At 40.9% G+C, this 57671-nt stretch carries 47 protein-coding genes (1 of these 47 running past the window's edge); 16 read left to right on the forward strand and 31 right to left on the reverse strand.

Annotated elements, in window-relative coordinates; all coding sequences use genetic code 11:
- The 22 genes from NH454_RS14670 to NH454_RS14775 form a co-directional block, all read right to left on the reverse strand.
- A partial coding sequence (locus NH454_RS14670; protein ID WP_253039444.1) for a hypothetical protein occupies positions 1-1129 on the reverse strand: 1129 nt, incomplete at its 3' end.
- A gap of 82 nt (positions 1130-1211) precedes the next feature.
- Positions 1212-5069, reverse strand: a complete 3858-nt coding sequence (locus NH454_RS14675) for a toxin VasX (RefSeq protein WP_253039446.1) — start codon at positions 5067-5069, stop codon at positions 1212-1214.
- A complete protein-coding gene (locus NH454_RS14680) occupies positions 5066-6091 on the reverse strand; it encodes a DUF4150 domain-containing protein (protein WP_253039448.1) in 1026 nt (341 codons plus the stop codon). The genes NH454_RS14675 and NH454_RS14680 overlap by 4 nt, the downstream gene beginning before the upstream one ends.
- Positions 6079-6987: a hypothetical protein gene (locus NH454_RS14685; RefSeq protein ID WP_253039450.1), complete on the reverse strand. Its 909-nt coding sequence runs from the start codon at positions 6985-6987 to the stop codon at positions 6079-6081. The genes NH454_RS14680 and NH454_RS14685 overlap by 13 nt, the downstream gene beginning before the upstream one ends.
- Positions 6977-8008 carry a DUF2169 domain-containing protein gene (locus NH454_RS14690; protein ID WP_253039452.1) on the reverse strand — a complete coding sequence of 344 codons (1032 nt, stop codon included), beginning with the start codon at positions 8006-8008 and terminating at the stop codon, positions 6977-6979. Before NH454_RS14690 ends, NH454_RS14685 begins: the two co-directional genes overlap by 11 nt.
- Entirely contained in the window at positions 7998-9230 is a 1233-nt protein-coding gene (locus tag NH454_RS14695) for a hypothetical protein (RefSeq protein WP_253039453.1), read from the reverse strand. The genes NH454_RS14690 and NH454_RS14695 overlap by 11 nt, the downstream gene beginning before the upstream one ends.
- Positions 9157-9573, reverse strand: a complete 417-nt coding sequence (locus tag NH454_RS14700) for a hypothetical protein (protein ID WP_199526694.1) — start codon at positions 9571-9573, stop codon at positions 9157-9159. Before NH454_RS14700 ends, NH454_RS14695 begins: the two co-directional genes overlap by 74 nt.
- A gap of 15 nt (positions 9574-9588) precedes the next feature.
- Positions 9589-11619 carry a type VI secretion system tip protein TssI/VgrG gene (tssI, locus tag NH454_RS14705; protein ID WP_253039454.1) on the reverse strand — a complete coding sequence of 677 codons (2031 nt, stop codon included), beginning with the start codon at positions 11617-11619 and terminating at the stop codon, positions 9589-9591.
- Between the two features lie 12 nt (positions 11620-11631).
- Positions 11632-14370, reverse strand: coding sequence for a type VI secretion system ATPase TssH (gene tssH, locus NH454_RS14710; protein ID WP_253039455.1), 2739 nt, complete (start codon positions 14368-14370; stop codon positions 11632-11634).
- Positions 14371-14397: 27 nt separating this feature from the next.
- Positions 14398-15378, reverse strand: a complete 981-nt coding sequence (gene tssG, locus NH454_RS14715) for a type VI secretion system baseplate subunit TssG (RefSeq protein ID WP_253039456.1) — start codon at positions 15376-15378, stop codon at positions 14398-14400.
- Entirely contained in the window at positions 15375-17093 is a 1719-nt protein-coding gene (tssF, locus tag NH454_RS14720) for a type VI secretion system baseplate subunit TssF (protein ID WP_199526691.1), read from the reverse strand. Before tssF ends, tssG begins: the two co-directional genes overlap by 4 nt.
- Positions 17094-17115: 22 nt before the next feature.
- Positions 17116-17523 (reverse strand): type VI secretion system baseplate subunit TssE, encoded by a 408-nt coding sequence (gene tssE, locus NH454_RS14725; RefSeq protein ID WP_054554066.1) that lies wholly within the window; start codon positions 17521-17523, stop codon positions 17116-17118.
- A 54-nt stretch (positions 17524-17577) separates the two neighbouring features.
- Positions 17578-18063, reverse strand: a complete 486-nt coding sequence (locus tag NH454_RS14730) for an Hcp family type VI secretion system effector (RefSeq protein WP_054554067.1) — start codon at positions 18061-18063, stop codon at positions 17578-17580.
- A gap of 223 nt (positions 18064-18286) precedes the next feature.
- Positions 18287-19813, reverse strand: a complete 1527-nt coding sequence (gene tssC, locus NH454_RS14735) for a type VI secretion system contractile sheath large subunit (RefSeq protein ID WP_199526690.1) — start codon at positions 19811-19813, stop codon at positions 18287-18289.
- Positions 19814-19823: 10 nt separating this feature from the next.
- Positions 19824-20345 (reverse strand): type VI secretion system contractile sheath small subunit, encoded by a 522-nt coding sequence (gene tssB, locus NH454_RS14740; protein ID WP_199526689.1) that lies wholly within the window; start codon positions 20343-20345, stop codon positions 19824-19826.
- 52 nt (positions 20346-20397) lie between these two features.
- Positions 20398-21963: a type VI secretion system domain-containing protein gene (locus NH454_RS14745; RefSeq protein WP_253039457.1), complete on the reverse strand. Its 1566-nt coding sequence runs from the start codon at positions 21961-21963 to the stop codon at positions 20398-20400.
- Positions 21960-22952 carry a type VI secretion system-associated protein TagF gene (gene tagF, locus NH454_RS14750; protein ID WP_253039458.1) on the reverse strand — a complete coding sequence of 331 codons (993 nt, stop codon included), beginning with the start codon at positions 22950-22952 and terminating at the stop codon, positions 21960-21962. Before tagF ends, NH454_RS14745 begins: the two co-directional genes overlap by 4 nt.
- An 8-nt stretch (positions 22953-22960) precedes the next feature.
- On the reverse strand, positions 22961-26677 hold the full coding sequence (gene tssM / locus NH454_RS14755) for a type VI secretion system membrane subunit TssM (RefSeq protein ID WP_253039459.1): 3717 nt from the start codon (positions 26675-26677) through the stop codon (positions 22961-22963).
- A gap of 8 nt (positions 26678-26685) precedes the next feature.
- Entirely contained in the window at positions 26686-27408 is a 723-nt protein-coding gene (icmH, locus tag NH454_RS14760) for a type IVB secretion system protein IcmH/DotU (RefSeq protein ID WP_199526685.1), read from the reverse strand.
- Positions 27409-27419: 11 nt separating this feature from the next.
- Positions 27420-28760, reverse strand: a complete 1341-nt coding sequence (tssK, locus tag NH454_RS14765) for a type VI secretion system baseplate subunit TssK (RefSeq protein ID WP_253039461.1) — start codon at positions 28758-28760, stop codon at positions 27420-27422.
- Entirely contained in the window at positions 28760-29227 is a 468-nt protein-coding gene (gene tssJ, locus NH454_RS14770) for a type VI secretion system lipoprotein TssJ (RefSeq protein WP_253039463.1), read from the reverse strand. Before tssJ ends, tssK begins: the two co-directional genes overlap by 1 nt.
- Positions 29228-29248: 21 nt before the next feature.
- Complete coding sequence (locus NH454_RS14775; protein ID WP_253039465.1) at positions 29249-29668, reverse strand: hypothetical protein; 420 nt, start codon at positions 29666-29668, stop codon at positions 29249-29251.
- 300 nt (positions 29669-29968) lie between these two features.
- Between NH454_RS14775 and NH454_RS14780 the strand changes: the two genes are divergently transcribed.
- The 4 genes from NH454_RS14780 to NH454_RS14795 all read left to right on the forward strand — a co-directional run bounded on the left by NH454_RS14780 (position 29969) and on the right by NH454_RS14795 (position 35229).
- A complete protein-coding gene (locus NH454_RS14780) occupies positions 29969-33763 on the forward strand; it encodes a contractile injection system protein, VgrG/Pvc8 family (protein WP_253039467.1) in 3795 nt (1264 codons plus the stop codon).
- Positions 33764-34291: a hypothetical protein gene (locus NH454_RS14785; RefSeq protein ID WP_253039469.1), complete on the forward strand. Its 528-nt coding sequence runs from the start codon at positions 33764-33766 to the stop codon at positions 34289-34291.
- Positions 34292-34317: 26 nt separating this feature from the next.
- On the forward strand, positions 34318-34638 hold the full coding sequence (locus NH454_RS14790; RefSeq protein ID WP_253039471.1) for an immunity protein YezG family protein: 321 nt from the start codon (positions 34318-34320) through the stop codon (positions 34636-34638).
- Between the two features lie 246 nt (positions 34639-34884).
- Positions 34885-35229, forward strand: coding sequence for a hypothetical protein (locus NH454_RS14795; RefSeq protein WP_253039473.1), 345 nt, complete (start codon positions 34885-34887; stop codon positions 35227-35229).
- Positions 35230-35279: 50 nt separating this feature from the next.
- Here the strand turns inward: NH454_RS14795 and NH454_RS14800 are convergent, their stop codons facing one another.
- Complete coding sequence (locus NH454_RS14800; protein WP_253039475.1) at positions 35280-35639, reverse strand: DUF1294 domain-containing protein; 360 nt, start codon at positions 35637-35639, stop codon at positions 35280-35282.
- Between the two features lie 52 nt (positions 35640-35691).
- On the opposite strand from NH454_RS14800, the gene NH454_RS14805 reads away from it, so the two are divergent.
- On the forward strand, positions 35692-36216 hold the full coding sequence (locus NH454_RS14805) for a hypothetical protein (protein ID WP_253039477.1): 525 nt from the start codon (positions 35692-35694) through the stop codon (positions 36214-36216).
- A gap of 45 nt (positions 36217-36261) precedes the next feature.
- On the opposite strand, the gene NH454_RS14810 is transcribed toward NH454_RS14805, so the two are convergent.
- Together NH454_RS14810 and NH454_RS14815 are read right to left on the reverse strand one after the other, a co-directional pair.
- A complete protein-coding gene (locus NH454_RS14810) occupies positions 36262-37779 on the reverse strand; it encodes a DUF3360 family protein (protein WP_235382719.1) in 1518 nt (505 codons plus the stop codon).
- Positions 37780-38223: 444 nt separating this feature from the next.
- Positions 38224-40347 (reverse strand): methyl-accepting chemotaxis protein, encoded by a 2124-nt coding sequence (locus tag NH454_RS14815; RefSeq protein WP_135926834.1) that lies wholly within the window; start codon positions 40345-40347, stop codon positions 38224-38226.
- Between the two features lie 423 nt (positions 40348-40770).
- On the opposite strand from NH454_RS14815, the gene NH454_RS14820 reads away from it, so the two are divergent.
- Positions 40771-42504: a GMC family oxidoreductase gene (locus tag NH454_RS14820; RefSeq protein WP_253039478.1), complete on the forward strand. Its 1734-nt coding sequence runs from the start codon at positions 40771-40773 to the stop codon at positions 42502-42504.
- Between the two features lie 27 nt (positions 42505-42531).
- Here NH454_RS14820 and NH454_RS14825 read toward each other — a convergent pair whose 3' ends face one another.
- Positions 42532-42960 (reverse strand): organic hydroperoxide resistance protein, encoded by a 429-nt coding sequence (locus NH454_RS14825; RefSeq protein ID WP_135926832.1) that lies wholly within the window; start codon positions 42958-42960, stop codon positions 42532-42534.
- Between the two features lie 123 nt (positions 42961-43083).
- Here NH454_RS14825 and NH454_RS14830 point away from each other — a divergent pair, with 123 nt between their 5' ends.
- From NH454_RS14830 to NH454_RS14855, 6 genes are all read left to right on the forward strand, one after another.
- A complete protein-coding gene (locus tag NH454_RS14830) occupies positions 43084-43515 on the forward strand; it encodes a MarR family transcriptional regulator (RefSeq protein WP_135926831.1) in 432 nt (143 codons plus the stop codon).
- A gap of 93 nt (positions 43516-43608) precedes the next feature.
- Complete coding sequence (locus NH454_RS14835) at positions 43609-44622, forward strand: zinc-binding alcohol dehydrogenase family protein (protein ID WP_253039479.1); 1014 nt, start codon at positions 43609-43611, stop codon at positions 44620-44622.
- Positions 44623-45343: 721 nt separating this feature from the next.
- On the forward strand, positions 45344-45574 hold the full coding sequence (locus NH454_RS14840; RefSeq protein ID WP_168246765.1) for a helix-turn-helix domain-containing protein: 231 nt from the start codon (positions 45344-45346) through the stop codon (positions 45572-45574).
- A 48-nt stretch (positions 45575-45622) separates the two neighbouring features.
- The gene (astB, locus tag NH454_RS14845) at positions 45623-46966 is read left to right on the forward strand and encodes an N-succinylarginine dihydrolase (protein WP_253039480.1); all 1344 of its coding nucleotides are present in this window, start codon (positions 45623-45625) and stop codon (positions 46964-46966) included.
- Positions 46967-46969: 3 nt separating this feature from the next.
- Positions 46970-47479 (forward strand): GNAT family N-acetyltransferase, encoded by a 510-nt coding sequence (locus tag NH454_RS14850; RefSeq protein ID WP_253039481.1) that lies wholly within the window; start codon positions 46970-46972, stop codon positions 47477-47479.
- 97 nt (positions 47480-47576) lie between these two features.
- Positions 47577-49265, forward strand: coding sequence for a methyl-accepting chemotaxis protein (locus tag NH454_RS14855; RefSeq protein WP_253039482.1), 1689 nt, complete (start codon positions 47577-47579; stop codon positions 49263-49265).
- A 37-nt stretch (positions 49266-49302) separates the two neighbouring features.
- On the opposite strand, the gene NH454_RS14860 is transcribed toward NH454_RS14855, so the two are convergent.
- Positions 49303-49743 (reverse strand): hypothetical protein, encoded by a 441-nt coding sequence (locus NH454_RS14860; RefSeq protein WP_138558229.1) that lies wholly within the window; start codon positions 49741-49743, stop codon positions 49303-49305.
- Positions 49744-49970: 227 nt separating this feature from the next.
- Between NH454_RS14860 and NH454_RS14865 the strand changes: the two genes are divergently transcribed.
- Both NH454_RS14865 and NH454_RS14870 read left to right on the forward strand, forming a co-directional pair.
- Entirely contained in the window at positions 49971-50969 is a 999-nt protein-coding gene (locus tag NH454_RS14865) for a DUF4382 domain-containing protein (protein WP_253039483.1), read from the forward strand.
- A gap of 117 nt (positions 50970-51086) precedes the next feature.
- Complete coding sequence (locus tag NH454_RS14870) at positions 51087-52682, forward strand: carboxylesterase family protein (RefSeq protein WP_253039484.1); 1596 nt, start codon at positions 51087-51089, stop codon at positions 52680-52682.
- A 32-nt stretch (positions 52683-52714) separates the two neighbouring features.
- Here the strand turns inward: NH454_RS14870 and NH454_RS14875 are convergent, their stop codons facing one another.
- The 3 genes from NH454_RS14875 to NH454_RS14885 all read right to left on the reverse strand — a co-directional run bounded on the left by NH454_RS14875 (position 52715) and on the right by NH454_RS14885 (position 55147).
- Complete coding sequence (locus NH454_RS14875; protein ID WP_135926822.1) at positions 52715-53434, reverse strand: Sir2 family NAD-dependent protein deacetylase; 720 nt, start codon at positions 53432-53434, stop codon at positions 52715-52717.
- Complete coding sequence (locus tag NH454_RS14880; RefSeq protein ID WP_135926821.1) at positions 53431-54453, reverse strand: kelch repeat-containing protein; 1023 nt, start codon at positions 54451-54453, stop codon at positions 53431-53433. The genes NH454_RS14875 and NH454_RS14880 overlap by 4 nt, the downstream gene beginning before the upstream one ends.
- Positions 54454-54517: 64 nt before the next feature.
- The gene (locus NH454_RS14885) at positions 54518-55147 is read right to left on the reverse strand and encodes an NAD(P)-dependent oxidoreductase (RefSeq protein ID WP_253039486.1); all 630 of its coding nucleotides are present in this window, start codon (positions 55145-55147) and stop codon (positions 54518-54520) included.
- Between the two features lie 102 nt (positions 55148-55249).
- Here NH454_RS14885 and NH454_RS14890 point away from each other — a divergent pair, with 102 nt between their 5' ends.
- Both NH454_RS14890 and NH454_RS14895 read left to right on the forward strand, forming a co-directional pair.
- Entirely contained in the window at positions 55250-56134 is an 885-nt protein-coding gene (locus NH454_RS14890) for a LysR family transcriptional regulator (RefSeq protein WP_253039488.1), read from the forward strand.
- 45 nt (positions 56135-56179) lie between these two features.
- Complete coding sequence (locus NH454_RS14895) at positions 56180-56431, forward strand: TIGR03643 family protein (RefSeq protein WP_135926818.1); 252 nt, start codon at positions 56180-56182, stop codon at positions 56429-56431.
- A 2-nt stretch (positions 56432-56433) separates the two neighbouring features.
- Here the strand turns inward: NH454_RS14895 and NH454_RS14900 are convergent, their stop codons facing one another.
- A protein-coding gene (locus NH454_RS14900) for a PAS domain-containing methyl-accepting chemotaxis protein (RefSeq protein ID WP_138558234.1) crosses the window boundary here: on the reverse strand, positions 56434-57671 show its 3' portion. 79 nt of this gene lie beyond the right edge of the window; 1238 of the gene's 1317 nt are visible here — the last part of the coding sequence; its start codon lies off the right edge, out of view — the gene reads right to left on this strand; the stop codon is at positions 56434-56436.

Consider the following 57671-nt stretch of genomic DNA (forward strand, 5'->3'; position numbering starts at 1 on the left):
ATCCGTGTTTTTCTGTTATGTCTTTATCAATTTTGAAGTAATGCTCTATCGATTGATATAAGTGAGTACCAAGCGGGATGGATGTATCCATAAAGGTCATGGCTGTGGCGTATGCCAGTGAATCCCACTGACGGTTAAAACCACCAACGTAAAATGTTGGCTTAGTGAAGCGGTAATGTTTAGGGTATTTTAACGGCACCATAAGTGATACAAATACACGTGAGCCACCGCGGGCTGAACCGACATTACGCTGATTTGCGCCATAGCAAACAATGTCTTCGTAAGGTAAGTAAAACGGTTTTCTAAACAAGGTATGCGGAGTTTTTACAAGGCCGGTATGGCGATTAAAGTAAAACTTATCTCGGTGCGATAATATAGCGCGGTGTTTATGCATGTAAAAACCGACAATAAACATAGGTGCGTATATAGCAAATGGCACCCATCGGTAGTCTCCCCACACAAAACCAATAACAACTAAATCAGCGAATAAAAACATAACCGCAGCGACCATTAGCAAGAAGCTTAGAGCAGTAAATAAGTTAGACCACCCTCCAAACCATGAAATAGCAAGTTGTTGCCCATCATTGCGAACCCAATGCCCCTCAAGTGTCGAGCCACAATCTGGGGATTCAAGCTCTGCTGCATATTGATCAGTAAAACGCTTACTTTTAAAGGTACGAGTTTTAAAGCTGCAACCATTGAGTGCTTCTGCTTTTTTTAATCGCGTTTCATAACTGTCTTGATGTAAGTAGTCTCTTGGCAGTTGCGCTTTATAGGTTTCTCTATCATCAAAATATTTGCTTTTGTTTTCATTTCTTCTTTCAATTTCAGCCATTTCCTCAGGGTTATTTTTTCTAAACTCTTCTATTCGCACCTCAGCTTCTTCATCTAATGCCAGCTGTTTAATGGTTTTATCTTTTGCTCTTGTTGGGTCTCTGCCAGGGTTCTCAGCGCACCACTGGTTAATTGCGTTAATACGATTTTCTCTTTTAATTTTTTCTCTTTCTTCATGAGTTAAACCGTCGTTTTGTTCAGCAATATAGCGTTTAAGATCCTCATCACTAACAAGATTATCAATTAAATCATCCAGCTTGCTTGATTTTACTGAGCTTTTATCATCACTACTCATTGTTACTCCTTTATTTGCTGCACTTATTCTGTCTTGTTTTACAACTCAACTTATTAAAGCTTAGATTTTTATAATTTAGCTTTTATAAATGAATAATGGCTTTGCTAGTTTCTTTGCCTATGCGGTGGCTGAACTTACGATCATCACCCCAAGAGAAGAACCCTGGCTTTTCACCTTCTTTGTAATATTCGATTGGTAAACCATAAAGACTATTAAAGCCCTGAATTGTAGGTTGACCTTTACCTTCTGGGTACACTGTCGCCTCTAATTTAAGTTCGATTTGATCGCCAGGTTTTAAACCCAGTTCTGCTAACAAAATGTGATTATTTATTTCGACCTGCCAACCCGTTCGAGCAGGCTGCAACGCCCACATACTTTTAAGGAAAATAACCGAATCTAATGGAATTTCAGTAAAATGTTTATACTTGCTGTATCTTGCTAGTCTAGTGTCATAATCAGTTAGTAATGATGCAGCATAATAATTCAACATTCCCTTGTCAGGAGGAAGCATTCGCCAGCTAAGCTTTGTATCAACACCTTCTTTAACTGCAGCTATAGGAGCCGTTAAGCCCATTGAGACTGTTTTAGCGTGTTCATTTGCAATGACTTTTGTATAAGGCTTGTAAAGTACGTTGTATATATCAAGAAGCGCTAAATCAGGGCGATTTCGCCATTGCTCTGCTCGCACACTTGTTGAACCATCATTAATAAAAGCCGCCTTACCCCACGGGCATGCATGCAACCAAGCTTCGACCTCTGATTCACTAAAATAATAAATCAGCCCTGCTGCAATGAGGATGATCACTAAGCCAGCGATACCAAAAACAGCAATTAATGCAGATGCCCCTTTAGTGACAATAGCAATGCCCGACGCTGCGGTCATGCTTAAAAACCCTAAAGCCATTACTGAGTTAGCTGTAGCTAGCCCCACATTGCCCTTGTTATATTCGTTAACGGCATCTCTTACAGCCACATAAGTACTAATCGCGCCTGCAAGCAATGTCGCTGCATTAGCAGCGTAAAACAGTATTACTTTCGCGGTAATTACACTGACTCTTCCTCTGAGTATTTTTTTAGTAAACTCACTAGCAGGTACTTTATTATCAGCATAAAGAATTAACTGACCTGAGCTTGGCATACCATAACGCCGCTCAACAAGGTCTTTACCTATATTCACCATTACATCAAGTAAATCAAATGCCGCTGATGTTTTATCCATGGCACTCACGCCATCCCCCATTATTACATTATAAAAGTTAATGGCCTCTAACCCAGAAACAAACGGCAATACACCAATACTAGCTGAGCCTACCTTACCCCTTTGTTGTTTACCAAATGCTGTTTGTGCGTATTTTTTGAGAGACTTATTGTGATCTTTATAACCGGCTAAATCCCAATCAGCTTTAAGCTTTTCTTTTTCAATAGCATTTAAGCTATCTGCCAGTTTCTTCTTAACCTTTTGTAATGCAGCTAGCTTACTTTTATCTAACACCACCATTTTTTTTATTACTTTTTCTCTGGCGCTGTCTGCTTGGTAATATTGCTTCGTGACCATTGCCTCAAGTTCATTTAAAGAACCATCTAAACTTGTAATAAGGTCTAAACGAGCGGGTATGGTTACTTTATCGTTAACTTTAAGTTTAACGACTGGTCGCGTTCCACCATTACCAGGGTAACTGCCCTGGCTTAATGCTTCATCTATGCCTTCGGTTATTTTATTAAACTCTAAAATGCGTTGTTCAGCTCGCTTTGCACGGCTGTCAAAATTAAGCGGCACGACTGAATCGGGCAAGTTGCCTTGATAATAGTCGTTAACATCAATATCTATCTCAACAAGCAAGTCGTCAGAGATCATATGCGCTAAATGCATTATTTTTTGATACGGGTTGTACGACATCGCAACTGACTTAATACGTGCCTCACTATTAAGCATGTCTAGTCCAACACTTTTCAGGGTTGATAAATGCGCACGGGTTACACTACTTTTTGTTTTGGCTTGTTTAAGTAATGTTTTGTAATGTTCTAACTCTTTATTTTTTTGTTTCAGTTGCCTGTTTAATTGCTCTGTGATGTCATCGCCATCAATCCCTTGATTACGCGCTTCTTGAATTAGCTCATTGCGTGATTTTTCGGAGCTTTCAATTTCGCTTTGTTTATTTTTTATTTGTTCTTTTAAGTTTGCTATTTGCTGCTGAATTTTATTGCTTTCTCGCTGTAAGCTTGATTGTTTTTGCATGCGAGCAGTAAACACATCTTTAATTGTTCCGCTACCTTGAGACATTGAATATGTAGCAGAGGGGACTTCCATAATAATATTAAAAAAGCCCCATACAGCTTGACTGCTTCGCCTAAATACTTGCGTTAAATCACCTTCAATATAGCCATCTAGCCCATCATCGTTGCTCTCAAGGGCATAAAACTCATCCATATCAAAATCGATATTTTTAGGGTCGTCAGGGTCTCTAAAATTTAAGTAATCGGTTAAGCCTGGGTTACTGCATTTTTCGTCAGGAAAAAGTAACTTGTGTAATTTCAATAAGTTTTCACGATTACTAGTGTCTTCAGGGTGGGTACCTAACACTTTTAAAATGATATGCTGGCCTAAGTCATTACTGTCTATTTGTTTAAGCTTTTGTGCGTCTTTTTCATACACTACGCTTGAACGAAGCAAGTCTGCCGTTAAATCTTTAAGTGGGGCTAATACATCGCACATTAGTTGATACATATCGAGCCTTCGATTGCCCGTGTGATATGCATAATCCCTTGTACATTGGTAAAAACTAGAGGCGCTATCTTCGTCCTCTAAAATATCTTTTACATTGGCTCTTAATTCATTGATGTATTCGCCTAACTCGAACACTTTTGCTGTTGCTAAAAATTTTCTGAACGCTGTTTTATCAAATTTGTTATCTACCCATTTTTTATAATCAGCAGCAATATCTTGCTCTTGTTCAGAAACACTGTCTTCACCATAGGTTGCTAACTTGTCTGAAACAGATTGTGGAAAAGCAAAAAAGGTTTGTTGAACAAACGATGCTAATTCAAGCTGCCCCCTTTGTTCTTTTGTGAGTTCAGCTACACTCGACACCATTTGTCCATTTGCGACTTGCTCTATCGGCAGTGAACTAATAACAGAACGGGTTAATGTAATATCCGCTGCAGCTTGGCGTACTTTGCCTATCTGGTCAGGAATAACTGGACAATACACACCCGCTTGATTAACAACATCAAGCACAACATGCTTAGGTAGTTTGGCGCTATTATAGCCTTGTTCAAAATCGCCAAGTTTATCTAACGTGAAAAGCCTATCACCTCGTAATATTTGCGCATCGCTATTATTATCGCCGGGTTTAACTGGCTCGCCATAATTTAACCTTGGATCTTCAGGGTTGAGGCCGCCAAAAAGCTCTATTTGCTTCCAAGACCATTGCACTTCTGAATAAGCTATTTGAACCTCACAGGTTTGCCCATTTAGTTTATAAGGCACAATCACTGTTTTGAGTTCTTCGCCCGTTGCATCTCTGTAACCTTTATTTTGCTTCCACGTCATGATGCCTTTTTGCCACGCAAGATTAACATCATTAAAACGTGTCACGTTTTGCTCAGTTGTAACCTTGAGTTCACGCCATAAATGACCATCAACAAAAATGTATAAGTAACCATCTCTAAGATTCGTTTTATGATTATCTATTTCATCAGCAGGATGTGCATATCTAATTGGGAATATATGAACCAGTTCAATATCAGCTGTATTGTCGTTTTCTTCTTTTGCATCCACTTTATACAAAGGAATTTTGTAATAACCTTTTTGACTTCTATCAACTGATTCATCTTTAACCATCAGAGATACATTTTTTGTACCTTCTGATTGGCGTTCAAAAACAAGTTCTCTGTGGGCATTTTTTATATTGATTTTGTCTGCGACACTTAAATCACTCATTGGATATTTACCCCATCTTCGTCTAGCTTTTCTGCTCCAGATAATTTAACTGTGATCTTCTTCCCTGCATTTTCAGCTTGCAAACTATCCCTAACTTGCACTCTAAGCCCTCTTGGTGCGGGGCCGCCAGGCTGCATAAGTGGCATGGGTGGGGTATTTTTATTATTTGATATCATCGGGTCGCCTTGGCGAGCCGCGGGTTTACCTTCAATCATTACGTTAAATGACCCCATGATAAATTCGGCTTTACCATCATTCGTTCCGCTGATAATCCCTCTTTTATCACCGGGTTTATCACCTTTACTTTTTGAAAATTTACTTTTAATTGTGGCAGCGCCTTTGCCATTGATTTTAACTGAGCCTGCAACCCCAGTTATATCAGAAGATTTTGCGTTATTTACATAGGGAATGGGTACAACAGTCGGAACAATTGTGGTTAAGCACACATCGATTGTTGTTAGCTTACCCCCGCTATCTTTATGCACGGCGGTACGGCCATTAATAAGTACATTTTGCCCTGAGACTGTAGCAGTTTGCGGTGCCTCTGATTCAGTGTCTTTAACCAGTTGCTGCTCTGTACCTGGTTGCCAACCTAAATGATTCGACACTAAATCTAAAAAGGCACGGGGGTTATCGACTGGTTTGTTAACGTCCATATTGGTCTGCGGTTCGTTCCACGGCAGAATTGGCTGGTTTTTCTCGTTATCCCATTGCGGTGGCGGAATAATGTAATCTGGAATAAACCGATTAACCATTTCACCAAGTGTATGCTCTCGGTACTTGGGTCTGGCTATTTCATCTAAAAAAGCAGATTCGCCTTCAGAACGGTTTGCAAAAATAGCAATACCATTGGCTTTGCCGAGCGCACCATTGCTTCGCGCACTGTTGGTTAGACCAAGTAATGTCGGGTTATTATGGCGCCATGTAACACTACCGCCGCTTCGTACGTCAGCAGTGAGTGCGTCTATGTCGTATTGTACGCTGCCTGATTCTTTGCCAGCTATGGCATTTATATATGACATTCGCTTTCACTCCTTGAAATCTTAAATAGCTGTTCGTTTGGCTGATTGAACACCACAAATACGTGTTCAGTATCAGTCATCAGCGGGTTATGCAAATAGCTTCCAGCTAATGCAAATGCCGCAGCTTGGTTTGCCACGCCTTGATAACCTACTACGGTATTTAGTTCGGCAAACTCTATTAGTTCATCATCATTTTTATAGTGTTTTTGGGTATAGCTAAACCACAGTTTTTGCCATTCATATGACTGCATGCCTGCAAAAATAAAGGTATCACTAACCTGTATGTTTGCTTTTTTAAGCTTAGAAGGCATTGGTTCATCGAAGGTGGTGGCTTTAAAACAACCTTGTCTGTGTACCAATAACGCATAGCCACCTTCGCCATTAATCACGCCGCTAGGGCCATTTACCACTTGTACTGTGTGATGCTTAGCTTGCTCCGACACGTATTCAAAATTATTACAAGAATCAACAGCCACTACGAGGGTATCGAGTTCGGTTGCTTCGAGCTGCCAATCGCTTACCTGCTCAAAAGCAGGTGTTTGCTCAGGCATTGCATCAGTCAGTATTTCACTTAATGTGTCATCATCAATCAGCGGCTCGCCATTACTGTCGTGCGGTAATATAAACTGAACTTTGTTGACCCTAAATGAACAACAAAGTTTTTTTAACTCAATGCTTTCAATAATATGAGATAAAATTAGCAAGCAACGAGTTTGCCTATCAAGCCCTGTAAGCTCAGTCAGTTCTACAAATACATATGGGGCATCTAAACTAATATCACAGCGGATCAGCGCTTTGCTTGGCTTTGAATACAACATTTGGTTTGCCACCGATGTATAAAAACTTTCGGTATAACACCCCGCGGCATTAACATGATAAAGAGTATCAAACTGCATCGTTACCTCCCTGCTCAGCTACAATTATATTGCTGCTACTTGCCACATTGTCACTGTTGATATGTCCGCGCCATAACAGCGAAAAGCACTGTGCGTCCGAATCAATCACTAAGGTATCGCAGTGCATGTCGATATCATGCCTTGTTAACGTATTAACCACTTGTACTATTGGCTTAAGCACAGGAAGCTCTACTGTTTGTTGTTGGCCATATTCTTGTAATGGATATAATCCGGTTAACGAAAACGCCCAGCCTTTTGTAAACAATTGCTTTGTTTGTTGATCTGCCGGGGCTGTATTATAAAAGTTGCTAGCCAATGACGTTTTGAACGGGTACTTACCTGCCATGAGCGCTTGTTCGTCAATCTCTGGCATTAATTCTATACGCGGTGACCAATGACTCGGAATTGCCGAAAAGCCAGCAACGCTTACTTGATGACTTGGTTTTCTTAATACTTCATTGGCATACTCTATTGCAGGTAAAAGCTGCCCTACTGCGTGCTTATTTTTTAGTTTAAAGCCAACGCCTATTGGGTTTTCAAGGCTATAGACGTTTTGATCATGATGTGCTTTGCCCCCAAACGCGCGGCTATAACAGATAGCTGTTGGCGTAATAGGGCTTGGATCTGTTGCGACAGGGCCAAGCAGTGAACGGCGCCATTCACGTTCGCCAGTAATGCGTAATCGCTTTTTAATTATAGGCGTGTCGTTTTCAACTAAACCTAGCTCAACCTCAATAACACGAGCAGTTTTGCCCTTTGGCGGATACGCAGTAAAGTTGCCATACACTTCGAAACCTTGCTTAAATGCCACTTGTTCATTCACTGCCACCAGCGGCTCGCTAGTCGGATCACCGCTATATTCGTCGGCCATGACGATTTCAATACACGGTTCCATTAAGCTGGTATTGCCTTTTTCATCAAACTCAAAGCTTTGTTTTACCAAAACGACATGAGACGCAGTGCCATCTGCTTGCCAACCTTCGAACACGCTTGCTTGCCAAGGAGTAAAGTTATGCAGCATGTTGTGCTCCTGCTGTTAACTTTTGCCACTGAATTGCTGTTTGCTGAGTATGATAAAGGCCACAGGCCAGTGTTAATTCAAACTGAGGGGCAAATACTCGCTGTACAATCTCGCCTGCAAATTCTGCTAAGCCTTGCTCTGGCTGCGCTTTTGTAAAACTCACGCCTTTTAGAACACACTCTCCTTTGCTTAAAGCCAGTGCCTGTCTGACATGCTCTGCATCATGCAAGTTTATACCGGCTTGCACATGATGCTGATTTTGCGAGCTTACAAGCGTTAATGCTTCAGCCTTTGCAAGTGGTCTATCTGTTAACGTTAGCCAAGCTTGATAAGCAGCTTGCTGCGTATGCGCAACCCCCATAAGCTCTATCACCAATACCAGTGCTGGTTTATACACAAAGTGGCTTAATACGGTTTGGCAAAATTCAGGGTGTGCTTTACAAAATAAATCGCAAGGCTCATGCCAGCGACTATCGTTAACCAGCCCCGCTAACTGTAATAACTGCGCTTTATGTGCTGGCTCACTGGTACTCGAGAACACTTTAAACAACTTATCACTAAGGCTGTTATCGCCTTGGCAATAGCAATTGACTAAAGCGGCATATACCAATGTAAAATCAGTATGAGCGAGTGCTTGTTGTAACTCAGCATCATTTAAAGGCTGCGAAAACAAAATAGTTTTAAGCTGCTGCGGTAATGACTCTTTGCCCTCTAGCACTGTGGCTCTGAGTGCTTTTTGTTCTGGGATAGTCCAATACCTAAGTTGCTGCGATAACAAAGTATAAACAGGCAGAGCTTGCTGCTTTTTAAGCGCTAAAAAATAGTCACTGTTATCTTGCTCAGGTGCAGCCATTAAACGTGTTGCACAAAGCGCAAAAATTGCGTGCTGGTCGCTCGCTAACGCGATCTCACAAAAATCATCACAGCTAAGTTCAGCAAGGTCGTTAAAGCTATTCCCATTGAAGTAGTCGCACGGTGACTGCTGCTTTAGCGATGCCAGCACATATAGATGATTAAGCACTTGATGCTCTAACACTTTTTGCCTTGCAAGACTATACGCCCCAGACGCAAGTAGCTTTTCACGGTGCGCCATTAAGGTGGTAACGCGCTGTTGATGCTGTTTTAACTTAGAAACCGCTGCAAACATATTAATTAAGCCTAATCGGCCAACCTGCCAAGGTAAGGTCTTGTTGGCTATTTGCAGTGATATCTTCGCCTTCAAGCACAATGGTGCCATCAGCAAACACTTCGATGCTGCCCTTTGCGGTTTGCAAACTAACGCTTTGCTCTGCGGCAATAATAATATGCCCTGCTTCGTTGCTAATGTGAGCCGCCGGAGATTGTTCAGGTGCGGCTAAAAGTGCCGTTACAATTACACCTTGCTCACTGTGTAGCACCACGACTTGGCTACCTACTTTGCAACACGATACATGGGCAGCTTGCAAAGCAACATCATAACGAATGTGATTTATAATCACGCTCAAGGCTTTGCCCTGAGGCGATACTTCACTGACCTCTGCAAGACTATGTTGTTGATCAAATAACTGAGTTACTGTGGCTGTCATTTTCAGTCCTTGAAATTAGTTATTACTTATTGCATTGCCTTTAATAGCAATGTTTCTAGCCGATAGAGTGATATTGGTGGCATCGATAGTTAAATTACCCGCAGCATCAATCTCTAAACTTGCACCGCCTTGGCTAAGCTGGATAGAGCCTCGACCTTCGCCTTTGATGGTGATATTTGCCCCGCTAGAGAGGTTCAAATCACCATTTGGCGCTTGAAACTCAAGGTTGCCATCGACCGAGTAGACACTAAAATATTGCTCACTTTGCAAGTTAAGTTCTTGCGCTGCTTTAAGTTCGCTACTGCCATCAGTCGCTTCGATACGGGTATCGGCATCAGACTTTAATGTTAAGTCAGCCGCAGCCGTTACCTTGATATCACCCTCGCGTGTTTGAACTTGTAGGGTGTTTTCAACACGATTAGTAAAATCGTTGGCAGCGGTAAAAATGGCGTCATTCTCAGCAACAAACTGTAGGTTCTCTTTAGCTGAAATTTTGACGTCACCTTCCACTGATTTGAGTGTTGCTTGATGGGCATTCTCGGTGGCATCTAACAACAATTGGTTTTTATTTTCTTTATTTGCAAGGCTAATTTTTTCTTCACCGCTTTTGTCATCCATGATCAAGCTATGCCCAGCACGGGTAACAAGCTTATTCTCTGTCGGATTTTGGCTGGTAACCGGGTTTGGGCAGCTCTGATTATAAAGCGCTCCTAAAATAATCGGCCTATCTAGGTCGCCATTTTCGCCAGTTACTAACACTTCGGTGCCCGTCGTTAACGGAAAATGCATACCATGGCCACTGCCACCATATTGCTGTAGTAAGCGCGTTGGGCGGCTTTCTTGGCCTTCACCGTCTTGGTTAAACGGTAAGCGCACTAAGTAATTGCCGTCGTCATCAACCTCTTGCTCAATGGTGGCATTAAATGTTGCAAATACACGACGTGCAGGAGACAGCTCAGCTCTAAACTCAACGGATGCAGGCAATAAATAGGCTTGGTTTTTATAGGTTAACCCTTTAACTTGCGAGCCATATTCTACTGCCGCAGATTGGCTGCCTTTGTGATCAACACGCGTTATTAAATACAGCCCTTTATGATCAGGGTGGTCATACACTGTCAACAACATACCGGGTCTTAAGGCACGGCAATCCGTATCAATAATTAATTGTTCACGCTGACAATCAAACGCTTGTTGACGTACTTTCGCCAGCGAATTACCTATATTGGCGTTAGGAAAGTTATCTGCATAATGACTATCATCACCAAACCCTGGGTAACTGGTATTATTTGCGGTCGACACATTTAAGTTACCTTGGGCTTTGTAGTTGTAATCATTAAGCGACACACTTTGTGGATGCAGCTGTGCTTTACGGCTTATTGCAAAAATGGTTTCGCTATTTCGAACTTGCCCTGATGGCGGCACATAACTCAGGCTTATATCATCGCATTGCCCGGAAAAGTCTTTACTGCTATTACAGACTTTGAAGGTGCAATCACCTTCTGTTTGCTCTACAAAGCCATATACAAAGCCATACTTACGCATCAAACGCGTGACAAACTCATAGTCTGTTTCGTTGTATTGAACCGTCATTTCAAGGGTTGGGCCCGACGCTTGAATACTAAACTTTTGCATTGGAAAACCAGCTTTAGTAAACACGCTTTTTACTATGGCAGCTGGATCCATCATGGTGAAAACACGGTTAGAATGTTGATGCTTTAACAAGGTTAAATAAGAGCTCATGATCAGCGTATAGTGATAACCCTGATGACTTTGCCCGTGGGCAGTAAAAGCACTGATGAGACCAGAAATAGTGCGGTCGGTCATTGACCACACTAATTTAAGCTTGGCGTCTTTACCTAACAGCATTTCAGCACTGAGGTGTTCTTGACTTAAAATTTGAATGTAAAACGAAAAGTCTTCACACAGGCTGTCATTAGTTGATTCAAAATCTGTCACCGATATCATGCCATCAGGCAATCCTTGCACGTTGACACTAAAATGACTGGTATTGGCTCTTAGTTCATTTAGGCTATCCATGAATCCCATTGTTCAAATCCTTTATGCTTGGTCCGCAAAGGTTGCGGTAATTTCATCATTCTCATCAACAGCTAAGGTGAGAATATCTGGCATATCATCCTCTGCCATAAACTCTAAAATTGATATAGCAATGCCAGGCAATATTTGCTGCTCAATCACAGCGTTAACCATGCGCGCGCCACTGTCTGATAACTGGCATTGTTCGGTCAGTTTATTAAGTACTGTTTCATCTACACGCAGCTGCATTTTGTGATTATTCGCTAAACGTTTGGCAATACCGTCTAGTTTTAAGCTGACAATTGATTGCAGTGCCTCTTTATCTAGCGCTAAATAAGGAATAACTTGCATTCGCGCTAACAGTGCTGGGGCAAAAAATTGCAGTAGCTGCGGCTTAATTAGCTCTGTTAGTGCTGTAATTGAAGGAACTTGCCATGGACTGCCGTCTTCATTTAAAGGGGCTTGTTCACTATTCAATGCTGCATTGATTTGGTCTTGATTTTCAATGTCGGCATGTTCATCGTCAGTCGGCTCAGTTAAATCAATAACATTGGGTGGTGTGCAGGCGTCAATAAGTTCAGCGGACCCTAAATTTGAGGTCATGATGATCACGGTATTTTTAAAATCGATTTCGCGACCTTCGCCATCGCGCATACTGCCGCGCTCAAAAACTTGATAGAACATGTTTAGTACATCTTTATGCGCTTTTTCTACTTCATCGAGTAAAATCACCGAGTACGGACGCTGCCTTACAGCTTCTGTTAATACCCCGCCTTCGCCATAGCCAACGTATCCCGGTGGCGAACCCTTAAGCTGCGATACTGTATGCGCTTCTTGATACTCGCTCATGTTAATAGTGGTTAAAAACTTCTCACCACCAAATAATTGCTTGGCTAAACATCGTGCAGTTTCGGTTTTACCCACCCCTGAAGGACCAGCTAATAAAAACACACCAAGCGGTCCATATTCATTGCTTATGCCTGCCTTACTTACGCGCAACGTTTGGGCTATTTTTGCAATGCCAGACTGCTGACCAATCACTTCTTGGCTAATGACCTTTTCAAGAGTGATCAAATTGGTTATTTGATCTTTCACCATCGCGCCAACGGGCACGCCTGTCCACTGCGAAATAATTTGCGCAACGGCATCGGCATCCACTTCGCTGTAAAGACCATTATCTTGTGTGTTTTGCTCTTTTAGCGTTTGTCGTAAGCTAAGTAACACGCTGCTGTCTAATTCATTTTGCGAATTAGCTTGCTTAAATTCATTGATTTGACCTAATGTCGAAATTTGTGACTCACGCGCACTCGTCAATGTTGCTAAGTTACTCTGCGCTGCATTTAGTTCTTGTTGTAAGTGCAGCAATTTGTCCATATCAACCGCCAAACCTTGCTCGCTTTCTGCTGCAATGCTTTGGATACGTGTTTCTAGATAATTAATGTGCTCTCGCTCAGCTTCAATGGCAGCTGGGTCGGTAGCAAACGACATTCGGACTCTTGCCGCAGCCGTATCTAGCACATCAATGGCTTTATCTGGTAGTTGACGACCCGTGATATAACGTGACGACAAGACCACTGCAGCTTCTATAGCATCATCAGTAATTTGAATATTGTGATGTTGTTGATACTTATCTTTCAAACCCGCTAACATCAACTGAGCAGCTTGCTCCGTTGGCTCATCAACTTTAATAAGCTGAAAACGGCGCTCAAGTGCAGCATCTCGCTCAAAGTATTTTTTGTATTCGCTCCAAGTGGTTGCAGCAACTGTGCGTAACTCACCTCGGGCAAGCGCAGGCTTTAGCAAGTTAGCCGCATCACTCATACCAGCATCACCACCAGCACCAATCAATGTGTGGGCTTCATCAATAAACATGATGATAGGGGTGGTTGAGTTTTTCACTTCATCGATCACTGTTTTTAAACGGCGTTCAAATTCACCTTTAACCCCTGCACCAGCTTGCAATAGGCCCATATCTAACACCAGTAATCGTACACCTTTGAGATCATCCGGTACCTGACCATCAACAATACGCTGAGCAAATCCTTCAACTACTGCAGTTTTACCTACCCCTGGTTCACCCACTAAAATTGGGTTGTTTTTACGACGACGACAAAGTACATCAACCATCATACGAATTTCGTCGTTGCGACCAAGCACAGGGTCAATTTTGCCTTGTTTCGCTTTCTCGGTAAGGTCTTCACAATACTCATCAAGGGCACCACCTTGACCACTTTGCTGATCAGCAGCAGTATGTTGAGCACTTTGCTTTGCCTGTGGATTTAATCGCTCACTAGAGTTTTGGCAAAGCTTATCGAGGTTTTCAGCCATGAAACGGGCGTCAATTTTTTCAAGTAACGCTGGCAATTGCAGTACTGGGCTGTACGGCAATAACTCAGTTAAGGCATCGATCAACGCAGCACCAGTGATCCAGTCACTTTTGTGCTGCACATTTGCACTTAACCAAGCACGCTCAAGCCATTCATAAAGTCGACGAGAAAAAACCGGCTTACTCTGGTTACCCGCTGGTTGGCGGTTTAAAAAGTCGAGCAGCTCATGCCACACTGCGTCTTGATTAATATTAAAAAAGTGAAAAATATGCTCTAAATCGCCGTTACTGCCTTCTTCCATCAACTTAATTAATAAATGTTCAGGTAACACTTCATAGTGACTACGACTACTCGCAAACCCTGCTGCTGACTCAAGTGCTGTTGCAGTATGGCCATTTAGTTTGTCGATAAGCTGCTTTATGCCTTTTGCATCCATGTTGTTTTCCTTAAATCCTGATTACTTTTAATGTTGATATTGTTGACGTGTGTAACTATGCACGCTGATATTTGCTTCAGCGCGCCCTAAATAGGCATTATGGCCGAGTAATAAATCGCTTTGTCCTATGACTTGCTCTGATACCGCTTTATTAGCCACCTTAATTTGACACACCCATTGCACATTACTGGGTAAGTGAGTGCTTAACATGGTTGCCATTTTCTTACCTTGTGAATGCTGGGGGTTAAGCGCTATCGCGGTGTCAGGATCTACAGGACCAATCACTATGGTTAGTACACTACCACTCACTAATACGCGCTCACCAAGAACCGCTGACTCACCTAACACCATTTGTTGATCTTGACCAAATGAACTTGGCGAGTCTATTTGCTGCCAATTTGCACGAGTGTCATCCACACTTAATTGCTCAACCTCTAATGAGTGACGAAGTAATTGCGCTAAACCCGCTGCACTGGTTTGTTTTAAGCTTGCGATCCCACACTGAACTTTTTGCTCGGTTTTGGTTGATAAAATAGCTTCAATTAAATGATCGAATTGCGCTGCACCTCGGCCTTCAACATTGATGTGCGACTTTTTCCATGCTTGGAATAATTGGCAATAAAGTACATGGTTAAACATGTCTAAAAACTGTCTTACTCGACCACCACTTTCTTGATCACTGGCCGCCTGTTCGAGTAAATAATGTGGCATAGGTGCATCTACACCATACAAACCTAAAAATGATGTCGACAAACTTAATCGGCCACGGCCAAGGTTATCTAATTCACAGCTGCGAACATCCGTGGCAGGAAAGCCAAGTTCTTTATAAGGCTTAAAGAGCACTCGCTCGCTAATCCCTTTTTCAAGCTCTGAAGGTGTTGCCCAATGTTTTTCAATTAGGCTCATCGCCTTAAATAAATTAAACTGCCAAGGGGCTGCAATCAGCTTTTCTATTGGTTCAGGTAACTTTGCCCAAACAGGATGATTTATTGATTCGTGCATATTCATAACTGATAACTCTTGCCCGGTTCAATTTCCCAACAATGGGTTTTATAGCTTGGAATCGCATTAACTCGGGTTTGCACGCTTTCATTAATTGGCGCGTACATTAAAAAGAACTGATGCAGCATATTGCAAAAGTGGTATAAGTCGGCATCACAAACAAATTTGCTTTCATCAATATCAATCAATACATCAACACCTTTAATAAAAATGCCGCGCTTAATTTGACTAATCGGTGTTGCTGTAATTTTTTGAATACTATCAATACGTAATCGGTTTTCAGCTTTTTGTGACCAATCAAACAATACAAGTAAGCGTTTTAATTCGGTGACTTGTGTAATCTGTGAAAACTTCACATTTAATAGGCTTATCAACTGCCAGTGCTTTGGCTGTTCGGGGCAAGGTAAATAGTTAGTCGGGCGAATTACGTTTTCTACATTGGCAATGCTTGGCATATCAGGGCCACCAATGTTTAAATCGCCTTCTTGGAGTAACTGTCTTGGCCAACCAGCATTAAAAACGGTTAAATCAACCGATAAAGTTTCTTTTTCTTCTTCGAGATTAAATGGCAGCTGTAAGTAATGACACGGCGCAGCTCCACCCACATCTTTGGTTAAAACGGTAAACAGTTTCTTTTCATCTTCAAACACACTTTGATATCTGGGGGTATAATCATACGATTTACCACTTAACGAGTTGCGCCCTTTAACCTCATTAATGGTGTAACTAAAGATATGGTCTGTTCTGTTTTGATCAGCGGTGATCATGTAATCAGTACGGTTTGACTCTATGCGTATTGGCTCTGCGGGTTGCGCAAACAAATTAATGGCTGGCACACAATTGAGTAAAATATTATCGCGGCTTAATTGATGACCAGGCGGTAATTTACTACTGCCTCTAAACACCAGCTCAAATCGATCGATATGTTCGGGTAAGGTCAGATCTTTTAAACCATCAAAGCGCATAAAGTAAAAACGGTCTTTCGCGTTAAAGTAGTCTAACAGCAACGCATAGCCCGGATGGCTTTGTTCCGCATGGGGTAATAGAGCACCATCTATATCTAAATAAGTAGCACTGCAGCCTTTTACTTTTAACTTTTTGTTATGTTCAAAATGCGAGGGGCCAAAATCAAGCTCAGTAAACTGCTCTGCAGTTTTTAAAAGCTTAAACAATGAACTACATAAAGGCGTATCACCACGTAAATAAAACTGTAAATTTGCAAGGTCGTAGTTTTTGCGCTCTCCTTGGCAAACAAAACGTAAACCAATACGTAGCTCAGACCCTAAATGCGACTCTTGATATCGCACATGCTCAACATCAAGGGGACTGACTTGTAGGTCGTGGGTTGTTGTAAAGGTGATATGTTTATTATCAACCACTGACTTATCGGCGCTTAGCGTCAGCCCTTTTTCAATAAGATGTGATTTTTGCATTGCCAGCTTAGGACTAAACTTTACAACTGTGCTTGATGGGTAATAGCTCAATAAAATAGGGCATAACTGACGCAGCACTTGCTCTGATACCTCAGGAACAGACTCATCTAAACGCTTTTGCGTATGCGCAGTTAAATACGCAACACCTTCTAGTAGTCGTTCAATATGGGGGTCACGATCTTTTAGCGCATCGATATTTAACATGCCTGCGTGCTCAGGGTAATGCTGAGCAAACTGTTTGCCGGCTTGGGTTAATAAGCGCATTTGTGCATCAAAATACTGTTGCATTGAACTATCCTTTTACGCTGAATTAATCAAACTGCTTGGCATGTTCTGCCACATCAGCTTTACCACCCGATTCAAATCGGGTGTTAAGTTTGATACATTGCCCAGAGGTTAAAAATGCTTGTATATCGAGCCTAATCACACAATTTTCTTCTCGAATTTCCATTGGAATGACATTGGCATAACGAACTCGTGGCTCATATTTCTCTATCAATTTTTTAACTTCAAACGCCAAGGTATGCTGTGAATACGGTAGGCCTTCGTAAATATCTTCGACATCGGGCAGCCCATAATCGGCCAAATGTTTTAAAACGCCACGACGCGCATTAAGTAATTCATTTAGATGCTTGCAGACACTGTTTTGCTCATCAGTTTGAAAGCCTTGATGACCATTTCGTGTGACAGGTTGAGTTAAAAAATCGAATAACGCCATAAACTTACCTCTAATAAAAGGATATGCTCTCGCATATCCTTTAATTTTGCTGACTTATCGACCTTCAGTCCAAGAGTCAGAGAACTCGATGTTGCCATCAAGGTAAGTCCACGTAATGCGTTTATAACGTAGGCTAACTGTTTCAAGGTGCGGATAACGCTCCTTGTCTAAGTCTTTTACGTTATGCATTGTTGGTAAAATTGAGGTGATTTTTACATCTTCCAACTTGTGGCAGAAATATTCACGCTCGGTCCCTGTGTCGTCAATACGGTACCATTTAAGCTCAAGTTGCTTAAGTGTTTGACCGTTTGAACACGCTTTGTACAAGTAAGGTGTTGCTGCATCAACCGCTTTTGTAATAACAAAAGGTTCGTGCTTACGAGTACCTGTTAATTCGCCTGTGTCGTTATCTGTAGGAATGCGAAGTTCATGATCAAAGTGTAGGATCTCAATTGAACCTTCACGCTCTGCAACAGTTACAGAACCTTTGATGTCATTACCTTGGTCATCCTTTAACCACATATACGCTGGAATTGCCATTTCATTATTCTCCTTTTAGAATGAATTGTTTCCTGTTTGATGGCATAGGCACAAACAACCTTGTTTATGCCCCCCAAAAAGCCCGATGCTTCATGCCACTGGGGAACATGTCCCAAGTTGGCTGCAACCAACTTGGGGCCATTCTTTTACACCAACCAGCTACTCACCAAATTGACGTTTTTACACAGCCTGTTTAAATCCGTTTCATCGGCGGCTTGGCAGTTCATTTTTCGCCAGGCATTTGTCCAACTAGCGCAAGGCGAACATCAATACCTTCCACTTGGAAGTGCGGCACAATGTAAGTGCTAACGCGGTAATAACCTGGATTTCCTGGGATCTCCGACACCGTTACTTTTGCGTCTTTAAGCGGGTGCGTTGCAATTAGCGACTCATCCGGGTTATTCATCTTCGTTACCAAAGCGCCTAACCAATCATTTAACTGCTGTTCTAACTCATGACGAGGTTTGCTCGAACCAATATTTTCACGCTGCAATACTTTTAAGTAGTGAGCAATACGCGACACTAAGAAGATATAAGGTAAACGCGAGTTAATACGAGCATTTGCAGTTGCTTCTGCTGTTTCAAGCACTTGCGGCTTTTGCGCACTATTTGCCGAGAAGAAACACGCAAAGTCAGAATTTTTGTAATAGCTAAGAGGAATAAATCCTTGGTTAGCAAACTCAAGTTCTTTGGTCTCTGAGATAAGCACTTCTGTAGGAATTTTAGTTTCAGAACCTTTACCTGCTTCAAATGAATGCAGAGGTAAATTTTCAACTTTACCACCCGATTGTGGGCCGCGAATATTCACAGACCAGCCATTATCATGGAAGCTACGAATAATGTTGGCAGCAAATGCGAATGTTGCATTACCCCATAGGTAACGCTCGTGATGCTGACTGTTCACATCTTCTTGGTAGTTAAAGTTACGAATTGGGTTTGTATCACCATACGGTAGACGTAGTAAGAAACGTGGGAAAGCAAGACCAATATAACGAGAATCTTCTGATTCACGGAAATTTTTCCAACGTAAGAATTCAGCACGTTCCATGTAAGAACCAATATCCTGAATTTTAGAAACTTCGTCTAATGAGTCTTTCAAGAAGAATTTAGGACCAACACTTCCCATAAACGGACAATGTGCCGCTGCTGATACACGTGAAATTTCCTGTAGTAAAGACACGTCTGTTGCCGAGCAGTCAAATTCAAAGTTAGACACCATAGTCGATACCGGTTCACCACCTGGCGTATCGTAATCTGATGTGTAAACATGCTTATATAGCGCTGACTGTGTCGTATCTGGTGCTTCTTCAAAATCATCACGCAATGTTTCTTTATCAACATCGAGCATTTCAATTTTGATATTCGCGTTATTTGGCGTGCGATTAATTAAATAACGTAATGAACGCCACGCTGATTCAACCTTCTGAAAATCAGGGTGATGTAAAATCTGATCCAATTGCTGCGAGATAATGGTGTCTACTTTTGCAATATAATCATCAAGCAACAGCTTATCGATACGTGTGACTGCTTCGCCACTGGTGCCTGCCATATCTAAAAATACATTAATTGCTGCAGTGAGGCGTTCATTGGCACGTGTTTCTGCTAGATTACCTGCATCTCTGAATGTATCTAATTTGATTTCATCACCCACAGGGGCAATATCAACCATATTGCATAGATTTTCATAGGTTGATAATGGCGCTTGCTCAACTGTGTGAGCAGCTACATTTAATTGTTCTTGCATTGACATAGCGGCGTCCTTATTCCGTCACAGGTTTTTTTTCGTCTTCAGAAGCAAGCGGCGCTATTTCATCTAGCTTCGCTTTTAACTCATCAAGTTCTGGTTGGTTTTGTAAAACACGCTCCAACTCTTTTCTAAGTGATGAGTTATCAAGAAGGTTCGACTTTAAGTCACGTAACAAGTTACGCATTGCCATCATTTTGTTTAATTCAGGTACTTGTGCAGCAACTTGCTCTGGATCGAAAGATTTAAATGAATCAAACTGCAAATTAACATTGATATCACCGTCGCCTTTTATCTTGTTTGCCACCTGAAAACTCGCTTTTGGCGCGATATCTTTCAGTACTTGCTCAATGTTATTCTTATTAATCGTCACGCGTTCGCGCTCAGCAAGGTCTTGGCTATTTTGACCATTTGAATAGTCACCAATAACCAGCATTTTTAATGGCAATTCGCTTTTTTGTGATGCCCCGTCAGTATCAAGCTCTAACGATATGTTAATCCGAGCTCGTGGGATCTCTTTTTGAAATGTATCTGTCATGTTTCTTCCTTTGCAGTTTGTTTGTCTAACGACTAAATTCCAATTAGGCGTGTTAAACCCACGCTATTGCTTGAGCCGGGTTTGTAACCATCATTCGCTGGCTAATTTTTTTAGCAGCTAAACTCATGTCATCACTCTCAGCCTGAGACAAATTGGCATAACATTGCTTGGCGAAGCGCCATACTTCCATGCAAAACTGTTGTTGCCATTTCGCTAATTGATAAGTTTCAATTTGATCGAGTAATTCAGTTAAAATTGCCAATGCATGCTCATAATGCTCTGCTTTAAGTAATAGTTTTGCTTTAAGCAATTGACTTTGAGCTTGATCAAATCCAGTTGGTGTACTTAATTGTGCAACTAAGCTTAAAGCTGCACTTAACTGCCCTTTTGCAACTTGCTCGCTTAAGGCTTTGTAATGCTCGTCAAATGGATTAGCTTGCGCATGAGTTGTTTCATTTTGCGAAGCTTGTGAATTGGCAATTTCTAATAACGCTTCTTTGTTCTGCGGGCTGCATAACCCCGAACCATCGTCATATTGTAAATTGGTCAATAACGGAAATTGACTGACTAAAGTGACTAATTGTTGCTCTAACCACTGTACTAATTTTGCTTTATTAAGCTGTTTTAACGCAGACAAAGTAAGCATTTGCAGATTCAAATTAAACTGCATTGCGCCTTCCATGAATAAACCTTCGGCAAGTAGCAATGCTTGCTCGGCTTGCTCCGTTGCCAGAGCGTTTTCAATGGGAGCGAAGGCTGCTGTACGCGGTGCTGGTAGTCTTGTTTTACCATTTTCATTGGCAGGTATAGCCAATCCTGACCAACGTGCTGCACGCGAGAGCTTTAAAACTCGTTCAATATTATTTTGTTCTTTATCAAAATTAAGCAGTTCACGAATTGCCGCTAGGTAAGCACTATCGCTGGCAATGTCAGTCACTTTTGGAGCAGGGGTCACTGGTTTTGCCTGAACAACTTGTTGCGCTACCGGCTCTGCTATTGGCTCACTAACTACTGTCGCCTCTTGTGTTTTAGGCTCAGCTTTAATTTCAGGTTCAGGCTTAGCGACAGGATTGCGAATTACTTGCTCTTTAACCCACTCATTCAGAGTTGATAAAGGCCCTGATTCAGCATCAAGTACCGGCACTGAAGACTGATTATATTCAGCTAAAACAGCTTCTAATTCAGCCCATTGTCCAGGACTAGCCGCTTGAGTTTGTGCGATTCCTTTTAAGCGTTCTTGTTGTTGTAAAAACCACGTGTTAACTGCACAACGCATACGTGCTTTTAAAGGATGCACCTGTTCACTAAACTGGCTCAATAATTGATTAAACAGTTTCAATGAATATGTTAATCCGACAACACCAAACTCACTGGTTGCCGCTAAAGATAAGTAACTGACTAGTCGTAAGTCTTTACTTTGGTTTTTCAATAAGTCTGTGGCTTGAATGAACATATCTTTAAAGTCAACTTCACCGACCCCAGAAGAAGAAGCTTTTAACACTCTAAAAGTTTCATCATATTTAAGATCTTCACCACAAACTAACCCGTTTAAAGGAGCACTTAACTCGTCTAACCAAAGCTGCCAATCTTTATGGGTATGAGGATTCTGAGTAATCATGCTTTGCACCACCTTCTTAATGCATCATAAATACTCATGTTATCCATATCTGCAAAGTTTAAGCTGTAGTCGCTCGGCGCTTTTTCAAGTGATAAGCTTGTTAGATCAATAATGTCTGCAGACTTATTTGCAGTTAACCAAACAGAGCCAAAATACGATGCAGGTACAGGACGACAAAATACTGTTAGGCTTGGCTTATATTTGTTAGTACCTAACTGATAAAAAAACCATGGCTGCCAGTTATGATCTGCAACAACAGATGCAATTAAATGGAGCCAAAACCCTGCAACAAGCGCACTTTCATGGCTAAATGCAGGCATAGGTAAACGAATACCAAACTGAGTCCTTAGACACCCTCGGTTAGCAACAGATTTTAAAACGGCAGACAACTCTTCAATAAGTATCGCTCTATTATGAAGCTCAGAAATTCCTAAATGCTGCCAAATTAAGCTCATAGGCATTGTGCGTAATTTATCAAGCTCTTGGTTTAGATTAGGTAAATGTTTCAACGCATCAGCGACTTTATTATATGCTTTAGCTTGCTCAGCCATTTCCTCAATAGAGTTAGCGTTTACAATCCTGTTATTGACTCCAAGTAAATGCTCAATCACATGGCTTGCATACAAAAATAAAAAAGCAGGATGGCGCTTATACGTATCTAAACCACTGTGAATAAATGAACTAAATGGATAGAAACGCCCGCTACTATCCTCGCTTGGCTGCAATACACCTAATAGGCTTCCATCATCACTATTTCCAGACACAAAAAATAATGATGCAACACCATCTAAAGCAGCTGCTTTGCCATCTTTTGTACCTCTATTTAGGTGAGCAAAGCCCTCCTGTAACCAGTGATCAAACGCGACTGACTCACGGGAAGAAATATTCAGCTTTACAAAATCCGGGCGAACTGGGGTTTTCCCCATGTAACCATATGCGAATTGTTTAACAAGCAGAGGCTGTTTTTTTCTATTGAAAAGACCAAACATGTTTCCTCCTATTGAACCGTTGCTCGATTTGCTTGAGCAAGTTGAGGGTTAGAAGCAAACAAAGAGCTAGGCAATGAAAATGATGTCAGTAAATATTTTGAAAAAATGCCGCTATTACGCCCTGATTTTAAAGAAAATTGCACAGTTAATTTTTTTTCTGTTTTATCTTTTAAGTCCCATGTCGCTAAAAACTCAGTACCTTTTATCCACTTAACACTTGCTTCATTTAGCACTTTTAATAGCGCCCATGGTCCATCCTGTTCAATGGTTATTCTGCGGCCTGAGTTATCTAAACCGTATAAGAGAGCTTTTTCTGCTGCTCCTCGACCTGGCCACGAAAAATTACGCCACTCTTCTGGCTCATTTCTATAACGATACCCTTGCTCAGAAAAACCAAGATACGTTTCACGAATGCCTTTTTGTGGTACTGGCATCATTTGAAAATTAAACCCTGCTGCATCTGCACCATTTAGAAATAAAGAGCGAGTGACTTTATTCGCTTTAGTTAAACCATCGAGTAACTCTTTACTAAAGCCAATCCCCACACCATTCCATTGCTTTTCTTCCCAGACGCCACGACGAACTTTCATAAATGGTTTTAATTGCGTATTAATAAAAGCCCATAGCACACCGGTTTCACTATTTAGAAACTCTGATACATCTGCAATTGCAGCATCAGGCCCCGATAAGTTAAAAGGGTATTTCCCTGCAATGCTATTGTTGTACATGGTATAAACTTGATTTTCCCACTCTTCATTTAGTTGGCTTCTTGCTTTAGCCATAATAGTTGCAATACCTGATTGCAATGGTGCTTTAAAAAGCTTATCAAGGGTCTCTTTTGTCTCGGGATCTAATGCTCGAGTTTGGCTTTCAATAATGATCCATGACGATTGCAAAGCATTCTCTTGGCTATTTCCAGAGAGTAAATCTTGAACAAAGATCATGGCTTGTGCATCATCTTCATTACTTGCAGCCATCGCTTTTATATCTGAATGAATACTGCTCAGAGAGCTAATATATTGACTCATGTAGTCAGACATATTTTTGCCCTCTTCATATTGTGAAAAGCGTCGTAAATCTGAGAACCGAGTTTCTAGCTCAGGTGCTCTAACGGTACTAACTTGAGAGAAATCTGGACGCTCTAAAATTTGTTCAGCCAGCTTTCCTTTTGACGTTTTCTTAGTTGCCACATCAGTCGCACCAGACACAACTGTGGCAATCTTGTCATTATTAGCCTCTAATGCTGAAGGTTTATCAGCAACAACAATATTGCTATTAACCAGTGACATTAAATCAATTAGTGGACCATCCGTTGAAGATAGACGTGAGAAATTAATGCTAGCGCGATTTAAATCTTTAAAAACAGGAAGTTGAATACTATTCAAAAATGCGAACCAGGTATCTCCATAATCTTTAAAGTAATACGCACGCATTGCTTTAGCTAAAGTTTCGGCCTTAGCTTCATCAACTACATTTTCTCCATTATCATTACTAGTACCCATGACCCAGTCTCCTGAAAAAACCAGTCGTGAGATCCGCATAATTTCTGGATAAACATACTCTTGCCATCCTTCATTTGTATAAACATAAGGGATTTTAAAAGTAGTTTTTAGTACATCACGGTTTTTTGCAGCCATAAAGTCATTAAGTTGAATGGCTTTTTTACGGTCGGCAAAACTACTAATTAATTGCTGATACAATGGCTTTGCTTCGGGCTGAGTATTTAAGTTATTGCGAGCATTTAAAACAGCAGTTTCATTATTCTGCCAAAACAAAATGTCTCCAGGGTTATCGATATCTGACCCTAAATTAGCCAAATAAAAGTCGACTAAAACACTAAGCTGTGCAGCTATAGGTGAGTCATCTTGTTCTTCTAAGTTTATTTTAAAATGTTGGCTCATAAGGCTGAGCAGTTGCTGTTTAGCAAAGTCAGTATCTTTATGCTCAGGCAAACTACTTAACATTAAATGAAGTTTTAAAGAATCATAATAGTCTTTTCGAGCAGCCGCTTTCGCATCCGAGTTATCGGAAAGCCATAACGCTTCAAAATATTTAAGCTTTGCTAATGTTTGTTTTTCAGCTGGAAAAGTAATCAACTGATTTAATTGATTAAATAAAACATTTTTAATGCTAGCAATTGTTTCATCACCTTCATAAATACCAAATATAAAGTACCAAGGAAGTTGTTGCTCAAAATCATTTAATTTTTGGTAGTGTTCAAATAATGCTAGTGTAGCCGCGAGTTTTTTCGTGTCTGTTGCTTTATTTACATTCGCTTCAACTATCGCTTTTACTCGTGCTTCTCCTTGGTTAAGTAACAATTGATTACTGGTATAAGAGGTGATCAGCAATGTAGTCACTGCAGCGATACAGGCAAGTCCGGTAGTTACGGTAAGTCCTTTTAACCAACGGCCAACTAAGCGTTTTTTTCGGTTACCACGAGTTAGGTCTTGAAGCTTGAAAATCACATCATTAAAAACACGGTTGATAAAGTAGCTTTGTGTAATGCTTTCTTGTTTTTGCTCAACAACAACAGCACCAAATTGATCCCTCACTCCATTGGTAATGCGTTCAATCGGTGTTCCCTCTTGTGTACCAGAAGTAAAGTACACACCTGCAAACCACGGAACCTCTTGATACGGATTGGCTTTAAAGAGCAAATTCACAAACTCAGTGAGCTTAGTTGAAGCCGATTTAAATTGATTCGGAAAATCTAAAATTAACTGCTTACGGTGCTCGTTACGTTCGCGGGCAACTTTACTTAAACGTTGCTCACAAAGGCGTTGGTATAACTCCTCCATACGAACTTCGAACATTTCAGCCGGATCATTTTTTTGATCCTCACTAATGTCTAACAAATATGCACCAAAAACTTGCTCGCGTTCCTTTTCTGTTAAATCATTAAAAAATGGCTCAAAACCGCTAATTAAATCTGTTTTAGTAAACGTTATATAAACAGGAAAAATAACTCCAAGTTGCGTAATAAGCTCTTCTATTCGCTCACGGACAAGCTTTACATGTTGGCGAATATCTTCACTATCTGCAGTTAAAACATCAGCAACACTTATAGCGACCATCACACCATTAATTGGTAATTTGGGACGGTATTTCTTTAATAGGCTTAAAAATGAGAGCCACTCTTGGTTTTCTGACTGCTCTGTTGTATACCTTCCTGCAGTATCAATAAGTATCGCCTGATCAGAAAACCACCAGTCACAATTTCGTGTGCCACCAAAGCCCTGAATATGTAGCTCACTCGAATTAGAATAAGGAAAATGTAAGCCTGAATTTGCAAAAAGTGTGCTTTTACCTGTTGCTGATGGACCAATAATCATGTACCAAGGTAAAGCATAAAGTGCAGTGTTACCCCGATAACCAGCCCCCAAATGAGATGCTTTTAATGAACTTAATGCTTCTTGCATTTTTTCTTTTATTTCGTTTAGTTCAGCACTTGAACCCGCATTATGACTCGCAAGTTCAGAGGCTAACTTATCGCCAGAACGTTTAGTCCACAGCCAACGTATAAAAATAAATACTATGAATACAGCAGTAACGCTGCCCATCGCTATTAGTTTTTTATCTGTTGTATCTAAGCCTACAATACGTCCAGCAAACCAAATAATGCTTAAAACAGCAATTAAACCAATAAGCTGACCTGTTGCTCTTGATGACACTAAGCCCAGTAAAAAGTGCACTAGGCCGCTTTTATTTACTCTTCCTTGCATTACTTTTCCTATCGAGACTCGTTGGTTTTACTTAGTTGCGTTAGTACTTCTACTTGGTTATCTATACGCTGGGTACTCTGTGAGGCTTGCTTATTGATTACAAAATGAAAGCCAGCAAAAAGCGAAACAATCGATGCTAAACAAATTGATAAAATCACCCAATAAGGAATGTTTCGACCCACCTTCATAGCAAATCCCTCAAGAGGCACACCGTTATCAGATAACTGCCCTCGAGGTGTACCACGTACGTCTTCAATTTGCGCACGAATATCAACAATTAAAGCCTTAAGTTGTTCAATTCCTTTGACTTTGTAGATACCCTCAAAGCCAAGTTGCAAACAAATGTAATACACTTCTAATGCAGCAAATTTTGGCTCACCACCGGTTCGAAGTTTTGCTAATCGCTCAAAAAATTCTTCACCCGCTCGATTATTACCAAAAAACTCAAGCTGTAAGGGTCTCGACATCCAGTCCATTCGAAAATGCGCACCAGAGCTCATTACAAATTCATCACACATTGCAGTAAGCGCAAACTTAACTTCCTGCATAACACTGGTTGTTACTTGCTGGGTATAACAATTACGTTCAAACTCATCAAAACTCGTAAGTAACTGCTCCCGGAAGTCGTTAAGTTCAAGATCTGTCGATTGCTTTAACTTTAATGGCGCAAGCGCGTTTATCACTGGCGCAATACAGGCGATTAAATCAAGTTCGTTTTTAGCTTCTTGCATTGTCTTGCGTCCTAATTTCTTGCCACAGTAACAATTTCGACCTGCGCCGCTTGTAAGCCAAATGGAATAAATAAACTAAGCGATTGCTCTTCAATAATTTGCTGCCAAATAAAACCATGAGCCTCTAAACGGAAGTATTCATAGCCACTTTTGATAGCTAATTTATTAGGTGGTCGCTGACAATGTGTTAACTGCACACCCGCAAGAGCCGATGCAATCATAATTTCGAGTTTTTCAGTGGCGCCAACTTTGACTTGATCACTGAAAGTATCGATCCACTTGGTATCTTCAGATTCAAAGTAAACAGCCAAGTAAAAATCGTTGTTATCGAAAATGGCTGAGTCAATGGTGGCAACTTGATAAATGGCATTCGATACCTTCTCAAGTTTGAGACCCACCATCTTCTTCGGAACAACACCTTCAAGTAATTTACTCAATAAAATATCCAAGGTGCCAAAGACATGAGTTAATTGCTTGTGCTGATAGGGTGGGATTTGACTCACTAAATCGCTGTGCTCAAACATCGATACAGAGCTTATTAAGTCAACTAATTCACAATATAATCTTTCTGGATGAACAAGTTGCAAGCTTTTCAAATGATCTAAACGTTTTGCTGATGGCGCCATTGCATTTAAAAGCAAAAAGCTATTCATTTCGTTTGGTCCAAAATCAGTGACTGAACCAAAGTTCTTTCTACGGCCAAGCAATACGTTCACTTTTGCATTTACCAAGTTAGCCGTTCTATTAAGCAACTCGGTTAAATAAAACGATGCCTGTATCGTTAATAATGGCGGCACAAAGTCTTTACTGACTTTAAACGAGCCGTCTTCAGCACGCATAATTTTGATACAAGCAAGCGTATCAAAATACGTTTTTACATCATTATCTGTTAGCAAAATATAATTAGGTTTTGCAATTAACACTTCACGATTTCTTGCTGCATCATGATGATCACTAAGTTCAATGTAATCAGCTTGATAAGCACTGAGTTGACCACTTGACGCGTAACCTTCAATATCGCTTACAACTTTATTTGCTGCAATCGCTAAGTACACAGTTATATCATCTGCATCTGCGGAAAGCTCAAGCTTTAGCTCTTCGTGATATTGACGGTCAAACTCAATTAAACGACCGTTTTCTAAAATAGCTTTAAAGCTAGTTACTTTTAATATACCGCGTGCTAATGCTGATTCATCAATTGTGAGGTGGTGCAAACCAAAGGCCAATGGCGATATCAAACCTTGCCTAACAATCTGATTTTGTTCATGAAAATCATCAAACAACTGAAAATGCTGCTGTGCAAGCAATACACCTTCAGCCCATACGGGTTTTATTGGCCCTTTAACGTTCATTACTCTGCCTCGTCCACATCAGGTAACTGAACTTCGTTATTTGTGATAAGAACATCAAGTGACGTTGATAATTTAACTGGACCATCACCAAGTGGATAAAACGTTTTCCATTTATTTCCTTGGCGATCTCTGAACAAGGCAACAATTGCAACAAAACGTGCATTTTCTGCTTGTTCAAATTCTATTTTTGTTTTCTCTGCTGGGTTGATTGTTTTTTCTTCAACAGTGATCAAAGTATTTGATAATACTGACTTGTCAGATTTCCATAAATCTTCAAAGGTAGCTGTTTTAAAGCTCTGAATATCAGACAGTTGATAAACTCTCAATACTACAGGCAATGCCTCATCATATTGATTTAAGTTCAAGTTGTCTGTCGCTGTAATATCTAACGCTACCTTAGTACTCATACAACCAGTTAACGAGAAAATAAGAAGTGCTAATATTAGTTTACATATTGAAGAACGCATTTATACCTCATCGACATTTGTTTAGTTTTTACAAAGTATCTCTTCATAAACAGGGCAAATAACCCTGTCAAATCGAATAGTTGCACTATCTGACCACTTTTTATTATTGAAAAATTTAGAAATAAAGCTTTCTTTTTCTACTTCCATTTCATTAACAGCAAGCGACTTAATAACTACAGAGTCAACAGAAGAGATTAACTTTGCATTAATTAAAATCAACTCATCAATATAATTTCTTATATCACCCTTAATTAAAATAATCTTACCATCCTCTCTTGGAGGATTATTTATAAAAAAGAAAAAATGGTCGAGCACCGAATCAGAAAACACTCGGTGTGCTGGAATGCCTGTATGATCAAGTAAGGAGGAGATATTTATGGTCAGAGACCAAGCTAAAGCGTAAAGCGCATCAACTTGATTTATAAAAAGTTTTTTATCCATCAAATCATCCTTGATTGAAAAATATAAAATACGGCTCAACTAGCAACAGTTATTAAATAAGTCCATTAATTCGGGGCATAATACAAACACAGCAAATAAAAAGTCAACTCAAAACAAATAAAAAATAGAACTTTCACTCAAAACAGCAAAAAAGCAATACTGTAGTATTGGAAATAAATTAAAAAATCATGAACAAAATAATATCGCACAACAAAGATTAAATAATTATATTGATCATTAATCAATAAGTGTGTATTTTCCTAACTTCTATATTGGAATCGGTTACAAAAGGACAAGGATATGTCTTTCTCTCGGCTATCTGTCGAAATAAATAACACCTCTTTTAATGTCACTAGAGTTAGTGGATTTGAGACTTTAAACGCTGGCTTTGAATTCTTCTTAACTGTCGAAAGCATAAGTAAAATAAAGATAGAACAAGCACTTTTACAAAATTCATTGTTAACATTCATTAATAAAGATAACCACTACAGGCATGTTTCCGGCATCATCTCTGAAGTATCTGATTTAGGCACATTCAACAACACAAATAGATATAAAATAAAAGTAAGTGACAGGCTAAACTCACTTAAAAATACAACTAATAGTAAAGTATTTATAAATGTTAATTTAAAGGATGTAATTACTTATCTAGCTCTCTGTGCAGGCTACTCTCCAGGGCAAATTGATTTTCGTGTCGGCTCGTCACTGCCAGCGCTTCCACAGTGTGTGCAAGCAATGGAAACAAACTGGCATTTTCTACAACGCTTACTAACCCAATTCGGTTTGTTTATTTGGTTCGAAACAAAAAATAACGTCGAATTGTTAGTGATCAGTGATAGCAACTTAAACAGCCCATATTTGCAGCGCGGTATAGTATCAGTCAAAAACTCAGCTGGTATGAATAACGATGACAATACCGCTTATGTTGGCTTTTTTAACAGCCAAGTACACCACTCTATTTACAATGATCGCACTAACTGCGTGGCTCATGGACAATATTTAAAGGTCGCAAGTAACAGTCAATCTTACTTTGAACCATGCGCAGCAACACCCAGTGCAGCCTCATTACAAGCGCAAGATTTCAGTAACGCGTTAGCCTCTCTTAATAAAACAACACAGCTAGTGGGTAATGTATGTGATTTATTTGCGGGTAGCTCAGTTGCAATTGACGATCAAACCGGCACGGGCAGTAGTGCTGATTTACTGTGTGTTAGCGTGCACCACAGCAGTGAACAACCTAATGACGAAAATAGTCACCAAGGTTTAACACGCTATAGTTGTAAAGCACAATTTATCGAACGTGGTACGCCTTTTAAAGCCAAACCTTTGCCACATCAAGCCAAACCTATGGTATTTCCGGCTAAGGTAGAGTCTTTAACGACTTCTAGTTTCATTGATGATTTGGGCTGCTACCGTGTGCGAACTGATTTTGACAAAACAGCAAGGCCAATTGCGCAATCAAGCCAAGCAATTCAGCAACTTGCTTTATACGCATGTCAAAACCAACCTCAGGCCACTGGCTGGCACTTCCCCCTTGTTGGTGGTTCTGAGGTACTTATTGGCTGTATAAATAACGACCCCAACAACACGTTTTTAATGGGCTTTGCGATGAGTGAATCGCAGCCAAGCGTTGTCACCGCTGCAAATAATACACAAAACAGGCTGGTCAGTGCGGCGCAAAACGAGCTGCAGTTTGATGATGACAAGCAAGCACCTAAAATCATTTTACAAACCTTAGCCAGTGAGCACTATCTTGAGCTCAATGCCAAAAAATCAGGCCGCCAATTTATAGAATGGATAAGCCAGCTCGGCACCATTAACTTACATGCAGGTAAAGACCTCTGCCTAACAACTGAGAACGACAACATTCAGTTTGTGATTAAAAATAATCAGTTTATTGATGTTAAAAACAATGTTTCGCTCAGCACTCAAAACCGCGATATCAACATGCAAAGTGCAGTTAGCCAAGCATGGCAAGGAAAAAACACCCTCATTGAATCTCGTCAAGCACTGTCGATGGTCAGTGGTCGCGCAGTTAAAGCTTTTGCGCAAAGCGATATTCAGCTTAAAACTAGCTCAAGTGACTTAACTATTTCGGCCCCCAATGGCTCAACATTTTTGCAAACTAACCAGTCAATCGCGATTACAGGCTCAGGCCGTGGTGATTTAATTCTCCATAACGAAGGCGGCGAAATTAAACTCGACAGTCAAGGAAATGTTGAGATTATTGCCACCGATGTACTCACCCTCGATGGCACATTTATAAATTTTGATGGCCCCGTTGATTACGATATTGAAAGCCCAAGTACAGCGCGTGCACCTAGGACTATATCCTCAGCAAATGTGCCAGCCGTTACTAATTTCGATATTTCTGATTCAGGAGTTGCAACACGCCAAGATAAAGTCATTGAACTTGCTTACTTTTACAGTGATGGCCTTCCGGTTGAAGATATTGCTTTTCAAATTCAGCACTCAAACAACACTGTATACGAAGGAACATTGAGTAACGGCTTAGCGACCATAGATAATGTAGCCCCAGGTAACGTCATTATTGAATTTATTGGTGCGACTGAAGATGATGTGAACACCCTTAGAAAAGAGCTAAAGACCAATTTAACTGCGATGGTGAAAGAAATTCGCAGTCAAGCCAAAATCCAAGAAGATTTAATTGCTCAAGAAAATATAGCTATGCAGGGATTAATATACACAGGCGCATTCATAACTGGTCTATATGAACAAGGTGCAAGTATTGTTACTGGTACAGCGGATTTAGTTGAATGGGTAGGTGAAAGTATCTTCGACATAGGGGCCGCATGTTGGCGGTTACTCGAACATTTAGTTCGAGGTGATATAGAAGCTTTACGACAAGAAATAGAGTTAATATTAGAAAATACGACCGAGGGGTTTGAAGCCGTTGCTGATGGCTTTAAAACACTGATTATGATTGCGCAAGATGAACAAGCGCGTACATTAATTGCAAATTTCCCTTACGACTATTTTGATGCCCACTCTAGCGTTGAGAAAACCAGAATGGCAGGTCAACTTGCTTTTGAAATCATTTTTGCATTATTAACCTTTGGAGCAGGTGTTGCTGTTTCTGCTATTTCAAAATCAAGGTATTTTGTGAAAGCAGCACAAGCAATTCAAAAATTAGCTGAAGCTATTAAATTAAAACGATTAAACTACTCTCGTAAAGGTAATACTGAGCAACACCAAGTCGACCGAATAGAGAAACTTGATGATGAACTGACCATAGGCAAAAAGCGTAGCCGTCCAGAGCCTAAGTCATTAAAAGAAGCGCAGTTAAGACTCGAAGTCGCAAGACAAAACCTTCTAAAATATGGCTATGTGGCTAAATACACAGATGAAGAGTTAACTGCTTTAGCAAAAAGTGGGGCTGTAATAAGTGAACGATTTCATGTGCGCTTCATGGAATCGACATATTTAGAATATGACGGTAAGCCAGGATTGTTAGGAGCGCCTTTTAGAGGTGAGACGGGCTTTGGTGCAAAGTATTGGTCAACTACATTTGACCAATTAGAAAATGCAGATTCCGATCCAGAAATAATCAGTAAAGTTTTGGGGCTTGATTATGACCAAAATAAAAATTACTCACTTATTATTATAGATACACAAAAGACACATGCACTAGCAGATACCAAAAGCATTGTGCCTACGTATGAAAACCTCAATAATTTTGCGCGAGATGAGTTATCAAAGCAATTCTCTAAAGCAGAGCTTGATACATTACTAACTCCAGAGTTTCAAGCTAACTACAATAAATTGTATTCGCAAGCTCTGACCTCTGACTTAGTTGAAAGTGAACATGATATAGAAGGCATTTTAGATTACTTTAAAAGTTTAGATTTAAACCAAAGTGAATATAATTCAGTAAAACAAAGGCTTGAAATGCAAGGAACCATTGGCAATAACCAGCACTTTTTAGGTAATGGCCTTACTAAAAGTTTATTAGAAGGAGGTGACTATGGCGTTGTTGAAACCTTTAATTTTGAGAGAAAACTGATCAACTTAGAACAGTTTGGTGATGCTATCACAATCACACCTGTTACCACTCCCATTAAAGGAGGCATTTAAATGACTAAACAATTTTTCCCCCCCTTAAAAGAAATAGTAGACCCCAATAATCCTCCCGAGGGGGTAAAGTACCTCATTATGACTGAAGATTTACTAAATTACCCTGGGCGCTTTAAGTATTTTTTTATTCAGGAGAGTCATCTCTCTATTGTGTCGTATCGAGTCGTTAAACGAAGTTGTGAGCCTGACTTTATATCAACTTGGCAATTTGATGCACCGCTGTCAATTTTACCTTGGTTCGTTAATAAGTTTGAGTTTTTTACTAAAATGCCCCACGAAGGTGGGTTACCCCATGGAAAAATAAGCACTGACGATTTAGTTGAAGGTGAAGATATCGGCCTTACACGTTTAATGGGGAGGTTAAATGCTAGAGGCGATCAAGGTTATAGTTTATATAACTATTCTCGCAAAGATTTTGATGGCTCGGGCTATCAATCATTAGCTATTTCAGATAGCTACCTATTTCAGGGCGGTTTTTTTGAAACATGGAAAGAGCTTGCTAAAAAATACGAAAACGGCACTTTATAACAAAACAACAACGCTAAGGACAGCACATGACACACAACTCACAAATCCCACAACAACTGGGTCAATACCTCTATCAACAAATTAACGGTGACTGGTCGAAAGCAATGTTAGTTTTAGATTGCCAGCACGATGAGGTCATTACATGCCAGGCCTTTTATGAAAAAGAGGCCGATGAAACTCAGCACCCTATTGCCGTTTCTGACCATATTATTGATTTATTTAAAACACTGTTTGATTCTGCAATACAAAATCAACCAGAAAATTGGCAACGTGCGATTTTTAATCTCACTCGGCAGGGAAAATTCAGCATAGCTTTTGACAAAGAAAATAATGATAAAAACCAATAAACATTACTTTAAAATCCACAATAAAAATAATAAGTAAAAATCATTAATTAATAACATTAATGAAACTATAATTTGAACCCTATTAGGATACATACTAAAATAGCTCAAAATTTATTATTGATGATAAATATGAAAGTCACGGAAGACGAATAATAGCTACCCCCCTCTATTGTTATTCCTTGATTCTTCATGAGTTTTCAAACTATAAGCGGTTTCGTTTATTGTGAACTATTAAATGGAGTATTTATGAAAAAGTTAAGCGCATTATTTGCCTTATTGGTTTTAGCAGGTTGTTCATCAAGCCATGATGTTGAGCCGCAACCAGAGCCTATTGCAGAAGTAACACCTGAAGTGGTTGTAGATGAATCGGTAATTTCATTAACAGTGGTCACAACACCTGATGATGCGCGTGTTCGTATTATGAATATTAAACCTGTTTATGAAGATGGTATCGAACTTAATGAAGGTAAGTACGACATTGAAGTAACAAAACCTGGTTACTTAACTTACCGCAAATGGGTTGTTGTCGATAAGCAAACGATTCTAACGATTGAGCTTGATAGTATTGAATCAATTCAAGCTGCACAATAAGTCGTTTTCACGAAAAAGGAAAGCAGCGGCTTTCCTTTTTTGATCTTCTTTTAAATTAACTGCAAATAATGCAGTGATAACAGCGCACTGCAATTAGCAATAATTGTTAACCAAAGCACGGCAATAAAACTGCGTTTTTTGGATTTGTGTCTTAACCATTGCTGTGCAATTAATGAACCTGGCCAACCACCGATTAACCCTAAAATATGCAGTGTTCGCTCAGGTACTCTTATTGTATGCTCGCCATGTTGCATCGCTAAACGTTTATCCCAGCCGTATACCAAAAAGCTTATGAAGCTCGCTACGCTGTAAGTGCCTGCAATAAAGTAGGTAATATTAAGTTGCCACGATACCAGCCATAGCAGCGCTAGAAACAACAATGAAAATGTAATTAATGTTTTCTTAATCAACGAATTATCACCTATACTTTGCAAAACAAATTAATTTTATCGGGACGCTATTATGGCATACCTAAAATCACTTTTACTATCAATCTGCCTGTGTTCACTTTCTGTTTTGGCGGCGGAGCAACAACTTGATGACAAGCTAAAAGTGTTTGAGCCTTACTTAGGCACATGGCAGTCTGACTTTAATGTCGCAGCAGGTAAACCTGCGGTGCAAGATGTGAGTACCTGGCAACGCGCGCTCAATGGCACGGCTATTAAAACCATTCATTCTATCAATGAAGGTGAATATGGTGGTGAATCGATGATTTTTTGGGATAATAAAAAGCAATCTTTAGTGTTTTATTACTTCACTACGGCAGGTTTTTATACCCAAGGCACAATGAATGTACTTAACCCTACTCAGTTTGTTGCTTATGAGAATGTGACAGGCAGCAAAGAGGGGATCACTAAGGTAAAATCGACAAGCGAGTTTAAAAACAACAGCTTTGTGGTGTCGACCTCTTACCTTAAAAAAGGTCAATGGACAAAACCAGATACCCGAACTTACATCCGCAGCGAAAAAACAGTTAAGTTTAAATAACAGCTTTGAAAAAGGGTAAGGCGTTTATCACCTTACCCTTTTTTATCAATGCCTAAAGTCAGCCATTAATGCTGGGATCCCTGGCAGCATACCCACCAGCGCCATCACGCTTGTTAAAATTACAAACATTATTAATGGAATGATCCAACGGCTCATTGGTGATAGTTCAGAGCTTCGCTCTTTACAACCAATTAAGCCCAGGTTGTCGAGCAACATAGTTAACGACCAACCAAATGCAGGATTCACCAAAGTCGATGAAAACACCACAATAGCAGCCGATTGCGTGGTTTTACCTTCGCGGGTCATTTCCATGCCAGCTTCAAGAAGTGGGATAAACACACCTACAATCAAGGCGACACATAACACGGGTTGCCAAATAGCTAAATCCATTGGGTAGCCCCAAATACTGGCAATGATACAAAATAATGCCGTTAACACCGCACCTGCAGGAATGGGTCGCTTAGCGATGGCTGCTGGCACAATGTAAGTTCCCCATGATGAGGTAAAGTTAGAGCCGCCTAACAAAGAACCAAATGTCTGGCGGATTGAAGCGCTAAACATGGTATCGTCAATGTTCATTTGCACTTTTTCTGTGCGTTCTGGGTAACTGATTTTTTGAAATACTTGGTGTCCTAAAAAGTCAGGTGACCACATAGCAACCGCAAGCACTGCAAACGGCAATACCACTACAAAGCTCTCTAGGGTTGGTAAGCCCAGCATCCAACCGGTGTTTTCACCCCACCAATACATTGGGTTCATATTTGGTAAGCCCGGTGCTGTTTTAAACTCAAACGGCGCCCCCAGTAAAAATGCGATTAAACCGCCAAGTAAGCAACTTAATGGCACAGCTAACCAACGTTTTTTGTAGTGCTCAAGTAATGCATACAACACGATAGTCGATAAAATCACAATAAAAGCGATATGGGTCATATCAATGCCTTCAGCCCATGCAAACAGCTTTTTAACCTGCGAAATCGTGCCGATAAAACCAAGGTAGAGCAGTAAACCGCCACACACGCCTCGGCTGGTTAAGCCCGCCAGTAAACTCCCCCCTTTACTAAGCGCGAGTAACAGACCAAACGCCCCTATCAGTAAACCAAAGGCCATTGGGTGACCACCCGCTGCAACCACGATCGGGATTAAAGGAATAAGCGGCCCATGCGTACCCGCCAGATTTGCCGTTGGTAAAAAGAAGCCCGAAAATAATAAAATGAAGATCGATACAATTAATAGCTCATAGCGCACGTTTTCTAGAATAAAACCTTCACCTAGGCCCAGTGGCGCTGCAAACGTTGCAGCAATAGCACCGACCATGACCACCTTGCCTATGGTTCCTGCCATTGCAGGGATAGAGTCTTCTAATTCAAACCGGTAATCACGAAATGGTAAATTAGGACGCCAGCGCTTAGGCTGCATAATTTGTAATTCGTGTTCAAGGTATTCGTCGCGACTCGAAAATTCACTGCTGGGTTTATGAAGAGCTTGATAGCTTTGCTGGTCGGCATGAGTATCCGATCCTTGCTCAGCAGGCGCTGTTGACGCTGATTGCTGCCTCGTATTCATGAGTTCTCCTACTGCCTATCTTGAAAAATTATGTGAGTTTTTATTATGCAGTTAGGTTAAAGCAGTCAGGCCAAAAACACGATTAGGCAAAAGGTAGGGTATGAATTTGTAAAAAAGCCGTTCTTATAGTATCAGAAATGCAGAAAACACTTTTAACCTATTGAAATATAACAGCTTACCTTAATTGATAATTTAGACAACATACAGCAATTGTTAATAAATGCCTATTAATCAAGCACATTAACTATTAGTCTAATAAATCGTATGAATAGCAAACAGGTAAACTATGAGGTATGGGAATGCAGGCATCACACTTGCTTGGCGCGCGAAACAAGATCTAGAGATGCGAGGTGCGAGTAGGTAACAGCGATTTCACATCGCGTTTTATCTCGCACCTAGCACCTCGTAACTAGCCCCTTTACTCTTGCAACTAGCAGCTTAAAGCTATTTCGTCTTTAATTTATTCAGCTCATCATCTTGCTGTGCAACAAGGGCATTAAGCGTTTGACTGCCGTCTCCAGCCTGCGTTGATAACTCTGCTAATTGCGATGCAGCATCTGAGATTAAAGTAAGATTCCTATTAATCTCCTCGGTTACAGAGCTTTGCTCTTCAGCGGCTGTTGCAATATGGGTAATTTGTTGCGTAATTTCGTCCACCTTAACAACCACCTCATGCAGCGCATCAAAGGCAACGGAGGTTTCATCTACCGCGGTTTGTGCACGCACAACACCTTGTTCAATCACTTTAGAAGCGTTGCCTACTTCAAGCTGTAAGCTGTCGATTAGACCGCTGATGTCATCTGTTGATGAACGTGTTTTTGAAGCAAGCGCACGAACTTCGTCGGCGACCACGGCAAATCCACGTCCTTGCTCACCAGCTCTTGCAGCTTCTATAGCAGCATTGAGGGCAAGCAAATTGGTTTGCTCTGCTATCGTTCTGATCACATCTAATATCTGAGTTATGTCATTACTGCGCGCTGCAACCTTTTCGACCGCTTTGTTTGCTTCTTTTATTTCATCCGACATAGTCTTAACTTGTGTTACAGCTGAAGACAAACTTTTTTCACTACTAACCACTAAACTATTTATTTCATCAGCTTGTTGCGCCGATTGTTCAGAAGCCCTTGCAACCTCAAGTGCTGTTGCACTCATTTCGTTCATTGCAGTCACAACGCTTTCAATTTCTTGAAATTGCGCTTGTACATTATGTTTAGTATCAACAGCAACACTGGTTGCCATGTGGGCTTGCTCCTTGGTTTGCGTCGATACATTTTTAAGCTCACCAATTAAGTCACGCAATTTAGCAAGAAACGCATTAAAACCTGTTGCTAGTGCTATTAATTCAGCATGGGTATCAACATGCAGGGTTTGGGTTAGGTCGCCTTCAGCACTAGCAAGGTTATCAACACGCTGTTGAATTTGTTGTAATGGTGCCACAATGGTACGGATCACTAAGGTCATGATAACAAAGGCTGCACCAGCAATAATAATACCCGTAACCAAGATTAAGCCGCCTAACGTATTGGCGTTTTCACTCATGCTATTTGCCAGCGCATGAGGGCCCTCAAGTGCAAGCTCAGCTGGTACTTGAATCAATAAGTTCCACTGGGTTTTAGCAAGCTTAATGGTGATTGGGTAATTAACTAAATATTCATCACCGACTTTAAATACACCACTTTGATTTTTAGCTTTAACGTAATTGTCTAAAGTGCTTTTAGCCACTGCCTCTTTTAGCGGTCTGCCTAGCTTATCTTTGTAATGGCTGCTACCAACCACTAAATCAAGTGAGCTTAATAAGGTGACTCGAGCTTTACCGTTATATAGCTCTTTTGACAATTTTTCGGTCATGCTTTGAAATACAGGCAAAGTTAAATCAACACCAGCAACACCAATAAATTCATTATCACGAAGAATTGGCACAGTTAAAGAGGTCATCATTTCTGAATACCCTGGGGTGATTTCGTATAGGTAAGGTTCCATTATGCAGGGTACTTTGGTGTCTTTTACACACAGGTACCACTCAGCTTCTCGCTGACCAAATTCATTAAGTGTATCGACATATTTTTCAGCCGCATCATCTACGACTTGTTGCTCAATGGCGCCATCTCGATTGCGTGTGAAATAGATTTCTAAAGTACCAACACCCGCCACAGAGTGATCATAACCACTAATAAAATTAGCATCACGGCCATCAAACGCATTTGCTTCAAACTGCGAATAAATAGATGAAAGAATGGTATTTTTTTTAAGTAGTGAGCGATTCAACTCAACCACCGCATCGCGAGTTAAAGTACTTGCTGCATCATGATCACCTAAGATTGCGGCAAATGAATAAGGCACTCGATATGCTTCGTTAATAAATCCAGCGACTTGTTCACCATATGCGGCAGCATTGGAGGCTAGTTTGTCTTCAACTTCAGCAACAATCAGCTTTTCTGATTGTGCAGCTAACTGCTGGTTGCTGTTTGACAACTGCCACCATAAAACACTCGATAAAACAAACACAGTAATAAAAATACTGCCTACTGTGAGCCATAATAACTTTTTCGCTAATGCTAACTGCCGCATCGAAATGTCCTGTTTTTATTGTAGGTTTGCTAATAGTTTAGACTATTTAACTAATTTTACAGCCCAAAAAAGGAGTAAAGCATTATTTTTAAGTAATTTATTGAAAATGCCCTGTTCGACAACAGAATTTTGCTAGCATGCAATTGAAATTTATAGCTTTGTTATGATTCGGTTTATTTAGATTAACGGCGTACAAAGCATGATAAACTATTTAATTAAATGGCTTAACATATAGCGAGTAAGCGCTGCTGAGCACTAAAAAGTTGATAAATTGCGTTTCTTTATTACTTGTTCTAAGACAAACAACCGACAAGCTTCTATATTACTAATATGTACATCCCAAATCACAATAGATAAGCAGCTAATTTACAGCGTATTTTGTAACGAGTTAATTATAATAATAAATATCAACAAGCGATGACCATGCAGCAAGACACATTTGATTTTGACCAAATAATTATAGGCTCTGGGTTTGGTGGCTCAGTGAGTGCGCTACGCCTAAGCGAAAAAGGTAACCGGGTTTTAGTACTTGAAAAAGGCCTTCGCCGAGACGATAAAGAATTTCCAAAGACCAACCTAGATATCAAAAATTATATGTGGCAACCAGAAATTGGCTTAAAAGGCTGCATTCAATTTTCGTTTACCAGCAAAGTCACTGTGCTGCATGGTGTGGGTGTTGGCGGTGGTTCACAAATTTATGCCAATGTGCACCTTATTCCTGATGATGAGGTGTTTCAATCTCCAGCTTGGACACGCATAAAATCAGACTGGAAAGAAAGCCTAATGCCCTACTATGGCCTTGCACAGCGCATGTTAGGCAGTGCCAAAAATACCTATACCAATGTTGCCGATCACACCCTTAAAGAGATTGCCGAGCAGATGGGTCAAGGTGACTCGTTCAAAACCGTGAACACCGGGGTGCTTTTTGCAAAGCCCGGCGAAGCCTATAACAAAGAGCTACCCGACCCTTACTTTAACGGCGATGGCCCAAGGCGAAATACCTGCCATTACTGCGGTAGCTGCATGATTGGTTGTCGCCATAATGCCAAAAACACCTTGATGAAAAACTATCTTTACTTTGCCGAGCGCAATGGCGTAGAGATAAGACCAAGCTCTAAAGTAATCAAAATCACCCCGCTTAATGCAGATGGCAGCGCCGGATACAAAATTAAGATTAAAGATACCAGTCATCGCAATAGCCATATTTATACGCTAACAACACGTGGTGTTGTGCTAAGCGCGGGGGTAATGGGCACCGTGCCTTTGCTTTTAAAAATGCGCGATAAAGACAAAACACTACCTAATATTTCAGCTTGGCTGGGCCAGCAAATTCGTACAAATTCAGAAACCCTCACCACCGCGAACAATACCACTAAAAAAGTTGATGATGGCGTTGCGATCAGCTCATTTATTTCGGTCGATAAAGACACCAACATTGAAATTTGCCGGTTTAAGGAAGGCGCCGATGGCACATGGCTTTATTTACCTTACGTTCCTATGGTGACAGGAAAAGGCCTCAAGCGTATCGCTAAGTTTTTAGTGAATACACTGCGCCATCCAATAAAAACAGCCAAAGTATTGCGGCCAAAAGGCAAAGCCCGCAGCTCGATTCTATTTTTGGTGATGCAAAAATCCGAGGCGTTTATTCACCTTGAATGGCGACGCAAATGGTATCGGTTATTTAAAAACGGCATTACTGCGGTGCAAAAAGACAATGACACACCGCTTAGCGTTAGTTTTCCAAAAGCAGAAGAAGCAACCAAACTCTACGCCGAAAAACTCGGTGGCGTGCCAGGCTCTGCTTTAACTGAAGTGCTCTTTGGTGCCCCGATGACGGCGCATATAATGAGTGGAGTCGCCATGGGAACTGATGCCTCTAACGGCGTAGTTGATAGCTCTGGAGAAGTGTTCGGCTATCAAAACCTACGAGTTATTGACGGCTCAATCATACCGGGTAATTTAGGGGTAAACCCATCATTAACCATTACCGCATTGTCTGAATACGCAATGAGCCAAATACCGGTATTCGATGCAGCCCGAGCCAGTAAGATAAAGCCAATAGTGTTCAGTGAGCCGCGCGAAGGCCTAGTATCTGCGCTTACGGGTTCAGGCGATTTAGCAAAGTCGATTGCTGAAAAACAAAAAAGCCGTGCATAAAGCACGGCCTAATTTGATCAATAGCAATTAGATAACTGATAGCTCTACAGCAATGTTACCGCGCGTTGCGTTTGAGTAAGGGCATACTTCGTGCGCTTTATTAACAAGTTCAAGAGCGGTGTCTTTATCAAGATCACCCACCGATACCGCAAGCTTAACAGCAATACCAAAACCACCTTCGATAGGACCAATTGATACTTCAGAGTTAATGTGAGTATCTGCCGGTAATTTAATTTTTGCTTGGCCAGCCACTAACTTTAATGCGCCGATAAAACAAGCCGCGTAACCTGCTGCAAATAATTGCTCAGGGTTTGTACCTTGACCATCATCACCACCTAACCCCTTAGGAGTTGATAGTGCCACATCTAAGCGGCCATCATCTGATTTTGCTGTGCCTTCACGGCCACCTGTTGCTGTTGCTTTTGCTGTGTATGCGACGCTTTGTAGTTCTTTCATGATTACTCTCCTAATTGAGTGAAAATATACTTTGCATGCAAAATATATTAGATCAGCTTTTTCGGGATTGCAAATACTTTGTATGCAAATTAAAATGCTCGTATTGAATTTTGAGGACCGAGTATGAAATACCCACAGCTAAAATTAGATAACCAGCTATGCCATCGCTTATATATGGCATCGAATGGGATTGCCCGTGCGTATCGAGATTCTCTTAATCAATTAGATTTAACCTACCCGCAATACGTCGTGATGATGGCGCTGTGGGAAAAAGATCAGATCAGCATTGCTGAATTACTTGAAAAAACCGCTATTGATGGCGGTGCGATGACGCAAATTTTAAAAAAAATGAGCGACAAAGCATTGTTGTCGATCACCAAAGATAACCAAGATAAACGCAAACGACTCGTGCAGCTCGAAGCCAAAGGCAAGGCAATGCAAGATCAAGCTGCCGATATACCGTCGCAAATTCGTTGTCGCTTCCCAAGCATTAACGAACAACAAGCACTGCAACTGATTGAATTACTCGATTTAGTAAATAGTGACCTCAATTAACAAAAATTATTTGAAAGTGAATTTGGATTACACCTCTTTTTAATATAATTCTATACGCTATAGTGTTCAAAACTCATCAATACGGACACCATCATGAAAGCATTTGGATACACTACAGCAACCCCAACGTTATCGGACTCATCACTACAAGCGATTGAATTACCTGATCCCGTTGCCACAGGTCACGACATTCTTGTAGCCGTAGAAGCAATTTCAGTAAACCCCGTTGATACTAAAATTCGCGCTAATGTATCACCAGACAATGGCTACAAGGTTATTGGTTGGGACGCTGTGGGAACCGTTAAAACTGTTGGCGACAAAGTGTCGTTATTTAATGTCGGTGACCGTGTGTTTTATGCTGGCGACTTAACGCGCCAAGGTAGTAATGCTGAGCTGCAACTTGTTGATGAACGCATTGTTGGTCTTGCACCAACAAGCCTTAGTAATAGTGAAGCAGCCGCCCTGCCCTTAACCAGTATTACTGCGTGGGAGTTATTGTTTGACCGTTTACAAATTGAAAAATCTAAAAACAATAAGCCAGCCTCTGTATTAGTGATAGGTGCCGCAGGTGGTGTAGGCTCAATTTTAGTGCAGCTTGCCAAACAGCTTACCAATTTAACCGTAGTTGGTACTGCCGCACGAGAAGAAAGCGCCAACTGGCTTAAAGACTTAGGTGTTGATCATGTGCTTGATCATAGCAAAAACCTTAACGAGCAGCGTCTTGCGGCCGACTTGAATGAATTTGATTACGTAGTGAGCTTAACGCACACCGACCAACATCTAGATAGCATTATGGAAGTGATCAAGCCACAAGGTAAATTGGCACTGATCGACGACCCTGCAAGCTTTGATATTTTAAAGTTAAAGCGTAAAAGTATTTCGTTGCATTGGGAATTTATGTATACCCGCTCAATGTTCCAAACCGATGATATGATTGCCCAGCATCAGCTTCTTTCTGAGCTCTCAACCTTAGTTGATAACGGCACAATCAAAACAACATTGGGTGAGCATTTAGGTAAGATAAACGTAGCAAACCTTATTAAAGCCCATGGGATTTTAGAATCTCACAAAGCTCGCGGAAAACTTGTGTTGGAAGGGTTTGAGTAACGAGGAATAAGTTGCGAGGTGCGAGATACGAGAGTAAAGAAGCGAGGTGCGAGGCACGCGCATGTAGCAGCGATTTTACATCGCGTTTTATTCTCGAATCGCTCCTACCTCACCAATAACGCGGCATAAAGCCGCTGCTACCCGTAGGCGTCACGCTTGCTTGGCGCGCGAAACAAAAAATTAAGATTCAAGTTACGAGATACGAGGTGCGAGATACGAGAAGCGAAGTGCCAGCTTGTAGCAGCGATTTTACATCGCGTTTTATTCTCGTATCCTCCTACCTCAACCATGTCGCGGCATAAAGCCGCTGCTCCCCGTAGGCGTCACGCTTGCTTGGCGCGCGAAACAAAAAGTTAAGATTCAAGTTACGAGATACGGAGGTGCGAGCATGTAGCAGCGATTTCACATCGCGTTTTTCCTCACTCAACAATAATAACACGCATCATTAAAGTGCATTACAGTACTTACCTTTCACTATTTTAGTGCCTAATATCAGGAACGCCCTTACCGCCGAATATTAACCAATTGATTTTTAATACATTTAAATTTAATGACGGTTTGGCACAGATCTTCCAATAGCTAAAATGAACTGGCACTAACAAGGAGACTAACGTGACTAACTTCTTTCACACTCTTTATCTACTTTGGCGGTTAGACATCAGCACATGGCAAATGCATGAAGCAAACGATCCGCATAATACTGCAGATTTGGAGCGTCGCTATGTTAAATAATGATCCCGCATTTATTGAAGCACTTAAAAAAATTTCGGTTCATCAACTAACAATTACCGAAGCGTCGGCGCAGTACGACATTCCTAAGCGTGTGTTATACAAAGCTGCACGACAGCAACAAGTTAAACAGAACAAGCAAAAGGCGTATTTAATTGCTACCCAGAAGCGTTTGCAGCAAAGCTTACGCAATGTAGAAATGGAGTTAGCTAGCTTCAGCTAAATAATTTCTGTATGGTTAAAATTTACGCACAACAATGATGGAATAAGTATGCACGCAGTAGAAGTAAACTTTGATGGCTTAGTGGGGCCTACTCACAATTACGCGGGATTATCGTATGGCAATGTCGCTTCACTAAGTCACGCCTCTTCGCATTCAAACCCCAAAGAGGCCGTGCTACAAGGCCTTGAAAAAATGAAGGCGATGCACGAATTAGGTCTAGAGCAAGGTATTTTTGCTCCTCATGCTCGCCCCGACATTAATGTGCTAAAACGCCTAGGCTTTAAAGGCAGCGATAAGCAAATAATCGAAAAAGCATTTAAGGCAGATCCGATACTATTAAGAGCATGTTACAGTGCATCAGCAATGTGGACAGCCAATGCAGGAACAATTTCACCTTCTGCCGATACTCTTGATGGCAAAGTGCACTTTACGGCTGCTAACTTAAATAACAAATTTCACCGCTCACTAGAGCCCGTGACAACTACGGCATTGTTAAAAGCCATGTTTAACGACGAGCGTTATTTTAGCCATCATACTCACTTACCAGATCAAGGCTTTTTTGGTGATGAAGGCGCAGCAAACCATAATCGCCTATGCGACAGTCATGCAGATACAGGGCTTGAGCTTTTTATATATGGTGCAAGTAGTTTTAATAGTGCCTTACCAAAGCCTGTTAAATTTCCTGCAAGACAAACACTTGAAGCATCTCAAGCAATTGCCCGCTTACATCAACTAAAACCAGAAAATCAGTTATTTATTCAACAGAACCCTGATGTAATAGACCAAGGTGTATTCCATAACGATGTAATTGCGGTGGCTAATGGCAATGTACTTTTGTGTCATGAACAAGCATTTTTGAACCAGCCCAGTGCGCTTAAGCAAATTAAACAGGCTTACCTTGGCAATAAACCACTGCATATTATTGAGGTGCCAACCAATAAAGTAAGTATCACAGATGCCGTGAGCAGCTATTTGTTTAATAGTCAGTTGATCACTTTGGCTGATGGCAATATGTTACTTGTTGCACCAAAAGAATGTCAGCGTAATCAAGCGGTACACGACTATATTCAAGAAATGGTTTTAGCGGATAATCCAGTTCAACAGGTGCGCTTTTTTGACTTGCGCCAAAGCATGCAAAATGGCGGTGGCCCTGCTTGTTTACGCTTGCGTGTTGCGCTCAATACTGACGAACTAGCCGCGGTCAATCCGGGTGTACGATTCAGCGAAGAAAAATATACCCAACTAGTAAGTTGGGCGAATAAGCATTACCGTGACTCGTTAAGTAGTGACGACTTTGCCGATCCAACGCTTTTAACCGAAAGCTATCAAGCACTTGATGAGTTAACCAGCTTACTTAACTTAGGCTCTGTGTATCCATTTCAACAAGAATAAATAATGAAAATTAAAGCTGTACACTCTATTAAAGGGGTGTCTAAATCACTCAATAATTTACTGATTGATAGCGTTGCCAGTGGCGCATCAATCGGCTTTATTGCCCCGCTATCATTACAGTCAGCACATGACTACTGGCAAGGGGTCGATGGCGATTTAGCAACGCCTTACCGAAGGCTTTACCTTGCCCTTGATGGTGATACGGTGATTGGCTCAGTGCAGCTTTCTTTATGTGCTAAAGCCAATGGCGCTCACCGCGGTGAAGTAGAAAAGCTCATGGTGCACAGCGAATATCAAGGTAAAGGCATCGCAAAGCAGCTAATGTCCAATCTAGAAAACGATGCCTATACTTTAGGCATTAAGTTACTGGTACTTGATACTCGCCAAGGTGATACCGCCTCTTATCTCTATCGTAAACTTAATTATTTAGAGGCAGGCACAATCCCAGACTTTGCGAAAAGCTCAACAGGCGAGCTCGATGCTACCGTGTACTTTTATAAGCAGCTTACGTAAATCGCTTAATAGACCTTTCCATATAACCATAAAGTCGACTAATAAAATTTTTTAATACCACTAAAATAGTATTGCGAATTTCTATTAGGAGCGATAAATGGCGCTATCAATAAAGGAACGGGTACTTTTTTTAGCCTTACTTCCCCCTTTGCTCATTGCGATTATGCTGACACTCTACAATTATGTGCAATCAAAACAAAGTGGCGCACAAACAGTAGAAAGTTTTGCTACACAAATGGAAAGCGATCGTAAATCTGAAGTCAGCAATTACCAAAAAATTGCCATGAGTTCAATTGCTCATCTAATAGCTCAAGATAATGGCTCTAATACTGAGGAGCTACAAGATAAGGCAAAAAGCATTTTACGTAACTTACGCTTTGATGATGCTGGTGATACAGGTTATGTATTTGTCTATGACGTTGAAGGCGTCAACGTTGCTCATGGCGTTAACGCCTCACTTGAGGGCAAAAACCTTTATGATTTTAAAGATCCTAATGGGGTTTATTTGATACGAGAGCTCATTGATGCCGCAAAAAGAGGCGGTGGCTATGTACAGTATTCTTGGAAAAATACCAATGGTAGTGTGAACCCTAAACTCGGTTATGCCGCTTTAGTACCTAAATGGAATTGGGTACTAGGAACGGGTTTTTGGATCAGTGGCCTTGAACAACAAGTTGCAATGACAGAACAACGAGTTAATGAAGGTATCGATAATGCCTTTATAAACACAGTTATCGCTTCAGTATTCGCAGTAGCAATTACCGCAGCTATTGCAATGGTGGTATCGCGCAGTATTACCAACCCTCTTCACACAACCGTGCTAGCAATGAACGATATATCACAAGGTGATGGTGATTTAACCCAACGATTAATGGTTAAACGAGACGATGAGCTCGGCAAACTTGGCAGTTCATTTAACCGCTTTGCTGATGACGTGGGTAAAATGGTTATTGATATTCGCCAATCATCGCAATCGATGAATCAAGCGTCACATAAACTCAACGAGCTTCTTGCCAATATGCATGCTGGTATTAATCGTCAACATGAAGAAAGTGAGCAAGTTGCAACGGCAATAAACGAAATGTCGGCGGCGTCAATGGAAGTCGCACGAAGCGCTCAAGAAGCATCAACTGCAGCAGAACATGCCGATCATCTAGTAAAACAGGCTAATAACCAGTTACTTATCGCTATCAAAGTAATTAACGGCCTTGCTAAGCAAGTTGATGAAGGTGCCAATGCCGTTGATCAGCTAAATCAGCAATCTAGCCAAATTGGCAGTGTACTCGATGTGATCCGAAACATTGCAGAGCAAACTAATTTACTGGCACTTAATGCAGCAATTGAATCGGCACGTGCTGGCGAAGCTGGCCGAGGCTTTGCGGTGGTGGCTGATGAAGTGCGTACCCTTGCCAAGCGAACTCAAGATAGTACCCACGAAATAGAGGCAATGATTGAGCAGGTTCAACAAGGAACAACAACTGTCAACAGCATTATGCAATCAATAAAATCAGGAAGTGCAACCAGTGTGAACGAAGCAAGCGAAGTCGAAAAAGCGCTCAATGAAGTACTGCTTTCGGTTAATACCATCACCTCGCAGAATGCACAAATTGCCACTGCCGCTGAAGAGCAAACTTCAGTTTCAGAAGCGATTAATCAAAACATGACCACTATTGTTGATATTGCCAACAAGACTGCTAATGATACCGATGTTGCGACCTCATATATGGATGAATTAAATAACACCGCAACGCAGTTAGAACAGAATGTAAGTCGATATAAAACTTAAATATTTAACGATTGTTAAGCAGGTAAAAATAACCTGCTTAACAAAAATCATTGGTTTTTTGTAACGTTTTTAGCCAGTCAAATAAGTCGTTATCATAGCGTTTTAGTCGCTGTTGGTGCTTATCATTTAGACTATAAAAAGGTGCTATACATATACGCTTCTCAGCCATAACTATCACAGTACGAATGCCTAACACTGAATAGTGATGAATCGACTGTACTTTTTTTGCATCCATTTGACGGCATTGTCCCAGTAAATTACGGTAATGCACACCATGGCGGCACACAGTAAAATTACGTTTAGAATTAACAACTAACAAACCTAATAACAGCGAAATGCCGCAAACTAAAAAACTAAAAATAAAACTACTCACTTCTGCTTTGCTATTAATAAAACCTACCAATAAAAGCATGTTAAGTGCACTTAACAGTGCAAAGCTCCTAGATTCATAGCGTTTCTCTAAATCGATGACTGTCATTCTTGTTCCTAAGATTTTATTTTTTGCCATGTTGACAACAAAATGTGGAAGAAAAATGGATTTGTTCATTATTGAGATTTTATTTGCCGGTTTTTATTAAACTGCCTTTCACTAGCTTTTAAAAAGGTACAAACGCGCGGAACTTAACTCAGTTAAAGCAATTCAACTTACATTAAGTTTTGGTGACTAAACTATTAATAAATTTTTAGAACACAAGGGAAGAAACAATGAACTTCAAAACTACATTACTTAGCAGCGCCGTTTTATTTGCACTTGTTGGTTGTGGCTCAGACAACGACAAAAAAGAAACTGTAGATCCGCAGCCACAAACTGCGCAATTCACGCTTGGAGTTTCTGACGCCCCAGTAACAGGTTTAAAAGCTGTGAATGTTGTGTTCGATTCAATCACACTTAAAAGCCAAGGTGGTGAAGAGTTCACTTTCGAAACTCGTGAGCAAGATGATGAAACCATGCCTGAAATGGTTAACTTACTAGATTACACAGGTGATGACATTTTCTCATTATTAGAAAATGAAGAAGTGCCAGCAGGTGATTATCAATGGATCCGTGCCGATGTTATTAATGGCGACACAAACGATTTAACTAAGACATCGCATGTTGTGTATGAGGATGACAGCATTGCACCACTTGTTGTTAAACGCAAAGGCAACGATGGTATTGGTGAAATCCAACTTGATGGCTTCACACTTAACCAAGCTGGTAATGATTTTGTTCTTGAGTTTGACCTTAAAAAGTCATTAGTTGACCCACAAAATAGCGACGAGATCTTCTTAAAACCTCGCGGTGTGAGATTAGAAAACTTAGCTGAATCGCAAGACATTGAAGGCACGGTAAGCGAAGAGCTAATCGCTTTTTGTGAAACAGATAACATAGACATTGCAATGACTGATGGCTCGTTTGGTCACGCTGTTTACCTATACAACAGCGATATAGAAATGCCAATGGACAACTACGAAGAAAGCGAAGACGACACGCCCGCTGATGCGCCACTTGCAACCGCTAACGTTGTTTTCGATAACGAAGATAACCAATACGAATTTGAACTTGCGTTTGTAAAACCAGGTGACTACCAACTAGCTTACACCTGTGCAGCACATATTGATGATGCCGAAACTCAAGACGAAGCATTTAATCTTTATCAAGTTAAACCAATTACAGTCACAGCAGGTGAAGATTTAGACGTATCTTTCACTGTTTCTGAATAAAGTCATTATAACTTTCTTACCAGCATAGCCTCCCCTTGAAGCTATGCTGGTTTTCTCGTTGTTACTATATGAATATGTTAATATTATAAGCCTTACCTAAACAGCCTAGGCTTTGTTATGACATCGCGTATTCTAAAATCGATTTTTTACTCATCTTTTCTATTAGGTTCTGCCGTATTTTTGCAAGGCTGCCAAGAGCAACCTCAATCTGATCATATCGCCGTCACTGGTGGGCTTATTCAAGAGCAGCAGCAAGGGCGATTTATTGCGTATAAAGGCATTCCCTATGCAGCAGCTCCAGTGGGAGAGTTACGCTGGCGAGCACCGCAACCTGTGCCAAAGTGGCAAGATGTAAAAGTACTGAGCAATTTCGCCCCTGACTGCATGCAAAAGCCGTTTGCAGCAGATGCTGCACCGCTTACAACAGCTCCTTCGGAAGACTGCCTTTATCTAAATGTATTTAAACCGACTAAACACAGCGATACACCTTATCCTGTAGTCGTCTGGATACACGGCGGTGGCTTTGTAAATGGCGGCGCATCACCCGCTGTTTACTCAGGTGAAAGCTTTGCTAAACAAGGGATTATTTTTGTTAGCTTTAATTATCGATTAGGCAGATTTGGCTTTTTTGCTCACCCTGCACTTGCTCGTTTTGAAAACGATGCATTGGGTAACTACGCATTAATGGATCAAATTGCGGCTCTTGAGTGGGTGAAACAGAATATTGCTCAATTTGGTGGTGATGCTTCAAAAGTGACACTCATGGGAGAATCTGCTGGCGGTGCATCGGTACATGCGATGATGCAAACGCCTGCAGCAAATAACTTATTTCAACAAGCGATTATTATGTCTGCTGGCGGGCGAGAGTTATTTAACGAGTTGCCACTTTATAGCAATGATGACTCAGTATTAAGCGCCGAAAAAATTGGTGAAAACTTTGCCAAGCAGCACACTATCTTAGGAAGTGATAAGAATGCGCTGGCGGCACTACGTGAATTATCTGCTGAAGAAGTCGTTGGAAACCTCAACCTAAGTACATTAAACAAACAAAGTACTAATGAGTCTACTTACGTAGGTGGGCCAATTATTGATGGCACCATCATCAATTCGGCGACAGAAGCGCGCTTGAGTAAAGGCACATTTAGCCATGTTACGACCATGGTTGGCACAACAGATATGGATTTAGGCTTTGCTAATTTTGCTTCTAAAGAGGCGTTATTCGCAAGTTTTGCTCCACACAGTACACAAGCAAAAATGACTTACGATGCAAGCGGCGAAACGCCATTGCCTTTACTCAATTACCAAGTTGGACAGGATGCTTTAATGCAAGAGCCTGCAAGGTTCGTTGCAAAACGTGTGACAGATATGGGGAAAGATGCCTTTTTGTATCGTTTTGGTTATGTGGCGCAAACCTTAGATAAACCAGGTGCAGAGCACGCCAGCGAAATTCCATACTTTTTTAATACTATGGCAGCGAAATATGGTCATGTCACCACTGAGCAAGATAAGCAAGCCGCTAAAATAATGCACCGTTATGTGACGAATTTTATTAAATTAGGCACACCAAATGGCCCCGGCCTACCAACATGGCAAGCATATAAAAATGATGAGTCTTTTATTTTGCAAATGAGTAAATCAGGGACTGCAGAATTTTTACCAGACCCCTTACAAGCGCGGTTAAACATCACAGCAATAAAAGCTGAACAACAATAATGAAATAAGGCGCTAAATTAAGCGCCTTATTTTTATCCCTGCTGCTGGATATATTCAAGCGCAGTCATTTTTTGGTATGTCACATTAGGATGAAATACATGGGTAGGTTCGGGGTCAACTACTTCAATGGGTATGCCCTGGCTGCGTGCTATATCGAGTGCCATTTGCGTAATATTGACGCTAAAAGAGGTGCCTATAAACACAATTTTATCGGCATCGAGCATACGCTGTTGCGCCTCAGAAATTCGATAAAGTTCAGTGTAGTACTCATCAAATAACAACACGTAAGGCTTAAACGATTCGTTTAGCTTGGGGCTTTCATTATTGATATTGAACACCTCAAGCAATGAGTTGTGTAGGTTGTCTTCGTTGACCTTATCCCATGGCGCATTGAAGGCCATCACATCATCACCTTGATGGTGAAACAGTGTCATTTGATCCAAACGACCATGAATAGCAATATAATCCGTGTTACCGGCTTTGCCATCGAGGCCATCAATATTTTGTGTAATAAGGTTTTTATCGCTCAACCAATGATGCACCTCATTGGGCCCATGGTGTCGATACGTTGCAAAGCGATGATAATACCAAGCTAAAAATTCTCGCGGATTGTTTTCGTACATGGCGCGGGTTGCCATTTCCATCGGCGTATAATTTTTACTGCCTATGGTCCAAAATCCATCTTCGCCACGAAAGGTCGGTATACCGCTTGCGGCACTGACTCCGGCACCTGTGATATAAAGTGTATTCATAGTGATAATTCGACCTTATAGCCAAGTGCATCGGCAGTCACTTGTTGATTATTGTCCATACCACCAATACGGTACAAACTACCTTGATGCTCTAATAAACCACGATGATCCATACTTGCAGTTTTAGCTTTTGGCATCATTTGCCAGTTGTTTTTATCAATATCAAAACGCCAAACATGATTACTCGCCGGTGCTGGCTTACCGTTGTATCCTATACCATTGTAGTTATATGGGTTTGCAGAACCGCCCAACATATAGATATCACCATTAAAACTGGTTGCAGCCATACGATAGTGGGCAACACCTGTTGGATGTGGCACGGTACGCCAATCTATTTTTAATGGATTATTAGCATCAATAGTGCCTTTTAAACACTGTGCAACCGCAGCAAAAGAACGACGTTTATCTGCATTGGCCTGCGTTTTTACACCATCACACACTAAAATTGTGTTGCCACTAATTGCCGCTGCTTGACCAAATACTGGCTGGCCTAAAAATGGCGAAGCCTGTTGCCAAGTATCTGTTTTGGTGTCATAAACCTGTACTAAGTTAACATTACCATCGTTATGCCAACCACTGACTAAATAGATGTAACGTTGTTGGTATGAAAGCGCCACACTGTCATCAACAGGCACGGGCATATTGGCGAGTTGCGTGTAAGAATTCGTAAGTACATCGTAGCGATATACATCAGGGGTAGAAATTTCTTGATGATCCGCACTTACAGTATAGCCACCAAATACATAGGCGTGTTTACCAACACCCACTGCGGTGCTCGCTAAACGTCCAACAAGAGGCTGGCTACTCGGTACCGCTTTTGCTGTTCGCCATGCCGACTCACCAACTTTGAGTACCCATACTTTATTGTGAATATCATGGTGTGCTTTCCCTTTTCCTATTCCCATAAAACTTAGGAAATAAGCTTGTTCATTTACAACAACTTTAGCGACAGCATTATTTGCAACTGCTTCGGGTAAGGCAGGAATTGTTGCAAGCGCAACAGAAAATAATAGGCTCATATCATGATAAAATCAGCTAAAAAACATCGCATAAGAATACCATTTTATGAGCCTGAGAAAAGTATCAATAAGCGATACTTATACGTTGATTTAAATGCGCTGCAGACTGCGCTTCATCAAGCATTGCTTTCGCATAGTCGGTTACTGATATTTTGCTTTCGCCGTTGGCATCAGCAAAGAAGCTATCACCACCAACACGGTATGGGCGCTCTGACTCACCAGGATAAATAACCGCAGCTGGTGATACAAACGTCCATGGCGTATCTGTTGTTGACGCTTTAAATACTTCAAGTGCTTCGCCTTGAGCGATTGCTTCTGCTTTGTATTCAGCAGGAAAATCAGGGCTTGATACAAGCGTTACACCCGGTGCAACTTCTAAGCTACCTGCACCACCCACCCATAAAATACGCGTGCCAGTACCGGCAAATGCATTCAGCAATTGCTGTGCTGTGTTTGCTACAATTTCATGGTTACCTAATGCGCGACCACCAATTGCCGCAATAACAACATCACTACCTGCAGCAGCACTTGCAATATCGTCTTTTGTTAAATCAAATTCAGTTACAGTAACATTATCTTGCGTTACTTTACTTACGTCTCTTACTAACGCATTAACTTGATGACCACGTGCTAATGCTTCTGATGTAATGTGGCTGCCAATCCAACCTGTTGCGCCAATAACTGCTAATTTCATGAGGAATTCTCCGTTGTTTGTTTCAATGATGGCAGTTTACTTGTTCACTATTTACTGATAAATACACTATATAGATACACATTGTTTCACTTTAAGATACCAATGGATAAACTCAACTCAATTACTAGCTTTGTCGAAGTTGCTCGCACAGGCAGCTTTACTCAGGCCGCTGAGCACTTAGGTTTAAGCAGATTACAAGTTTCTAGGCATATTCAAGATATTGAAAAGTGGCTAAATTTAAGGTTGTTTCATCGCACAACACGAAAAGTCAGTTTAACTCTTCAAGGTGAAGAGGCCCTTAGCTATTGCCAGCAAATACTCAATCAAGTGTCTGACTTACAAAGCCGAGCACACAGCCACAATAACGAATTGGTGGGTACCATTCGAGTTGCCTCTCCGATTGGGCTTGGCCAACATAAACTATTTGATGCCATTGAAGAGTTCACCAAACGCCATCCACAGACGCGATTTGAACTGTTACTCTCAGATAGTTTATCGCAGCTGGTTGATGACCGTGTTGATATCGCTTTGCGTTATATCCACCAGCCCGATGAAGGACTCATTGCCCGTAAGCTAATGTATATCGCAACCGCAGTGTGTGCATCAAACGACTATTTAGCTGCGAGCCCACCGATTAATGAGCCAAATGACTTAACTGCACATAATTGCCTTATTCATAACAAACACACTATTTGGCAATTTCAACGCGACGACAACACTCAAAAAGTGACTGTTAAGGGCAACATTGTTGCCAATGATATGGGTGTGCTTTTAAAAGCAGTAAAACAAGGAATGGGGGTGGCTCATTTACCCTGCGATCTCGCCAATGACTATTTAGCATCAGGTGAGCTTATTAAAGTACTACCAGAGCATACAACTATAGGCTCTCATTTATGGGCGGTGTACTTATCGCGTAACTTCCAACAAAATGTGGTCAGAGCGTTCATCGACTTTTTAGCTGAGCACTGGCAACACGATATCTTATAATCCAAATCTGCTGCATGAACGTATAAGCAACAAAAAGGAGTCGTAATGCAGCACTTAGATCATGAAATATCACGCATCATAGAGATGGCGTGGGAAGACAGAACCCCGTTTGAAGCAATAAACCAGCAATTTGGTTTAAATGAAAAAAGCGTTATCGCGTTAATGCGTGAACAATTAACAAGCTCGAGCTTTAAACTTTGGCGAAAACGCGCAGCAGGTAGGCAAACTAAACACTTAAAACTACGAAACCCTGATATCACTCGCGGCTACTGTAAAACCCAGTACAAACATCGATAACGCTACTTGAGTTGTTCAGCAAACTGCCCAACAGCATCAACAACTTTTTGAGCGCCATTTTGTATATCGGCCATCACTTTTCCTGACTCAGTAGCAAGGCTGTAACTTTGTTCTGCCTTGCTTTTACCTAATTGAATGACTCCAACTGTATTTTGTGTAAGCACACGGTTTTGTTGCACCACATCAACAATCTCAATGGTTGCGTTTGAAGTTCTGCGGGCAAGTTGCCTTACTTCATCAGCAACTACAGCAAACCCTCTTCCTTGTTCGCCTGCACGAGCAGCCTCAATTGCAGCATTTAATGCTAATAGATTGGTTTGGTCGGCTATACTTCCTATGCTTTGCACAAGTGAAGCTATTTGTTGCGATTGCTTATCAAGGGCAGCCATTTCTTGCGCTGCTTGTTCCATTTGTTTTGCTAGCGCATCCATAACTTGCACCATGTTATGCAATACTTCAGCACCTTGCTGAGCAATCTTGTCGGTTTCTGTGGAAGTGCTATAGGCTATATCTGCGGCCTGAGAAATAGCCATTTCAAGCTTAACTTGTTCTGTAATGACAGTGGCAAACTTTACAACCTTATAAAGTTCACCTTGCTCATTAAAGATCGGATTATAAGTTGCCTCAAGCCACACAGGATCACCTTGCTTATCGACACGTTTAAAGCGTGAAGCAATAAATTCACCTTGTTGTAGCTTTTGCCAAAAGTCGGCATATTGATCAGAGCCAACTTCATCAGATTCACAAAACATACTATGATGCTTACCAATAATTTCTTGTGCTGTGTAACCAACCCCCGCTAAAAATTGCTCATTTGCTTTAAGCACATAACCATTTAAATCAAATTCAATCACAGCCATTGAGCGATGGATTGCCTTCACTAAATCCTGATTTTCACGGGAAGTTTCAATGGTCCGCGTCAATACGCTTGCATGCAGAGTAATTTTTTGAAATTGCTTATCTTTGTTAACAACACGGTGTAAAAAAACACGCAACCATACTGGGCTATTTTTTGCGTTTATAAGCTGTACAGCTCCCACCCAAACGGTTTGTTCATATAGCGCTTGCTTAAAAAGTTCAAAGTGGGGTGTTTTTCGGGCAGTATCAGGGACAAAATCAAGTAAAGATTTGCCAAGCAATTGTTTTTCAGAATACCCAAGCTCAGTTAATACGTGCTCATTAACCGAGAGGATATAGCCATCTTCATCAAGCTCTAAAGTAAACATACTCTGGTCTAAAG

The sequence above is a fragment of the Pseudoalteromonas sp. Ps84H-4 genome (assembly GCF_024124645.1).
Classification (GTDB): domain Bacteria; phylum Pseudomonadota; class Gammaproteobacteria; order Enterobacterales; family Alteromonadaceae; genus Pseudoalteromonas; species Pseudoalteromonas lipolytica_C.

Coding starts and splice junctions, on each gene's coding strand:
- NH454_RS14675 (WP_253039446.1), bottom strand. CDS start 5,069: ATGAGTGATTTAAGTGTCGCAGACAAAATCAATATAAAAAATGCCCAC.
- NH454_RS14680 (WP_253039448.1), bottom strand. CDS start 6,091: ATGTCATATATAAATGCCATAGCTGGCAAAGAATCAGGCAGCGTACAA.
- NH454_RS14685 (WP_253039450.1), bottom strand. CDS start 6,987: ATGCAGTTTGATACTCTTTATCATGTTAATGCCGCGGGGTGTTATACC.
- NH454_RS14690 (WP_253039452.1), bottom strand. CDS start 8,008: ATGCTGCATAACTTTACTCCTTGGCAAGCAAGCGTGTTCGAAGGTTGG.
- NH454_RS14700 (WP_199526694.1), bottom strand. CDS start 9,573: ATGACAGCCACAGTAACTCAGTTATTTGATCAACAACATAGTCTTGCA.
- tssI (WP_253039454.1), bottom strand. CDS start 11,619: ATGGGATTCATGGATAGCCTAAATGAACTAAGAGCCAATACCAGTCAT.
- tssH (WP_253039455.1), bottom strand. CDS start 14,370: ATGGATGCAAAAGGCATAAAGCAGCTTATCGACAAACTAAATGGCCAT.
- tssG (WP_253039456.1), bottom strand. CDS start 15,378: ATGAATATGCACGAATCAATAAATCATCCTGTTTGGGCAAAGTTACCT.
- tssF (WP_199526691.1), bottom strand. CDS start 17,093: ATGCAACAGTATTTTGATGCACAAATGCGCTTATTAACCCAAGCCGGC.
- tssE (WP_054554066.1), bottom strand. CDS start 17,523: ATGGCGTTATTCGATTTTTTAACTCAACCTGTCACACGAAATGGTCAT.
- NH454_RS14730 (WP_054554067.1), bottom strand. CDS start 18,063: ATGGCAATTCCAGCGTATATGTGGTTAAAGGATGACCAAGGTAATGAC.
- tssC (WP_199526690.1), bottom strand. CDS start 19,813: ATGTCAATGCAAGAACAATTAAATGTAGCTGCTCACACAGTTGAGCAA.
- tssB (WP_199526689.1), bottom strand. CDS start 20,345: ATGACAGATACATTTCAAAAAGAGATCCCACGAGCTCGGATTAACATA.
- NH454_RS14745 (WP_253039457.1), bottom strand. CDS start 21,963: ATGATTACTCAGAATCCTCATACCCATAAAGATTGGCAGCTTTGGTTA.
- tagF (WP_253039458.1), bottom strand. CDS start 22,952: ATGTTTGGTCTTTTCAATAGAAAAAAACAGCCTCTGCTTGTTAAACAA.
- tssM (WP_253039459.1), bottom strand. CDS start 26,677: ATGCAAGGAAGAGTAAATAAAAGCGGCCTAGTGCACTTTTTACTGGGC.
- icmH (WP_199526685.1), bottom strand. CDS start 27,408: ATGCAAGAAGCTAAAAACGAACTTGATTTAATCGCCTGTATTGCGCCA.
- tssK (WP_253039461.1), bottom strand. CDS start 28,760: ATGAACGTTAAAGGGCCAATAAAACCCGTATGGGCTGAAGGTGTATTG.
- tssJ (WP_253039463.1), bottom strand. CDS start 29,227: ATGCGTTCTTCAATATGTAAACTAATATTAGCACTTCTTATTTTCTCG.
- NH454_RS14775 (WP_253039465.1), bottom strand. CDS start 29,668: ATGGATAAAAAACTTTTTATAAATCAAGTTGATGCGCTTTACGCTTTA.
- NH454_RS14780 (WP_253039467.1), top strand. CDS start 29,969: ATGTCTTTCTCTCGGCTATCTGTCGAAATAAATAACACCTCTTTTAAT.
- NH454_RS14785 (WP_253039469.1), top strand. CDS start 33,764: ATGACTAAACAATTTTTCCCCCCCTTAAAAGAAATAGTAGACCCCAAT.
- NH454_RS14790 (WP_253039471.1), top strand. CDS start 34,318: ATGACACACAACTCACAAATCCCACAACAACTGGGTCAATACCTCTAT.
- NH454_RS14795 (WP_253039473.1), top strand. CDS start 34,885: ATGAAAAAGTTAAGCGCATTATTTGCCTTATTGGTTTTAGCAGGTTGT.
- NH454_RS14805 (WP_253039477.1), top strand. CDS start 35,692: ATGGCATACCTAAAATCACTTTTACTATCAATCTGCCTGTGTTCACTT.
- NH454_RS14810 (WP_235382719.1), bottom strand. CDS start 37,779: ATGAATACGAGGCAGCAATCAGCGTCAACAGCGCCTGCTGAGCAAGGA.
- NH454_RS14815 (WP_135926834.1), bottom strand. CDS start 40,347: ATGCGGCAGTTAGCATTAGCGAAAAAGTTATTATGGCTCACAGTAGGC.
- NH454_RS14820 (WP_253039478.1), top strand. CDS start 40,771: ATGCAGCAAGACACATTTGATTTTGACCAAATAATTATAGGCTCTGGG.
- NH454_RS14825 (WP_135926832.1), bottom strand. CDS start 42,960: ATGAAAGAACTACAAAGCGTCGCATACACAGCAAAAGCAACAGCAACA.
- NH454_RS14830 (WP_135926831.1), top strand. CDS start 43,084: ATGAAATACCCACAGCTAAAATTAGATAACCAGCTATGCCATCGCTTA.
- NH454_RS14835 (WP_253039479.1), top strand. CDS start 43,609: ATGAAAGCATTTGGATACACTACAGCAACCCCAACGTTATCGGACTCA.
- NH454_RS14840 (WP_168246765.1), top strand. CDS start 45,344: ATGTTAAATAATGATCCCGCATTTATTGAAGCACTTAAAAAAATTTCG.
- astB (WP_253039480.1), top strand. CDS start 45,623: ATGCACGCAGTAGAAGTAAACTTTGATGGCTTAGTGGGGCCTACTCAC.
- NH454_RS14850 (WP_253039481.1), top strand. CDS start 46,970: ATGAAAATTAAAGCTGTACACTCTATTAAAGGGGTGTCTAAATCACTC.
- NH454_RS14855 (WP_253039482.1), top strand. CDS start 47,577: ATGGCGCTATCAATAAAGGAACGGGTACTTTTTTTAGCCTTACTTCCC.
- NH454_RS14860 (WP_138558229.1), bottom strand. CDS start 49,743: ATGACAGTCATCGATTTAGAGAAACGCTATGAATCTAGGAGCTTTGCA.
- NH454_RS14865 (WP_253039483.1), top strand. CDS start 49,971: ATGAACTTCAAAACTACATTACTTAGCAGCGCCGTTTTATTTGCACTT.
- NH454_RS14870 (WP_253039484.1), top strand. CDS start 51,087: ATGACATCGCGTATTCTAAAATCGATTTTTTACTCATCTTTTCTATTA.
- NH454_RS14875 (WP_135926822.1), bottom strand. CDS start 53,434: ATGAATACACTTTATATCACAGGTGCCGGAGTCAGTGCCGCAAGCGGT.
- NH454_RS14880 (WP_135926821.1), bottom strand. CDS start 54,453: ATGAGCCTATTATTTTCTGTTGCGCTTGCAACAATTCCTGCCTTACCC.
- NH454_RS14885 (WP_253039486.1), bottom strand. CDS start 55,147: ATGAAATTAGCAGTTATTGGCGCAACAGGTTGGATTGGCAGCCACATT.
- NH454_RS14890 (WP_253039488.1), top strand. CDS start 55,250: ATGGATAAACTCAACTCAATTACTAGCTTTGTCGAAGTTGCTCGCACA.
- NH454_RS14895 (WP_135926818.1), top strand. CDS start 56,180: ATGCAGCACTTAGATCATGAAATATCACGCATCATAGAGATGGCGTGG.